The following is a 57,493-nucleotide window of genomic DNA, read 5'->3' as shown; positions in this document are numbered from 1 at the left end:
GCCTGCCGCCGTCGATGGACGTGGCGCTCGCGGCGCTGGTCGCGCGCTACCGGCTGCCCGCCGACGCGGCGTTCGCGATCTTCGCGATCGCACGCAGCGTGGGCCTGCTCGCGCACGCGATGGAGCAACTGGCCGTCGATTCGGTGATCCGTCCGCGCGGTCGCTACATCGGCCCGAGCGCGGCCCAGGCGCCCGACCCGCGCAAGGCCCGCCGGAAACGGTGACGGCGCCAGGCGTGACGGCGCGGACGATGACGACACCGCGCGACCGATGAAGGCCGCGTAAAGCCTACCGACGGGGCACGGGCCGTGCCCGGGGCCAGTCCTTGCCCGGCTCCGGCGTGCCCATCCCGCAAAGCCTGACACCCGCCTTGCAAAGCCCTGTGATCCGCTGGTAAACGCTCATGCCATGCGGTATTCACGGCCTTAGCATGGGTCGACGGACTGTTGCTGTTGCGTGCGCGCAGGCCCGGCGCCCGCTGGATGGAACGTCTTCACAGGATGGCGATCAGCGAGAGGAGACACACACATGTCGACGAGTTTGGCGCTGTACTTCGCGCTGGCCTGCGGGCTGGCGGCGGTGCTCTACGGCTTTATCCAACGCAGCTGGATCCTGAGCCAGGATGCCGGCAACCCGCGCATGCAGGAGATCGCCGGGGCGATCCAGCAAGGCGCCGCGGCCTACCTGGCGCGCCAGTACCGCACCATCGCCATCGCCGGCGTGGTGCTGGGCGTGCTGATCGGCGTGGCGCTGGACTGGAAGACCGCCCTCGGTTTCCTGGTCGGGGCGGTGCTGTCCGGGGCCTGCGGCTTCATCGGCATGAACGTCTCGGTGCGCGCCAACGTGCGCACCGCGCAGGCGGCGACGCAGGGCATGGCGCCGGCGCTCAATGTCGCCTTCAAGGGCGGCGCCATCACCGGGATGCTGGTGGTCGGCCTGGGCCTGCTGGGCGTGGGCCTGTTCTTCATGTGGGTCAGCCAGAACGGCACCCACGCCGACAGCCAGACGCTCAAGCCGCTGCTGGGCCTGGCCTTCGGCTCGTCGCTGATCTCGATCTTCGCGCGGCTGGGCGGCGGCATCTTCACCAAGGGCGCCGACGTCGGCGCCGACCTGGTGGGCAAGGTCGAGGCGGGCATCCCCGAGGATGACCCGCGCAATCCCGCCGTGATCGCCGACAACGTGGGCGACAACGTCGGCGACTGCGCCGGCATGGCGGCCGACCTGTTCGAGACCTACGCGGTCACGCTGATCGCGACGATGGCGCTGGGCGCGCTGACCTTCGGCGGCATGTCGATCGCGGCGCTGATCTACCCGCTGGTGCTGGGCGGCGCGTCGATCATCGCGTCCATCATCGGCTGCGGCTTCGTCAAGGCCAGCCCCGGCATGAAGAACGTGATGCCGGCGCTCTACAAGGGCCTGGTGGTGGCCGGCGTGCTGTCGGCGATCGCGTTCTGGTTCATCACCCGCGCGCTGTTCCCGCAGGACCTGACGCTGCCGGGCGGCCAGACCATCGGCGCGAACGCCCTCTTCTTCTCCTGCCTGGTCGGCCTGCTGCTGACCGCGGCGATGGTGTGGATCACCGAGTACTACACCGGCACCGACTACAAGCCGGTCCAGCACGTGGCCCAGGCCTCGACCACCGGCCACGGCACCAACATCATCGCGGGGCTGGGCGTGTCGATGCGCTCGACGGCCTGGCCGGTGCTGTTCGTCTGCGTCGCGATCCTGGTCGCGTTCAAGCTGGCGGGGCTGTACGGCATCGCGATCGCGGCGACGGCGATGCTCAGCATGGCCGGCATCGTGGTGGCGCTGGATGCCTACGGGCCGATCACCGACAACGCCGGCGGCATCGCCGAGATGGCCGAGCTGCCCGACAGCGTGCGCGACATCACCGACCCGCTGGACGCCGTCGGCAACACGACCAAGGCGGTGACCAAGGGCTACGCGATCGGCTCGGCGGGCCTGGCGGCGCTGGTGCTCTTCGCCGACTACACCCATGCGCTGGAGCAGCAGGGCCTGAGCGTCAGCTTCGACCTGAGCAACCACATGGTGATCGTGGGGCTGTTCATCGGCGGCCTGATCCCCTACCTCTTCGGCGCGATGGCGATGGAGGCGGTGGGCCGCGCGGCCGGTTCGGTGGTCGAGGAGGTCCGGCGCCAGTTCCGCGACATCAAGGGGATCATGGAAGGCACCGGCAAGCCCGAGTACGGCCGCGCGGTGGACATGCTCACCGCGGCGGCGATCAAGGAGATGATCGTGCCCTCGCTGCTGCCGGTGGTCGTGCCCATCGTGGTCGGCCTGGTGCTCGGACCCGCCGCGCTGGGCGGCCTGCTGATGGGCACCATCGTCACCGGGCTGTTCGTGGCGATCTCGATGTGCACCGGCGGCGGCGCCTGGGACAACGCCAAGAAGTACATCGAGGACGGCCATCACGGCGGCAAGGGCAGCGACGCCCACAAGGCCGCGGTGACCGGCGACACGGTCGGCGATCCCTACAAGGACACGGCCGGCCCGGCGGTCAACCCCTTGATCAAGATCATCAACATCGTCGCGCTGCTGATCGTGCCGCTGCTGCCGGCGGTCGGTGTCGGCGGCCCGGCGGCCGGCGCCCATGTGCCGCCCGCGGCCAGCGCGCCGGCGGCGGACACCGCGACGCCTCCCGCGGTGCCCGACGCCGTCGCCAGCGGCCCGATGGAAGCGGCCAGCGCGGCCTCCACGCCCTGACGTGGGCGGGGGGCGCACGCGCCCCCGTGAAAACGCTGAGAAAAACAGCCCCGCGAGGGGCTGTTTGCGCTTTCGGCGCTCAGGCGCTCGCGGCAGAATCGGCGCACATACCGCCATCGTCCAGGGACTCCGCTCAACATGCTCAGCCAGGCCATCACGCCGCGCGAATTCGAACGCCGCCGCGAGCAACTGGTCGAGCTCCAGCGCTTCCTGGCCTCGCAGGAAGCCGACTACGCCGAGTGCCGGCAGCGGATGCAGCGTTTCGTCGACCGCTACGTCGCCGCCCTGGGGCCGCTCTACATGGAGCTGGACGCGCTGGAATCGCAGCTCTACTGCGCGATGCGCTACCTGCACGAGGCACTGGCCCGCAACGGCCTGGACACCCGCCCGCCCGAATCCCCCCGCGCCACCGCGATGCCGCAGCTGCCGGTGCTGCCCGCCGGCGCGCCCTTGCCGGCGGAGCCCGAGGGCGGCCTGGTCCAGGTCGGCCCGCCGCCGCTCAAGACGCTCTACCGCCGCGCCGCGAAGCGGCTGCATCCGGACCTGGCGCCGGACGATGCCGAGCGCGCCCGGCGCGAACGCAAGATGGCCGAGGTCAACGAGGCCTACGCGAGCGGCGACCGCGGGCGGCTGGAAGCGCTGCTGCTGGCCGCGGGCGAGAGCCTGGTGAAGGTGCGCGGCGGCGACGCCGACGCGGTCCTGGAATGGCTGCGCAACGCGGAGCGCGCGGTGCAGGGCAGGCTGCGCGTGGTGCAGGCCCATACCGCCCTGCTCAAGAACCACACGATGCATGCGCTCGGCGAATCGATCGAGCGCGCCGAGAAGAAGGGCCTCGACCCGCTGGCCATCATGGCCAACCGCCTGCGCGCCCAGATCACCGAGCGCCGCCAGGAGCTCTACATCGGGCAGCGCCTGCAGCCCGAGTCCAGCATGGCCGAAGCCTTCCTGCGCCAGCGCCAGCAGCGCCTGGGCGGCGGCATCGCGGCGGTCTGAGCCTTTCTCCCGCGAGGCGGAACGGGGCGCCGGCGAGCGCGTGCCCCACATGCGCCGTCCCGCTCCCAAGACGGGGTTGCGCGAGGCTCAGCGACGGCCGCGTGCCGGCGTGGGCCGCGGCGACAGGCTCGCGGCCCAGGTCGCGATCTCCGGCGCCAGCGCGTCCACGGCCGCCGCGGTCGCCTTCACGGCGCCCTCGGCATTGCCGCCCGCCGGCTCGGTCCGGTCGAACGCGCGCTGCGACCCGTCCTCCGCCGTCGCCATCAGGCGCACCTGCACCTCGCTGCGCGACGCGCTGGAGAAGCTCTGCAGGCTTTCCTCCAGCTCCAGCGTGACGCCGATCACCACTTGCGGATCGGCGCCCGGCGCGACCGGCGCGCGCGCGATCTGCTGGCGCAGCCGCGTGGCCACCAGCACCGGCAGCGGCGCCGCCCAGCGCGAGTCGCGGTAGACGCGCCGCGCGTACGGGTCGGCGTCCGCGAGCCGGTAGGCGATGCCGGTGCCCTGCAGGGTCTCCGGCGCGGTCACCGCCTGCAGTTCGACGCGCTTGGCCAGCGGCGCCTGCGCCGGCCAGGCGGGGACGGGACCGAGGTCCCGCTGCGTCGGCGCCGGCGCGCGGCTGCCACAGGCGGCCATCAGCACGACGGCCAGCGCGGCGGCGCCGATCGTCCAGGCGCGGCGCACGCCGCCGGTGCGGGGAAGTTCTTCGCGTTCGATCATTTCTTCGCTCCCGCCTCGAAGCCGGATTCGCCGGGGCCGGGTTCCGCGGGCCGGGGCCCGAGGATCAGGCTTTGCGGCTGGTCGCCGATGTTCTGCGCCGCGCGCTCCAGGGCCCGCGCGGCCTGCGACAGGTCGTCCAGCACCGCGCGCTGGCGCGGCTTGTCCGCCGAGCCGACCAGCGACAGCTCCACGCGCCGGAGCGTGCGCTGCAGCTGCGCGGCCGCATCGCCCAGTTGGTCGATCGCGACGGCCTTGCCCTTGTATTCCTCGACCAGCGCGCCGCCCTGCTTCGCGAGCGTGTCCACGTTGCCCAGGGTGTCGCGTCCGGCGACCACCAGCCCGTCGGTGTTCTTCACCAGCGCGGGCAGCGCCTGCGCGGTCGGGCGCAGCTCCTTGACCAGCGCGTTGAGCTCGCCCGAGGCCTCGTTCAGGTGGGCCAGCGTCTGCGACAGCTGCTGCTGGTTGCTGTCGCTGAGCACCTTCTGGATCCGGTCCATCGTCGCCAGCGCGCCGGCCGCCAGCTTCGGGCCGACGTCCTGCAACTGGTCGAGGAAGCCGGGCGCCAGCGGGATGCGCCGCGTCTGCAGCACGCTCTGCCGGGGATCCGCCGGCTCCCTGCCGTCGTCCAGGTCGATGAAGGACAGCCCGGTGATGCCCTGGTAACCGAGCTTGGCCTGCGTGCCCGGCGCGATCGGCGCGTCCGAGTCCACCTCGATGTCGACGAGGATCTGGCGCGGCTGCGCCGGGTCGAAGCGGATCGAATCCACCTTGCCGATCTGCACGCCGCGCAGCTTCACCGGCGCCTTGACGTTGAGCCCCGGCACGCCGGAGGCGGCGACCACGGTGAAGGTCTGCGTGTCGCCGCGGTCGCCGCGGAACCACAGCACGATCACCACCAGCGCCGCGCCCAGCAGCAGCACGAACAGCCCGGTGGCCAATGCATGCGCCTTGTTTTCCATGTGCCCGCCCGAATCCTCTTGTCGTTGTCCTGGTGAAGCCCACCGCCCCCGCGTTCAGGCGGCCAGCTCGTCCCGGTGATGCAGCGCGTCGCGATAGCTGCGCAGGTTGTCCGCGGCGCAGCGCTCCGCATGCCCGAGGAAGAAGTTGCGGATGAACGGATGCGGCTGGTTCACCACCTGCTCCAGCGGCCCGTGCGCGATCAGGTGCTGGTCCGCGAGCACCGCCACGCGGTCGGCGATCGCGAACAGCGTGTCCACGTCGTGGGTGACCATCACCACCGTCAGCGCCATCTCGCGCTTGAGGCTCTCGATCAGCTGCACGAAGCCCTTGGAGCTCGCCGGGTCCAGGCCCGCGGTCGGCTCGTCCAGGAACAGCAGCTGCGGATCCATGATCAGCGAGCGCGCCAGCGACACCCGCTTGACCATGCCGCCCGAGAGCTCGGCCGGCATCTTGATGCCGTCCTCCGGCTTCAGGCCGACCTGCTGGAGCTTGGTCATCACCAGCTCCGCGATCAGGTCCTTGGGCAGGCTCTTGAGCTCGCGCAGCGGCAGCGCGATGTTGTCGAACACGGTCAGCGCGGAGAACAGCGCGCCCTGCTGGAACAGCACGCCCCAGCGGTGCCGTACCCGCGCCAGGTCGGTCGCCTCGCACTTGCCCAGCTTCTGGCCGAAGACCAGCACCTCGCCCTCGCTGGGGCGCTCCAGGCCCAGCATCAGGCGCAGCAGCGTGGTCTTGCCGCTGCCCGAGCCGCCGATGATGCCCAGCACCTCGCCGGCCGTGACGGTCAGGTTCAGGTCCTTGTGGATGCGCACGCCGCCGAGCACCGTGCCCACGTGGCGCACCTCGATCACGGGATCGCCGGCCTGGACCTCCAGCGCGTCGACCGCTTCGGCCGGACCGGGTTCGATGCACTCGTTCATTGCTTCAGTCCCACGTCGGAGAACATCACCGCGAAGATCGCGTCCACGATGATGACCACGGTGATCGCGCTCACCACCGAATCGGTGGTGCCGGTCCCCAGGCTTTCGCTGTTGGGCTTGATCCGCAGGCCGAAGTGGCAGGCGACGAACGCGATCATCAGCCCGAACACCGCGGACTTGGACAGCCCCAGCCACAGGTTGGCCACCGGCACCGCGGCGGGCAGGCCCTGCAGGAACTGCACGTAGTCCAGCCCCAGCGTCGCCCGCGCGGCCACCATGCCGCCCAGCAGCACCATGCAGCTGGTCCAGGTCATCACCAGGGGCAAGGACAGTGCCAGCGCCGCCATCTTGGGCAGCACCAGCCGGATCGTGTGGGAGATGCCCATCACCGACAGCGCGTCCAGCTCCTGCGTCACCCGCATCACGCCCAGCTGCGCGGTCATCGCCGAGCCGCTGCGCCCGGCCACCAGGATGGCCGCCAGCAGCGGTCCGAGCTCGCGCCAGACGCTGATGCCCAGGATGTTGATGACGTAGATGTCGGCGCCATAGCTCTGCAGCTGCTTGGCGGTCAGGTAGGACAGCGTGATGCCCACCAGCACGCCCACCAGCGCGGTGATGCCCAGCGCCTGCGCGCCGCTGCGGTACAGGTGCGCGGAGATGTCCTTCCACGCGATCAGGTTGGGATGGCGCGCCAGCGTGCCCAGGTCGCGGGTCACCTGCCCCAGCAGCGCGACCGCGTCGAGCAGGTGGCTCGCCAGGTTCAGCAGGCCTTGCCCGAACTGGCGGACGTTCTGGATCCGCGGCGGTCGCGCCGGCTTGCCCTGCTTGCTGCCCAGGCGCGCGAACAGCGCCTGGAACATGTCCTTCATCGGCGCTGGCGGCCATCGCAGGTCCTCGGGCTGGCGGCGCCCCCAGGCCTGCCACAGCAGCAGCGCGCCGGTCGGATCGAGCCGCCGCACCGCGCTCAGGTCCCAGGAGACGTTCGCGGTCGGCACCTCGCCGAGCTCGCCCCGCAGCGCCTCGACCCGCTCGCGCAGCGCGAGCAGCGTCCAGTCGCCCTCCAGCCGCGCCCGCACGCGGCCGCCTTCACCGGGCTCGCGCAGCAGGCGCGGCGACGGGTCGGCGGCGGCGGGGGAATCCAGGGGGGCGTCCATTGGGGTCAGAGCATAGCCGCGCGGGGGCGGTCCGGTGAACTCGGCGGACAGGAGATCGCCCCGTCAGACAAGACGCTGCCGCAGCCGCTCCAGATAGGTGCGGCTGCAGGGCACGCGGCTGCCGTCGCGCAGGCGCAGGTGGGCATCGCCGGACTCGGTGGGCTCGATGGCCTCGATCAGCCGCAGCCGCACCAGGTAGCTGCGATGGACCCGCGCGAACACCGCCGGATCGAGGCGCTGCTCGAACGCGCCCAGGCTGCTGCGCAGCGGGTAGTCATGGGACTGGCGATGCAGGTTGACGTAGTTGCCGCAGGCCTGCACCCACTCAATCTCGTCCACCGGCAACAGGAATTCGTTGCCGAGTTTCTTCACCAGCAGGCGCTCGGGCAGCGCGGCGGGCGCAGGCGCGGGCGCGCTGCTGGGCGCCGGTGCGGGCCCGCTGTCGGGCGCGGGGACTGGCACGCTCGCTTCCCCCTGCCAGCGCCAGACGAACAGGCGGTAGGCGCCCGCGATCAGCAGGATGAAGGCATAGCTGCGCACGTCCTTGAGGGCCTCGTAGACCAGCTCGAGCGGCCAGTCGCCGAAGTCGTAATGCGCGTCCTGCGTCGCATAGGCCAGTTTGCGCAGCGCCACCATACCAAGGACATGCGCCAGGCTGGTGATCAGCGCGAACAGCAGGTGCCATGGCAGATGGCGGCGCAGTTGGCCCCAGCGCAGCGGCCGGGTGTCGGCGGCGCGCAGGATCCAGGGAATCAGGATCAGCCAGAGGATGGCGCTGGAGAACTCCCAGACCGCCGGCTCCCACGCCTTGAAGGCGAGACCGGCGCGGCGGATGTCGAGGTTGGTGGTGATCGTGTTGGCGATCGCGGAGCCGAGCAGCAGCAAGGCCCAGGCGCCGCGCTCCACCCAGCGCCGATGGGTCAGGTACAGCCGCAGCCACTTGTCCTCGGTCATGGCGGCGCAGTGTAGGCGGGCGCGGCGCGGTGGCGGTCGATCGTCGCCCCTGGGACGGGGCGGATCGTCACCGCGCGGGGGCGGCTCGTCACATTCCGACGCCGCGCCCGGCCCCGGCACCGATGCTGGCCGCCATGAACACCCCCTCCCCCGCCCTCCCCCGAACGGGGTCGCCCCTCGGAGCGCCCCTTGGATCGTCCCGCCTGACCGAACTGGACTGGCTGCGCGTGATCGCCTTCGCGCTGCTCATCCTCTACCACTCGGGCATGTTCTACGTGAGCTGGGATTGGCATGTGAAGTCGCCGCGGCTCGTCCCGGCGCTCGAGGCCTGGATGCTGTGGCTCAACCCCTGGCGGATGTCGCTGCTGTTCGTGATCTCGGGCGCGGCGACCGCCTTGATGGCGCAACGCGCGGAGCGCCCCGGTGCGCTGCTCGCCACGCGCAGCCAGCGCCTGCTGCTGCCGCTGCTGTTCGGGATGGCGGTGATCGTGCCGCCGCAGGCCTACCTCGAGGTGGTTGAGAAGCTCCATTACAGCGGCAGCTACCTGGATTTCCTGAAGCTCTATTTCCAGGCGTACCACGGCTTCTGCCGCGGCGACGACTGCCTGGCGCTGCCGACCTGGAACCACCTCTGGTTCCTGCCCTACCTCTGGACCTACACCGTGCTGGTGCTGCTGGCGCTGATGCTGCCCGGCGGGCGCCGAGTGCTCGCGCATCCGGCATGGGGGCGGCTGGTGGCCGACGGCCGGCTGCTCTGGGTGCCCTGGCTGGTCTTCGCGCTGCTGCGCCAGCACTTGCTGGAGCGCTTTCCCACCACCCACGACCTGCTCCACGACGGCTACCAGCATGGCGTGTACGCCGCGATGTTCCTGCTGGGCTTTGCGCTGTTCGGGTCGCGCGACGACCGGCACGGCGCCTGGGCCGCCGCGCGCCGCTGGCGCTGGGCCGCGCTGCTGGGCTACATCGCCGTGCAGGGGCTCTCGGAAGCGATCAGGAGCGCGTGGCGCCAGGCCCATGGCGAGGATTTCCCGGACGCGCTGTTGATGGCGCTGCGCGCGCTCAACGCCGGCAAGCAGTGGCTGCCGATCGTGGCGGTGATGGGCTTCGGTCGGCAGTGGTTCGCCGACCGCGATTCGCCAATGCTGCGCTGGCTGACGCTGGCGGTGTTCCCGTTCTATCTGGTCCACCAGACGGTGACGGTCATCGCGGGCCACCTGCTGGCGCCGCTGCACTGGCCGCTGGCGCTGGAAGCGTTCGCGCTGGTGGCGATCACCGCGCTCGGCTGCCTGCTCGCCGCGCTCGTGGCGATGCGCGTCAACGCGCTGCGACCCTGGATGGGCCTGGGCCCCTCGGGACGCTCTGCCCCCTTGGATCCTTTGGCCCCTTCGAAGCGCAAGCGCCGGAAAGCAAAAAGCCCGGCACCTTGCGGTACCGGGCTTTCCGATTCTTCTTATTAATGGTCGGGGTGGCGGGATTCGAACTCGCGACCCCTTGCACCCCATGCAAGTGCGCTACCAGGCTGCGCTACACCCCGACGAAGCCTCAGATTCTATACGCAATTTTGCGGCTCATGCAAGCAAACTCTCTCGAATCGCCAACAGCTCGTCGCGCACCTGCTCCAGCGTCAGCTTCTCGAGCGACACCGTGGTGTGCGCCGCGCCGTCGGCGAAGTCGGCGGCGAGCGCACGCGATGCTTCGCGGTGATCGCGGTAGGCCTCGAGCTGCGCCGACGCGAGCGCTTCCGCGCGGAACTCCTGCGCGTTGGCGGCATGGCTGCCGGCATCGGTCAATTGATTGCGCGCGCCGCTGATCGTGAAGCCCTGGTCGTAGAGCAGATCGCGGATGCGGCGGATGAGCAGCACCTCATGGTGCTGGTAATAGCGCCGGTTGCCCCGCCGCTTCATCGGCTTGAGCTGCGTGAATTCCTGTTCCCAGTAACGCAGGACATAGGGCTTCACGCCGCACAGCTCGCTCACCTCACCGATGGTGAAGTAGCGCTTGGCGGGAATGGCGGGAAGCTGGACGTCCATGGGGATCAGCGGCTCCGGCGGCGGCGGGAAGGGTCAGACTCTACTCGAAGTCACTGCCCGTCGGCGTGTTGCCCTGGACCGCTTCTTTCAATTTGTGACTCGCATGAAACGTCACGACGTTGCGGGCCTTGATGGGGATCGCTTCGCCGGTGCGCGGGTTGCGGCCGGGTCTGGGCGCCTTGCGCCGGATGTTGAAGTTGCCGAAGCCCGACAGCTTCACCTCTCGGCCGCTGGACAGGCTCTGATGAATGATGTCGAAGAAGGCCTCGACCATGTCCTTGGACTCGCGCTTGTTCAGGCCGAGCTTGTCGAACAGCAGTTCCGCCAGCTCGGCCTTGGTCAGCGTGGGCGTCTCCAGGCTGCCGAGCAGCACCCGCGCCTGCTCCTTCAGATCGTCATCGTTCATCGACATCCTCCCCTCCCCCTCAGCCCCGCAGGCGCGCGCCCAGGCGTTCGCCCAGCTGCGTCACCACCTTCGCCACCGCCTGCTCGATGCGTTCGTCGGTCAGCGTGTTCTCGTCATCGAGCAGCTCCAGGCGCACGGCCAGGCTGCGTTCGCCCGCCTGCAGCTCCGCCGTCGGCTGGGCGGGCTTGAAGACGTCGAACAGACGCGCCGAGCGTACCAGGGCTTCGCCGCTGGATTCGATCGCCCGCATGAGGGAGGCATAGGTCACCTGCTCATTGACGATCAGCGCCAGATCGCGTTGCACCGCCTGCAGGCGCGGGACGCCCTGGCCCTGCGGCAGCGTGCGCGCCAGCACCGCGTCCAGCGACAGCTCGAACAGCACCGGCGCCGACGGCAGTTCGTAGCCCTGGCGCCACTTCGGATGCAGCTCGCCGATCACGCCGATCTCGACGCCGTCCAGCAGCACACGGGCGCTGCGGCCCGGATGCAGCGCGGGATGGGCAGCCGCTTCGAAGCTCAGCGCGCGCGGCGCGAACAGCGCTTCGAGGTCGCCCTTCACATCGAAGAAGTCGACGGCACGGTCCTTCTGCGCCCATTGCTGCTGGTCCGCCGGCCCCCAGGCCAGGCCGGCCAGGCGCATCGGCTGCGCGATGCCGGCGATCGTGGTATCGCTTTCCTGCACCGAGGCGTCGCGCAGGAACACGCGGCCGATCTCGAACACGCGCACGCGCGGCGCCTTGCGCGACAGGTTGTTGCGCAGCACCTGCACGAGCGAGCCCATGAGCGACGTGCGCATCACCGCCAGCGGCGCGGCGATCGGGTTCAGCAGCTGGATCGGGTTGGCGTTGCCGGCCAGCTCCTGCTCCCAGCGCGCCTCGACGAAGCTGAAGTTGATGGTCTCGAAGTAACCCAGGCCGGCCATCGCGTGACGCAGCGCGTGCGTCGCGCGGCGCGATTCGGTGCGCACCTTGCCGACCACCGGCGCCAGCGGCGGCGTCGACGGCAGCTTCGGATAACCCAGCACGCGGATGACTTCCTCGATCAGGTCTTCCTCGATCTGCAGGTCGAAGCGGAACGACGGCGGCGTCACCGTGATCACGCCCGGCGCCGACGTGAACGCCAGACCCAGGCGCTGGAACACGCCTTCGCAGTCGGCCTGCGTGACCGGCATGCCGATGACCTTGGCGGCGCGCTCGACGCGCAGCGCGACCGGCTTGCGCTCGGGCAGTTGCGTGGTCTGGTCGTCCATCGGGCCGCACGTCGTTTCCGGGCCGCCGCAGATGGACAGGATCAGCTGCGTGATGCGCTCGATGTGATCGACGGTGCCGGCCGGATCGACGCCGCGCTCGAAGCGGTGGCCGGCGTCGGTCGAGAAGTTGTAGCGGCGCGAGCGCCCCATCACCGCCTTCGGCCACCAGAACGCGGCCTCGACATAGATGTGCTTCGTGTCGTCGGAGACGGCGGTGGCGTCGCCGCCCATGATGCCGGCCAGCGACTCGACCTGCTCGCGATCGGCGATCACGCCGACCTGCTCGTCGACCTCGATGGTGTTGCCGTTGAGCAGCTTGAGCTGCTCCCCCTTCCTGCCCCAGCGCACGATCAGTTCGCCATGGATCTTGTCCAGGTCGAAGATGTGGGACGGGCGGCCCAGCTCGAACATCACGTAGTTCGAGATGTCCACCAGCGGCGACACCGAGCGCTGGCCGCAGCGGGCCAGGCGGTCGACCATCCACTGCGGGGTCTTGGCCGTCGTGTCGACGTTGCGGATCACGCGGCCCGAGAAGCGTCCGCACAGGTCCGGCGCCTCGATGCGCACCGGCAGCTTGGCGTCGTTGGCGACGGCGGCGGGCTGGATCTCCGGCGCGATCAGCGGCGCGCCGGTCAGTGCGGCCACTTCACGGGCGATGCCGTAGACGCTCAGCGCGTGCGCCAGGTTCGGCGTCAGCTTCAGCGTGAACAGCGTGTCGTCCAGGTTCAGGTGCTTGCGGATGTCCTCGCCCAGCGGCGCGTCCGCGGCCAGCTCGAGCAGGCCGCCATGGTCCTCGGACAGCTTCAGCTCGCGGGCCGAGCACAGCATGCCGAAGCTCTCGACGCCGCGCAGCTTGCCCTTGCCGATCTTGAAGGGCTTGCCGTCCTCGCCCGGGGGCAGCTCGGCGCCGATCGTGGCCAGCGGCACGCGGATGCCCACGCGCGCGTTCGGCGCGCCGCAGACGATCTGCAGCAGCTCGGGGCCGCCGGCGTTGACCTTGCACACGCGCAGGCGGTCCGCGTCGGGATGCTGCACGGCTTCGACGATCTCCGCCACGACGATGCCGTGGAACGGCGGCGCCACCGGGCGCAGCTCTTCGACCTCCAGGCCGGACATCGTCAGCAGCTCGGCCAGTTCTTGCGTGTTCAGCGCGGGATTGCAGAAGGCCCGCAGCCAGCTCTCAGGGAATTGCATGTGTTTCTCTCTTGCTCTCTAGGCGACTGACAGCCGTGCTTACTTGAACTGCGACAGGAAGCGCAGGTCGCCGTCGAAGAACAGGCGCAGGTCATTGACGCCGTAGCGCAGCATGGCCAGGCGGTCGATGCCCGAGCCGAAGGCGAAGCCGATGTAGCGCTCGGGATCGAGGCCCATGTTGCGGATCACCTGCGGGTGCACCTGGCCCGAGCCCGACACCTCCAGCCAGCGGCCCTTGAGCGGACCGGAGCCGAACATCATGTCGATCTCGGCGCTGGGCTCGGTGAACGGGAAGTAGCTGGGGCGGAAACGGATCTCCATGTCCGTCGTCTCGAAGAACTGCTGCATGAAGTTCACGTAGACGGACTTGAGGTCCTTGAAGCTGATGTTCTCGCCGACCCACAGGCCCTCGACCTGGTGGAACATCGGCGAATGCGTCGCGTCGCTGTCGACGCGGTAGGTGCGGCCCGGCGCGATCACGCGGATCTCGGGCATCGGCTGGCCAGCGTCGATCAGCGCGCGATGCTTCTTGACGTGCTGCACCGCGTAGCGGATCTGCATCGGGCTGGTGTGCGTGCGCAAGACGTGACCCCCTTCGATGTAGAAGGTGTCATGCATCGAGCGGGCCGGATGGTCTTCCGGCGTGTTCAGCGCGGTGAAGTTGAACCAGTCGTTCTCGATCTCCGGGCCGTCCGCCACGTCGAAACCCATCGAGCCGAAGATGGCCTCGATGCGCTCCATCGCCCGCGTGATCGGGTGCAGGCCGCCGGTGCCGCGCTGGCGACCGGGCAGCGTCACGTCCAGCGCCTCGGCCTTGAGCTGCTTCTCGAGTTCGGCATCCGCCAGCGCCTGGCGACGCGCGGTCAGCGCGGCCTCGATGCCCTGCTTGAGCTGGTTGATCTGCGCGCCGCGGGTCTTCTTCTCCTCGACGGACAGCGCGGCCATGCCCTTCATCAGCTCGGTGACCTGGCCGGTCTTGCCCAGGAAGCGGGCCTTGGCGTTCTCCAGGTCAGCGGGAGTCGTGGCGGCGGCGAAATCGCCGGTGGCCTGTTGCAGCAGTTGATCGAGGTCGTTCATCGCGGGGCGCCGATGCGGCATCTGGCGTCGTTGGCGGAAATCGAAGGGCGCGACGGTGAAATGGCGAACATCGCACCACCGCGCCGGAATGAAAAAAGGCCGAACACCAGGGTGTCGGCCTTTGAAAAGGGCGACTCCGGCAACGCCGGAGTTGCCAGTCCGTCCACGGGCGAGCACCCGCCAACGGACCTTGGCAATTAAGCCAGAGCGGCCTTCACCTTGGCGAAGATGCTGGCGAAACCAGCAGGATCGTTGACGGCGAGATCGGCCAGGACCTTGCGGTCGATGTCGATCTGGGCCTTCTTCAGGCCGGCCACGAACTTGCTGTAGCTCAGACCCAGGCCACGGCTTGCCGCGTTGATACGGGCAATCCACAGCTGGCGGAACACGCGCTTCTTGGCACGGCGGTCACGGTAGGCGTACTGGCCCGCCTTCATCACCGCCTGCTTGGCGATGCGGAAGACGTTCTTGCGACGACCACGGAAGCCCTTGGCCAGGGCCAGGACCTTCTTGTGACGAGCACGTGCGGTGACACCACGTTTGACGCGAGGCATGTTGTATCTCCTTGTCTACTGCTGGATTACAGACCAGCGGTGGGCAGCATCGCGGCGATGTGGCCCATGTTGGTCTCATGCACGGTCGTGGCGCCACGCAGCTGGCGCTTGTTCTTCGTGGTCTTCTTGGTCAGGATGTGGCGCTTGAACGCCTGACCGCGCTTGACGGTGCCACCCGGACGAACGCGAAAACGCTTTTTCGCGCTGCTCTTGGTCTTCATCTTGGGCATGACTGCTCCTTCTATGTGCGTCCCTGCAGGCGACCCCGGGTTCCGGAGTACTTGCCTGGCCTGCAGGAGACTAATGAGCCTGTCGACGACCAGATCGACAGGCCAGGTCTGCAAGAACAACGCCTTGCAAACAGAACCGGGCCGCAGCCCGGTTCTGTTTGCACCCCTTGCGAGGCGAGGGCCGACCCGCGGGCCGGCCCGGCGCATCAGCTGCGCTTCTTCGGCGCGAGCACCATGATCATCTGGCGCCCTTCCAGCTTGGGCATGTGCTCCACCACCGCCACGTCCGCCAGTTCATCGCGGATGCGCTCCAGCATGCGCATGCCGATGTCCTGGTGGGTGATCTCGCGGCCGCGGTAGCGCAGCGTGACCTTGCCCTTGTCGCCATCCTCCGCGATGAAGCGGCGCAGGTTGCGCATCTTGATCTGGTAGTCGCCTTCGTCCGTGCCCGGACGGAACTTGACTTCCTTGACCTCGATGACCTTCTGCTTGGACTTGGCTTCCGCCGCGCGCTTCTGCTCCTGGTACTTGAACTTGCCGTAGTCCATCAACCGGCAGACCGGCGGGACCGCTGTCGCGGCAATCTCAACCAGATCGACGTCCAGGTCACCGGCCATCCGGAGCGCTTCCTGGATCGAGACGATGCCGATCGGCTCGTTCTCCGGGCCATTCAGACGGACTTCGGAAGCGGTGATTTCGCGGTTCAGGCGGTGCTTGCGCTCCGGAATCGCACGACGGTCAGCAAAAGTAGCGATGGTGGTTACCTTTAAACGGGCCTTGGCAAGGGTCCGAAGAGATCAATAAACGCAAAAAGCGCCCGACTCAGGCTTTGTCCGCGATGGCCGTCGAGAGCTTCGAGACGAAGTCCTCCAGCGACATCACGCCCAGATCCTGGTTGCCTCGGGCGCGCACTGCAACCGCGCCGTTCGCCTTTTCCTTGTCGCCGACGACGAGGATGAACGGGACTTTTTGCAGCGAATGCTCGCGGATTTTATACGTGATCTTTTCATTGCGCAAATCGGCCTGGACCCTAAGCCCTTGTTTTTGCAGCGATTTCACAATGTCTGAAACGTAATCCGCCTGGGCGTCCGTGATATTCGCGACAACCACCTGCGTCGGCGCCAGCCAGACGGGCAGCGCGCCGGCGTGCTGCTCGATCAGGATGCCGATGAAACGCTCCAGGCTGCCGACGATCGCGCGATGCAGCATCACGGGCGTGCGGCGCTCGCCGTCCTCGCCGACGTACTCGGCGCCCAGGCGGCCCGGCATCGAGAAGTCGACCTGCATCGTGCCGCACTGCCACTGGCGGCCGATCGCGTCCTTGAGCGTGTATTCGATCTTCGGACCGTAGAAGGCGCCATCGCCGGGGGCGATGATGAATTCCACGCCGGAGGCGCGCAGCGACTCCATCAGCGCGAACTCGGCCTTGTCCCAGACCTCATCGGAGCCGATGCGCGCCTCGGGGCGCGTCGCGACCTTGTAGATGATGTTCTCGAAACCGAAGTCCTTGTAGACCTTCTGCAACAGTGCCGTGTACGCCACGCATTCGGCCAGGATCTGGTCTTCCGTGCAGAAGATGTGGCCGTCGTCCTGCGTGAAGCCGCGCACGCGCATGATGCCGTGCAGGCCGCCCGTGGGCTCGTTGCGATGGCACTGGCCGAACTCGCCGAAGCGCAGCGGCAGATCGCGGTAGCTCTTGATGCCGTGCTTGAAGATCAGGATGTGACCGGGACAGTTCATCGGCTTGAGCGCGTAATCGCGCTTCTCCGATTCCGTCGTGAACATGTTGTCGCGGTACTTGTCCCAGTGGCCCGTGGCCTCCCACAGCGTCTTGTCGAGCAGTTGCGGGCCCTTGACTTCCTGGTAGCCGTTGTCGCGGTACACGCGGCGCATGTACTGCTCGACTTCCTGCCACACCGTCCAGCCCTTGGGATGCCAAAACACCACGCCCGGCGCGTGCTCGTCGATGTGGAACAGCTCCAGCTCCTTGCCGAGCTTGCGGTGGTCGCGCTTCTCGGCTTCCTCGAGCATGCGCAGGTAGTTGGTCAGGTCGTCCTTCGTCGCCCAGGCCGTGCCGTAGATGCGCTGGAGCTGCTCGTTGCGGTGGTCGCCGCGCCAGTAGGCGCCCGCCACCTTCATCAGCTTGAAGAACTTGAGCTTGCCGGTGGACGGGACGTGCGGGCCGCGGCACAGGTCGGTGAAGCCGCCCTCGGCGTAGAGCGACACGTCCTGGTCGGCCGGGATGCTCTCGATGATCTCGGCCTTGTAGGCCTCGCCGATGCCTTTGAAGTACTGCACCGCCTCGTCGCGCGGCAGCACCGAGCGCGTCACCTTCTCGTCCTTCTTCGCGAGCTCGGCCATCTTGGCCTCGATCGCCGCGAGGTCCTCGGGCGTGAAGGGGCGCTTGTAGGAGAAGTCGTAATAGAAGCCGTGCTCGATGACGGGGCCGATCGTGACCTGGGCGTCGGGGAACAGCTCCTTGACCGCGTAGGCCAGCAGGTGGGCCGTCGAGTGGCGGATCACCTCCAGCCCGTCCGGATCCTTGTCCGTGACGATGGCCAGCTGCGTGTCCTGGTCGATGAGGAAGCTCGTGTCGACGAGCCGGGCGTTCTCGCCCGCGCCGACGCGGCCGGCCAGCGCAGCCTTGGCCAGGCCCGTGCCGATCGAGGCGGCCACCTCGGCGACGGTCACCGGCTGCGGGAACTCGCGCTTCGAACCGTCGGGCAGTTGGATGGAAATTTGGGACATGTTCGGGTACTCCAGAAAACAAAAAGCGCGGCCACTTGCCGCGCTTGATCTGGGGTGCTGACTGTTTCCGGACAGCAGGGGAAAAGACGTGACGAGCCGCGGCCGCTCAAACCTTCGCAGTGGAGGTGCTAGTCCGCGGTGTCATAACCGATTCGCCTTTCCCGGTCCTTGTTGGAAAAAGAAATGAAGGCGGCAGTGTAGCTCAGAGCGCCTGGATGTCGAGCGACGGGCGGCTGCAGGCCTCCTGGAATTCGTCGCGCAGGCGCTCGCCCTCGCGCACCGCGCGCAGCCAGTCGCGGGCGCGGCCCGGCACGTCGTTCAGGTAGCGCTGGAAGTCGTTGCGGTCGGGCAGCTTGCCATTGGGCAGCGTCTTCACCCACTCGGGGTTGGGCGTCAGCAGCACGACGTTGTCGAGGAAGGCGCTGGTGCGGTGCCGGTGCTTGAGCGCCTTGTCCAGCCATCCGGGAATCACGCTCGACTGGAAATGCGGATAGAGCGCGATGCCGTCGCCCACCATCGCCGCGTAGTTCAGGTGCAGGTGGTAGTCGGTGATGCCGCCGTCCCAGTAGGCGCCGGCGGGCGCGCCTTCGATGTCGTGCACGGCCTGCAGCCAGAACGGGATGGAGCAGCTCGCCAGCAGGCTGGGCTTGAGGTTGCCGGCGTCCAGCGCGACCTGGTGGCTGCGGTAGTCCGCGAGCGGCATCGGCAGCGGCGAGCGCTTGTCGGAGAACACCACCCGCTCCAGCCAGGCGCCCATCGCGCGGCGCGACATCGCATTGGCCGCGAAGGCGCCGAGGTAGCCCAGCGGCGTGCGCAGCCGCCCTTCCCGCCCGAGCACATGTTTCCCGCGCGAGGTGAACACATGCAGCCGGAACTGGGGATGGGCGAGCACCTCGGCCTCGCGCCCGCCGAAGATCTCGGCCAGCTTCTGCGAGAAGGCGCGGGTGACGGTCGCGGCGCTCGGGCGCTTGCCGGGCTCGGACTCGTAGTCCTGGTGGGCGTAGTCGTGGGCGAGGCGTTCGAACTCGGCGCGGCAACCGGCGGCGTCGCGGCTCAGGCAGGCGGTGGCCATGCGCCAGGCGCCGATCGAGGCGCCCAGCAGGTGCACCTCCTGGCCGCCGGACGGGAGGAACTCCCCGAACAGATGGGCGTCGAGCGCGCTGAGGATCAGCCCCTTGGGGCCGCCGGCCGCGCCGGGCACGGCGCGCACGTCGGCGGCGCGCAGGCCATGGTCGCGCAGCCGTTGGCGCGCACGGGGTCCGGCGAGGATCTGCAAGGCCTGCATCGGGCGGTTCGTCCTTTCATGGGGCAACGACGCCCGACGCGGCCGGTCGCTCCTCGCCTGATCGTCAGGTTCAGAGCTTCATTTCCAGGTTGAGCTGGAACCAGGGCTTGAGGCTGCGGCCGGTGGCGTAGTAGTCGCCATTGGCCAGCGTGGTCTCGGCCCGCGCGTCGAGCGGGAAGAGATTATTGGCCGAGAAGCGGACCGAGGTCTTGGGGTTGACCATCCATTGGGCGAAGACGTCCAGGCCGCGGTTGCGCGAGAACTCGACCTGCTGGCGGTCGGTCTGGCGGACCGTGTAGACCGGCGTGTAGTTCAGGTTGGCGCCGGTGGTGACCGGCACGCCGCTGAAGCGGTAGTCGAAGCCCAGGTTGGCGGTCCAGGGCTGCTGCTGGTCCAGGCGATTGTCCGGCCCGGACACGGCCTTCACCCGCGAGCGGTAGACACTGAACGAGCTGCGCAGGTTCAGCGGCGTCCTGGCCTCGAACAGCGACGGGAACAGCTCGCCGGCGCGGCCCTTGAGCTCCAGTTCGATGCCGCTGGTGGTGGCGCTGGAGAAGTTGGTCGGGCGGATCACGTAGCGCGGCACCGGCACCAGCGCGCTGGCCGGATCCAGCGTCACGACGTTGCGGATCAGCTGGCTGATGTTGCGGTGGAACAGGCCGACGCTGAAGAGACTGCCGCCGCTCAGGTACTTCTCGTAGGCGATGTCCAGGCCGGTGGCGAGTTCCGGCTTGAGGCCCGGATTGCCGACGCGGTCGGGATTGAGTTCGTCGTTGGCCTGGCCGGGGTCGGGGAACTTGCTGTTCAGCGTGTAGCGGCCCAGCATCTGCGTCAGCTCCGGCGCCTTGTAGCTGCGCGTCAGGCTGGCGCGGATCATGTCGCGCGCCTTCGGGTCCAGCTTGTAGGTCAGGTGCCACAGCGGCGACAGCACGCTGGAGCTGTTGCGCGCATCGGTGGCGACGCCGCGGCTGGTGGTGACGATGCGCTCATGGCGCAGGCCGAAGTAGGTCGACCACTGCGGGTTGATCTCCCACTCGTCCTGGATGAAGAAGGCCTGGCGGCGGATGCGCGCGCCGAAGTTCTCGCCGTTGAGCGCGGGCAGCTGCTCGCCGCCGGCGACGGTGGTGTCGCGGATCTCGTCGCGCTTGCGGAACTCGAAGTCCCAGCCCAGCGTCACCGTGTGCTCGTCGCCCAGGATCTGGCTGTACTTGCCGGCCTGGGTCAGGCTGCGGTCGCGGCTGTCGATCAGCGCGTCCACCGGCGCGGCCGCGTTCAGCGTGTGGTTCTCGATGTGGTTCTTCGCATCCTGCACGCCGGCCTTGAGCTCCCACTTCTGCGTCTCGCTGAAGCGGTTGTTCCACTGCAGGTTGGCGCGCAGCATCTGCCAGACGCCCTGGTTGTCGCTGTCGTCATCCAGGCGCGGTGTCTTGTACTGGCCGTCCGGCACCAGGCGGACCGAGTTGTTCCACCAGCCCTTCTGCGCGAAGCCCTGCAGCGACACGCTCTCGTCGTCGCTGATCTTCCAGGTCGCGCGCGGCGCGGAGTTGAAGGCGTGGCCCCAGTTGCGCATCTTGCCGTGCTGCGCGGCGACGACCGGCTGGTCGTTCAGGTCGGTGCCGTTGCGCTCGGTCGAGGAACGCATCTCCTGCAGCCACTGGAAGGCGGACACCGGCACCGACAGCGAGACCGGCCCGAAGCGCTCGCCGAAGGTGAAGGTGGCCGAGGGGACCGGATGGTTGATGTTGTAGCCGGCGCCGATGCGCAGGTCGCGCTGCGACACGCGCGGCGCCTCCTTCAGGATGATGTTGATCGCGCCGGCCACGGCCTGTGCGCTCTGGTCGGCGCTGGGGCCCTTGGTGACCTCGATGCGCTCGACCTGCGCCGGATCCAGCTGGTCCAGCTTGAAGCCCGGGGGCGCCGGATCGCCGTTGATCAGGATCAGCGTGTAGCCCGAGCCCAGCCCGCGCATGCGGGGGGCGCCGTCGGCCACGTTGACGCCGGGCAGCCGCTTGAGCACGTCGGCCACGCTGGTGTCGCCGTAGCGGTCCAGCTCCTCGCGCCCGTAGACCTGCTTGGCCACCGGCGCGCGGCGGCGCAGGTCCGAATCGTTGGCGCGGCCGGTGATCTCGACGCGATCCAGGCGGCGGCCCGCGGCCGGCTCGTTGCCCATGCCCGGGGGCGCTTCCTGGGCCCAGGCGGACACCGCGGGCAGGGCGACGGTCAGGCAGACAAGGGCACAGGCCCTGGCGATGGCGTGGGTCTTCAAGGGGGCTCCCGAGATTCGTGTCGACACGATGGCGATGTGTCGACTTTTGTCATTGACGGTAAACGGCGCGCAGCGTAGCTGCACGCCGCCCGTTCTGACACCTCGGCTGCGACCGGCCGCGAAAAATGTGGGATCAAACGCGATTCGACGCCGCGGACGGCATGGCCGGCCGGCCCCGGCGCGGCGGGAGTCGCCACGGCGGCGGGGCCGGGGCGAACAGCGCCCGGTCTCCTCGCCCGCCGCGGATCAGCGCTTGAGCTTGGCGAAGGCCGCGGCCATGGCGCCGCCCTGCGGCTGCGCGGCCTGCTGCGGGCGACCGCCGCCCTGGCGCTCGTTGCGACCGGCGGGGCGGAAGCTGTTGTCCGCCTTCGCGCCGCCGCGCGGCGCCTGTGCGTCCAGCTTCATCGTCAGCGAGATGCGCTTGCGGGCCAGGTCGACCTCCAGCACCTTGACCTTGACGATGTCGCCGGTCTTCACGACCTCGCGGGCATCGTTGACGAACTTGTTGGCCAGTTGGCTGACGTGGACCAGGCCGTCCTGGTGCACGCCCAGATCGACGAAGGCGCCGAACTGCGCCACGTTGGACACCGTGCCCTCCAGCACCATGCCCTCCTTCAGGTCCTTGATGTCCTCGACGCCGTCGTTGAAGCGCGCGACCTTGAAGTCCGGACGCGGGTCGCGGCCGGGCTTCTCCAGCTCGCCGAGGATGTCCTTCACCGTGATCGCGCCGAAGCGCTCGTCGGCGAAGGCCTCCGGCTTGAGCGCGCGGATCACGTCGGACTTGCCCATCACGTCGGTGATCGGCCGCTGCACCTGCGCCAGGATGCGCTCGATGACCGGATAGGTCTCGGGGTGGACGCCGCTCACGTCCAGCGGGTTGTCGCCGTCGCGGATGCGCAGGAAGCCGGCCGCCTGCTCGAAGGTCTTGGGCCCCAGGCCGGTGACGTCGAGCAGTTGCTGCCGGTTGCGGAACGCGCCGTTGGCATCGCGCCAGCGCACGATGGAGGCGGCCACGCCGGCCGAGAGGCCCGACACGCGCGACAGCAGCGGCGCGGACGCGGTGTTCAGGTCGACGCCGACCGAGTTCACGCAGTCCTCGACGACCGCGTCCAGCGTGCGGGCGAGCTCGCTCTGGTTGACGTCGTGCTGGTACTGGCCGACGCCGATCGACTTCGGATCGATCTTCACCAGCTCGGCCAGCGGGTCCTGCAGGCGGCGCGCGATCGAGACCGCGCCGCGCAGCGACACGTCCAGGTCGGGCAGTTCCTTCGAAGCGAATTCCGACGCCGAGTACACCGACGCGCCAGCCTCGCTGACGACGATCTTCTCGATCACCGTCTCCGGCGACATCGACTGGATGCGCTTGATCAGGTCGGCGGCGAGCTTGTCGGTCTCGCGCGAGGCGGTGCCATTGCCGATCGCGATCAGGTTGACGCCGTGCGTGGCGCACAGCCGGCCCAGCGTGTGGATCGAGCCTTCCCAGTCGCGCTTGGGCTCGTGCGGATAGACGGTCGAGGTGTCGAGCACGCGGCCGGTGTCGCTGACCACGGCGACCTTCACGCCGGTGCGGATGCCGGGGTCCAGGCCCATCACGACGCGCTTGCCGGCCGGTGCGGCCAGCAGCAGGTCGCGCAGGTTCTCGGCGAAGACCTTGGTCGCGACCTTCTCGGCCTCCTCGCGCAGGCGGGCGAACAGGTCGCGCTCCAGGCTCAGCGACAGCTTGACCTTCCAGGTCCAGGCGACGGTCTTGCGGATCAGCTCATCGCCGGCGCGCTTGGCGTGGCTCCAGCCGAGGTGGCGCGCGATGCGGCCTTCGGCCAGCGAGGGCTGACCGGGCACCAGCTCTTCGTCCAGCGCCAGCTTGGCGTCGAGGAACTCCTGCGTGCGCCCGCGGAAGACGGCCAGCGCGCGGTGCGAGGGCACGGTGCGGATCGGCTCGGCGTAGTCGAAGTAGTCGCGGAACTTGGAGATGTCGGGGTTGTTCTCGTCCTTGCCGTCCATCAGCTTCGACTTGAACAGGCCCTCCTCCCACAGCCATTCGCGCAGCTTGCCGATCAGCACGGCGTCCTCGGCCCAGCGCTCGGACAGCAGGTCGCGCACGCCGTCCAGCACCGCGTAGGCATCGGCGAAGCCGGCATCGGGATTGAGGAAGGCCGCCGCCTCGGTCATCGGATCCAGCGACGGATCGGCGAAGAGCTTGTCGGCCAGCGGCTCCAGGCCAGCCTCGCGGGCGATCAGGCCCTTGGTGCGGCGCTTCTGCTTGTAGGGGAGGTAGAGGTCCTCGAGCTCCTGCTTGGTCGGCGCGGCCGCGATGGCGGCGGCGAGTTCCGGCGTGAGCTTGCCCTGCTCCTCGATGCTCTTGAGCACCGCCTCGCGGCGGTCCTCGAGCTCGCGCAGGTAGCTCAAGCGGGCTTCCAGCTCGCGCAACTGGATGTCGTCGAGGCCGTCGGTGGCTTCCTTGCGATAGCGGGCGATGAACGGGACGGTGGCCCCGCCGTCGAGCAGCTCCACGGCGGCGTTGACCTGGGCCGGGCGAACCTTCAGCTCGGCGGCAATCTGGAGGAGGATCTTGTCCAAAACAGCGACGGGGCCGAAGGCCCGGGAAAGCAACGAAAGCGCGCGAGTTTAGGTCACGCCGGGAAGGCCCTGTGCAGCACCGCGTCGGCATCGAGGCCGCGCAGGTCGAGCGCCCCCGCCACGGCGCCCCAGCGCGGATCGAAACGGCTCGCGATGAAGGCGTCGGCGACGAAGGCCGGCGCATGCGCCCGCAGCAGCGCCGCCTGCGCCAGCAGCACCAGCCGCGTCGCGAAGCGGCGGCCCAGCGCCTCCAGCTGGTCCGGCGGCGTGGCGAGCATCGCCCGCAGCGCGTCCAGCTCCGCGCGCGCCGGCGCGTCGTCGCGCAGCGCCTGGCCCAGCCCGTCCAGCAGCGCGAGGAAGGCCTGCGGATCGCGCGCGACGGCGCGCATCACGTCCAGGCACATCACGTTGCCGGAGCCCTCCCAGATCGAGTTGACCGGCGCCTCGCGGTAGAGCCGGCCCATCACGCCGTCGTCGATGTAGCCGTTGCCGCCGAGCACCTCCATCGCCTCGCCGGTCAGCTCGACGGCGCGCTTGCAGACCCAGAACTTCGCCGCCGGCGTCACCAGCCGCATCCAGGTGCGCTCGCCCGGATCGTCCTGGCGCTCGAAGGCCTGGGCCAGCCGCAGGCTCAGCTGCATCGCGGCCTCGCTCTCCAGCGCCAGGTCCACCAGCACCGCCCGCATCAGCGGCTGCGCCGCCAGGCGCTTGCCGAAGGCGCTGCGGTGGCGCGCGTAGTGCAGCGCCTGCACCAGCGCCTGGCGCAGCATCGCCGCGCTGCCGACGACGCAGTTCAGCCGCGTGTAGGTCGCCATCTCGATGATGGTCGGGATGCCGCGGCCCTCCTCGCCCATCAGCACGCCGTGGGCGTCCTGGAACTCGACCTCGGAGCTGCTGTTGCTGCGGTTGCCGACCTTGTCCTTGAGGCGCTGGATGTGGACCGCGTTCTTCGTGCCGTCCGGGCGCCAGCGCGGCACGAAGAAGCAGCCCGGCGCGCCGTCCGGCGTCTTGGCCACGACCAGGTGGGCGTCGCACATCGGCGCGGAGAAGAACCACTTGTGCCCGGTGAGCCGGTAGTCGGCGCCGCGGCCGCCGGCGCCCACCGGCTCGGCGCGGGTCGTGTTGGCGCGCACGTCGGAGCCGCCCTGCTTCTCCGTCATGCCCATGCCCAGCCAGATCGAGCGCTTGTCCGCCAGCGGCAGGTCGCGGCCGTCGTAGTCGGTGCTCAGGAGCTGCTCGCGCAGCGCCGCCCACAGCGCCGGCTCGCGCCGCAGCACCGGGATGCTGGCCTGCGTCATCGTCGCCGGGCAGAGCGTGCCGGCCTCGATCTGTCCGTGCAGGTAGAAGCCGGCGGCCCAGGCCGCCCAGCGGCCGGGGCGTTCGTCGCGCAGCGGCATCGCGACCAGGTCCGCCCGCCGGTAGGCGGCGAGCAGCGCATGCCAGCCGGGATCGAACTCGACGCGGTCGATGCGCCGGCCGCGCTTGTCGAAGCTCTCCAGCGTCGGCGTCACCCGGTTGATGCGCTCGGCGATGGCCTGGGTCTCGGGACGACCGAGCCAGATGGCGTACTCGGCCAGGCCCGGCACGAAGGCGTCCGCGCCGGCGCGCGCGAGCGCCTCGCGCAGCGCCGGGTCGATGGCCAGCGGCGAGTGCCCGGCCAGCTCGTCGACCTGGTTGGTGACCTCGTGGGTGCGCCAGCCCGTGGCCCCGGCGGCGGCAGCGGGACCTGCGGCGGTGGGGACATCGGGGGCGCCGGGCGCGGTGGGTGTCGTGTCCATGGGCGACATGGTGGGCGTCTCCTGCAAAAGCTGGATGGTCCCCGGTTCCTGGCGTGTCCTCTGGATCGGGGTCGCGGCGGGGGCCATCCTCGCCTATCGCGCGCACGCCAGCCACCGGCGTGCCCATCCAGCTTGTTGCAAGGGTTACACCGGATGTCAGTCCTGACAGGCCATCGCGGACGCCGGAGCCCCTACATTCGCGCAGTCGTCCGGACCAGCCACAGCAAGACCACGACCTCGGGCCCTCCGAGGCAACCGGCGACACCTCGGGACGCGGCGCCTGCCGCACCTCCAAGAACATCTGGAACGGCCTCACCACGGGCCGCGAACAGAGGGGGCCGTCCCGTTCCCACCCGAGCGAGTCCGGCCATTTCTTCGGGAGATCTCACCGATCCATCACGTAAGAAAGAGGCGATATGACACAGGCATTCATCCAGCGTTTCCTGCGCGTCAGCATCATGGCCGCCGCGGCTACCGCCGCCTGCCAGGCCCTGGCGGCGGATCGCGTCCTGCTCGACGACCAGTCCCCGGTGAACACCACGATGCGCGCGTCGAGCGCTCCCCAGAACGCGGGCACCGCGCTGGGACTCGCGGCCAGCGATCTGCAGGCCGTGCGCAGCCAGACCTACCCCAGCGGCAAGGTCGTCACCCGTCACCAGCAGTACCACCAGGGCGTGCCCGTCTGGGGCGAAGGCGTCGTGGAGCACCGCGACACCAACGCCGGCACCTCGCGCTACTCCGGCAGCCTGCTGACCAACATCCAGCAGGACCTGAACACGGTGCAGCCCGGCCTGACCGCGCAGGGCGCGCTGGCCCAGGCCAAGGGCGCCGTCAACGCGGTGCTGACCGAGAACGAGCAGTCCAAGCTGTACGTCCGGCTCAACGCCAACGGCAAGGCGCAGCTGTTCTACCTGGTGTCCTTCATGCGGCATGACCGCCAGGAGCCCAGCCGCCCGCACTTCATGATCGACGCCACCACCGGCGCGGTGCTGGAGCGCTGGGAAGGCCTGGCCCACCGTGACGCCACCGGCCCCGGCGGCAACACCAAGACCGGCCGCTACGAATACGGCACCGACTACCCGGCGCTGCAGGTCACCGACACCTGCCAGATGAACTCCGGCAACGTGATCACGGTCAACCTCAACGGCAGCACCAGCGCCAGCAACACGCCCTTCCAGTTCACCTGCTCGCGCAACGAGTACAAGCAGATCAACGGCGCCTACTCGCCGCTGAACGATGCCCACTTCTTCGGCAACGTGATCTTCAACATGTACCGGGACTGGTTCAACCTGCGGCCGCTGACCGGCACCCTGTACATGCGGGTCCACTACGGCAGCAACTACGAGAACGCGTTCTGGGACGGCACGGCGATGAGCTTCGGCGACGGCCGCACCACCTTCTACCCGCTGGTCTCGCTGGACGTGTCGGCGCACGAGGTGAGCCACGGCTTCACCGAGCAGAACTCGGGCCTGGTGTACTCCGGCCAGTCCGGCGGCATGAACGAGGCCTTCTCCGACATGGCCGGCGAAGCCGCCGAGTACTACCGCAACAACGGCAGCAACGACTGGCTGGTGGGCGCGCAGATCTTCAAGGGCAGCGGCGCGCTGCGCTACTTCGACGATCCCACGCGCGACGGCAGCTCCATCGGCCATGCGTCCAACTACCGCAGCGGCATGGACGTGCACTACTCGAGCGGCGTCTACAACCGCGCGTTCTACCTGCTGGCCAACAAGCCGGGCTGGAACACGCGCAAGGCCTTCGAGGTCATGGTCGACGCCAACCGCCTGTACTGGACCGCCAACAGCACCTTCAACCAGGGTGCCTGCGGCGTGGAGAAGGCGGCCACCGACCGCGGCTACGCGATGGCCGACGTGACGGCGGCCTTCGCCACCGTGGGGGTGAGCTGCAGCGGCACCACGCCGCCGCCGACCGCGACGCCGCTGACCAGCGGCGTGCCGGTGACCGGCATCTCGCTGGCCAAGGGCGCGACCAAGCTGTACAGCATCGCCGTGCCGGCGGGCCGCACGACGCTGACGATCAAGCTCTCGGGCGGATCGGGCGATGGCGACCTGTACGTCAAGCGCGGTTCCGCGCCGACCACCACCAGCTACGACAAGCGCTCGATCGGCTCGACCAATGCCGAGACCATCACCTTCTCGTCGCCGACGGCGGGCACCTACTACGTGCTGCTGAGCGCGTACGCGACGGTGACGAGCACCTCGCTGGTCGCCACCTACTGATCCCCGCCTGAACCGACTCCGGCGCGCCGCCTTCGTGCGGCGCGCCGGCTTCGCCATTCCTGGAGAAACCATCCATGCGTCAGTTCTTCATCCTCAGCGCGCTGTGCGTCGGCATGGCCGCGCTCACGCCGGCCCATGCGGGCGAGAAGGTCTGGATCAGCCTCGGCGACGCCGCGCTGGCCCAGCTGCAGAAACACCGTCCGGCCGCGCGCGCGGTCGCCAGCGTCCAGGCCGATGCGGCGCAGGACGGCTCGGCGCTCGCGGCCGCCAGCGCCTCCGCCTCCGCGCGCGCCGTGCGCAACGAGGGCCTGCACCTGGTCGAGGTCGACGAGGACGTGCTCGCCTCGCTGAGCCACTCGATCCACGAGGAGCTCAAGCGCTGCGGCGGCTACATGTACCACCCGACACGGGAGGCGGGCCTGGCCTCGCTGCAGCGCCACAGCACGCCGGTGGGCGCGCAGCGGCTGGCGGCGGCGCTGGTGGCCTCGCGGCCCAGCTACGTGATCGACCAGCAGTCGGTCGTCACGCCCATCCTGTCGCAGATGCAGGCCAGCAACATCGGGCAGACCATCGTCGACCTGTCCGCCAACACCAACCGCTACTACACCAGCAGCAGCGGCGTCGCCGCCTCGAACTGGCTGCGGCAGAAGTGGACGACGCTGGCCGGCGGCCGCGCCGACATCAGCGTCGAGCAGTTCAGCCATCCGAACTGGGCGCAGAAGTCGGTGATCGCCACCATCCAGGGCACCGACAACGGCAGCGAGGTCATCGTGATGGGCGCGCACCTGGACTCGATCAACCAGTCCGGCGGCTCGGGCGAGACCATGCGCGCGCCCGGCGCGGACGACGACGCCTCCGGCGTGGCCAGCCTGACCGAGGTGCTGCGCGCCCTGGTGCAGGCCAACTACAAGCCGCGCCGCACCATCAAGTTCATGGCCTACGCCGCCGAGGAGGTCGGCCTGCGCGGCTCGCAGGAGATCGCCAACAGCTTCGCCGCGGCCGGCGTCAACGTGGTGGGCGTGCTGCAGCTGGACATGACCAACTACAAGGGCGCGGCCAACGACATCTACCTGTTCAGCGATTACACCGACAGCGGGCAGAACACCTTCCTGTCCAACGTGATCGCGACCTACCTGCCGACGCTGCGGGTGGGGACCGACCGCTGCGGCTACGCCTGCTCGGACCATGCGTCGTGGAATGCCAAGGGCTACTTCGCGAGCATGCCCTTCGAGGCCGGCATGAGCAGTTCCAACCCCTACATCCACACCGCCAACGACACCTACGCCAACATGGGCAGCCAGGCCGACCATGCGCTGAAGTTCGCGCGCATGGCCGCGGCCTATGCGGTGGAGCTGGGCAGCGACGGGCCGGGCACGCCGCCGCCGGTGGACCGGACGGAGAACTTCAGCGGCAGCCTGACGCGCGGCCAGAGCCGCAGCTTCGGGCCGTTCAAGGTGGCCAGCGGCGGCGCGCTCGCGGCCAGCACCACCGGCACCGGCGACATCGACCTGTACGTGCGCAAGGGCGCGGTGCCGACGACGTCCAGCTACACCTGCAAGTCGGACGGGTCCAGCTCGACCGAAGGTTGCAGCGTCACGATGACGGCCAACGGCGATGTCTACGTGCTGGTCTACGGCTACTCGGCGGGCAACTACCAGCTGAAGGTGACCTACCGGCCGCAGTGAGGCGCGACGCGCTCCAGCGGTGATCCGGCGGCGATCCGTCGCCGATCTCGGCGTCACGGGCGGCCGGCCGGTGCGACTTTGCACCGGCCGGCCGTCAGCCGCGCGTGCTAGAGTGCCGCGATAGATTCGCGCAAGGCCTTTCTTCAGAGGTCTTCTTCCGCAGCCCCGCCGGTCCTCCCGGATCCCGCGCGCGTGGCCTGCCCAGCATTCCCCCCGCTGACGGTTCTTGAGTGTGTCTGTCCCGGCGCGCGCCCGCGTGCCGGGTATCTCCGTTCATCTTCTTCAAAAAAGGAAACACCATGACGACCAAGACCGGCACCGTGAAGTGGTTCAGCGACGACAAGGGCTTCGGCTTCATCACCCCGACCGACGGCTCCAAGGACCTGTTCGCCCACCACAGCGAGATCCAGAGCTCCGGCGGCTTCCGCACCCTCGCCGAAGGCGCGAAGGTCGAGTTCGAGCCGAAGGACGGCCCCAAGGGCCCGCAAGCCTCCAACATCCGCGTGATCTGAGCGGACCGCGCCGTCCCTCAGGACGGCTGCGCGGGCAGCTCGATGCGGAACTCGGTGCCCGCGGCACCGGTCTCCACCACGATGCGCCCGCCGTGTGCCTCGACGATCACGCGGCACACGAAGAGCCCCAGGCCCATGTTGCCCGCGGCGGGCGCCTGCGCCCCACCGCGCACCAGCGGCTCGAACAGCCCGGCCCGGACCTCGTCCGGGATCGGCGCGCCTTCATTGCGCACCGACAGATGGCGCCACGCGCCACGCGCCTCGGTGCGCACGACGATGGGCCGGCCCACGGCCCCATGCTCCACCGCATTGCGCAGCAGGTTGGCGATGACCCGCGCCAGCCGGTCGCCATCCCACCAGCCTTCATCCGACGTCTCCAGCACGGCATCGACCGTGATGCCTGGATAGGCGCCGCGCACCTCGTCGATCGCGGCTGAGGCCAGTGCGCCCAGGCGCTGCGGCGCGCGCCGCAGCAGCAGTTCCGCGTCGAGCTGGCTGCGCGCGTAGTCCTGGATGTCGTCCAGCATGTGCGCCATGCGCCGGGCAGCGGCGGTGATGCGTGCGGCCATCTTCTGGGTCGTCGACGCCGAGACCGGCGCGCGCGCCAGCAGCTCGCTGCTCATGGCGATGGCGTCGAGGGGATTGCGCAGGTCGTGGCCCAGGATCGCGAGGAACAGGTCGCGCGCCCGCTCCTCGTCGCGCCGCTTCTGCTCGAGCGCCTCGGACAGCGCCCGCAGCGTGTCGCGCTGGCGCAGCAGCGCACGCAGGTTGGCGATCAGCACCTCGTCGTCGACCGGCCGCGTCAGGTACGCATCCGCGCCGCCTTGCAGGCCGCGGACCTGGTCGTCCTCGGCGATGTAGACGCCGGATACCAGCACGATGGGCACACCCACGCCGGCCTCCGCCGCGCGAAGCTGGCGACAGACCTCGTAGCCGCTGATGTCGGGCAGCAGGACGTCGAGGATGATCGCGTCCACGCTGGTCGCCAGCCGCAGCGCCGCGGTCCCGTCGGCGGCCTCGATGACGGCGAAGCCGGCCAGCTCCAGCCGACGCCGGAGCGCGTAGCGATGCGAGTGATCGTCGTCGACGAGCAGGACGGTGCGTCCGCCCGTCGCTGGTGCTGCGTCCATGCCATCCTCCCTGGCGGCGCCTGGACTGCCCGCGCCAGCGGGTCGCGCCGAGCGCAGAGGGTAACGCAAAGCGCTAACGCCTCGGCAGCCGGCGGCGCGTCGCGTCGCGCGCGAGGCCCGCGCGGACCGGCCTTGGCGGTAGTAGAGTGCGCCGGTCGCCGCGGCCCGGCCTGCCTGCGTGCGCGGCGACGATCGCAGAACGACAACGACCGCTGAAGAAGGAGCCCACGACATGCCAAAAGGCGAGCAACGCAACGACAAGGCCAACAAGAAGCCCAAGAAGGACACCGGCGCCCCCCGGGAGACGTCCTCCGACCGTCCGGTCGCGCCCGTCACGTCCGTGATGCCCAAGGGCAAGCTGAAGAACAAGGCGGGCTGAGGCCGCCTCGGGCCCGTCCAAGGCCCACCTCGGGCCCGCCCACGGCTGGCGGGCCAGGACCCGGGCGGGCAGCACGCTTCCCCGCGTGCCGTCCACGCCACACGGCGGCCCGGTGGCTGACCCGTCCGCTCGGCAACCCGGCGGACAGAGGGGCTCGGCGCCCCTTCAGCCGCCGACGATCACGCCCCGTTAGCCAGGAACGCGGCGGCGCCCTCGCCCGCGACGACGCCGCTGGCCATCGACGCCGTCAGCAGGTAGCCGCCGGTCGGAGCCTCCCAGTCCAGCATCTCGCCGGCGAGGAACACGCCGGGACGGGTCTTCAGCATCAGCCGCTGGTCCAGCGACTCCAGCGTCACGCCGCCCGCGGTGCTGATGGCCTCGGCCACCGGGCGCGCCGCCACCAGGCGCAGCGGCAGCGCCTTGAGCGTGCGCGCCAGCACCGCCGCGTCGGCGTAGGCCTCCTTCGTCAGCACCTCGTGCAGCAGGCCGGCCTTCAGGCCCTCGATGTTCAGCCGGCTCTTCAGGTGCGAGGACATCGAGCGCGATCCGCGCGGATGGGCGACCTGCTCCGCCACCCAGGCCGCGTCGCGGCCGGGCAGCAGGTCGAGCTGGACGAGCGCCTCGCCATCGCGCGCGATGCGCTCGCGCAGCAACGCGGATGCGGCATAAACGAGCGAGCCTTCGATGCCGGAAGCGGTCACCACGAACTCGCCCTGGCGCGAGAAGCGCTGGCCGTCCACACCCTCGGCGCTCAGCGCGACCGGCTTGACCGGCTGGCCCGCGAAGCGCTCGGCGAAGAACGGCGACCAGCCGCTCGCCGCACCCTCGCGCGGCGCGCCGAGGTCGAAGCCGCAGTTGGCGGCGCGCAGCGGCGCCACCGCCGCACCGGCTTGCGCCAGCAGCGGCGCCCATTGGCCGTCCGAGCCCAGCTGGGGCCAGGACGCGCCGCCCAGCGCCAGCACGACCGCATCGGCGGTCGCGGTCGATTCACCGTCCGGCGAGCGCAGGCGCACCCCGCCGGCCTCGTCCCAGCCGAGCCAGCGATGCCGCATGTGGAAGCGCACGCCCTGCCCGCGCAGCCGCGACAGCCAGGCGCGCAGCAGCGGCGCGGCCTTCATGTCCTTGGGAAAGACGCGCCCCGAGCTGCCGACGAAGGTCTCGACGCCGAGTCCCTGCGTCCAGGCCCGCAGCGCCTCGCCGTCGAAGCGGTCGAGCCAGGCGGCGACGCCGGCCTGGCGTTCGTAGTAGCGGGTGTCGAAGTCGGGCCGCGCTTCCGAGTGGGTCAGGTTGAGCCCGCCCTTGCCCGCGAGCAGGAACTTGCGGCCGACGGACGCCATGGCGTCGTAGAGGTCGACCGACACGCCGGCGAGCGCCAGGCGTTCCGCGGCCATCAGGCCGGCGGGGCCGCCGCCGATGACGATGGCGCGGCGGGGAGAGGAAGTATTGGGCATGGTCGGGAGGGTACTGCGCAGGGCGCGCAGTGTGCCAGACCACGCCGGTGAGGCGATGCCGCGATCCGCAAATGTCGCCATGCGGCGGCGAGGTGGCGCGATGGCGCCGTGGTGCGGTGGTGCGGACGTTGTCAGGCCACGCCCGGCACCGCCGGCAGCTCCAGCGTGAACCGCGATCCCTTCCCGCTCTCGCTGTCGACCAGGATGCGCCCGCCCATCCGGTCCATCAGCTGCTTGCAGATGACCAGCCCGATGCCATGGCCGGGCTGCTCCTCGCGCCCGAGCCGGTTGAACGGCTGGAAGAGCTGCGCCCGCTGCTCGACGCTCAGGCCGATGCCGTTGTCCACCACCTCGATGCGGAAGCCGCGTGGCTCCGCGCTGGCGCGCACCTGGACCCAGCCGCCGCGCCGGTTGTACTTGATCGCGTTGGAGATCAGGTTGTGCAGCACCTGCTCGAGCCGGATGGGATCGGCCTGGACCATCGGCAGCGTGCGGTCCTCCTCCGGCGTCAGGCCGATCCGCAGGTCCACGCCCGCGGCCTGCGCCGCCGGCTGCGCCAGCTCCACCACCCGCCGCAGCAGCGGCCCGGCCTGCAGCGGCAGCGACTGCACGGTCAGCGTGTTCGCCTCGACCCGCGACAGCGTCATCATGTCCTCGATCAGCACCAGCAGGTGCTTGGCCGCCTCGTCGATGTGCCGCAGCCGCGCGCGCTGCGTCTCGTCGAGCGGCCGCTGCGGATCGTGCGCCAGCAGCTGGCTGAAGCCCAGCACCGCGTTGAGCGGCGTGCGCAGCTCATGGCTGGCCTGGGAGAGGAACTCGCTCTTGGTGCGGCTGGTCACCTCGGCCAGCTCGCGGGCCCGGTCGGCGTCCTGCAGCCGCATGCGCTCGCCGAGCTCGCGCTGCAGCAGCTCGCCGCGCAGCCGCACCTGGCGCTGCAACGCGCGGTTCCAGAGCAGCGTGAGGCCCAGCCCGAGCAGCACCAGCGCCAGCGCGACCCCGCCGCCCCACAGCGCCCGGCGCTGCCAGCGCATCGCCGCCGTGTCCTGCGTGATCCAGCGGTCCGCGATCGCCTGCCGCTCGTCGTCGCCGATGCGCGTCAGCGCCTTGTCCAGGATGCGGCCCAGCATCGGCCAATCGCGCCGGTAGCCGATGCCCAGCCCGTAGGCGAAGCCGATGTCCTCCACCACCCGCAGGTTGCCGATGCCGTCGCGCCGCATCAGGTAGGTCGCGCCGGCCAGGTCCATCACCGCGGCGCCGACCTCGCCGCCGGCCAGCCGGCGCAGCACGGTACGGTCGTCGATCTCCACCTGCAGCGGATTGGTCGCGTAGCGGTCACGCAGGAACTCCGCCACCGCGTAGCCGCGCGCCACCGCCACCGGCTCGCCGGGCCGCAGCGGATCGCCGCTCGCGCCGGCGCGCCGCAGCAGCACCGCCGGCACCGTGATGTAGGGCCGCGTGAAGCCGAAGCGCTGCGCCCGCTCGGGCGTCTCGCGCATCGACATCTGCACGTCGAGCTCGCCGCTGGCCAGGTCGTCCAGGTTCTCGGCGAAGGTCTGCGGCGGCTGGAACTCGAAACGCAGCCCGGTCAGCTCCGACAGGCGCCGCGCGTAGTCCAGCGACAGGCCGGTGATGCGCCCGTCCTCATCGACGTAGGTGAAGGGGCCGTAGCTCGCCGAGCCGCCCACGCGCAGCACCGGATGCTGCGCCACCCAGGCGCGTTCCTCGGCGGTGAGCCAGTCGCGCGGGTCGGCATGGCCCTGCCCCGCCAGCGCCAGCCACGCCGCGACCACCACCGCCAGCATCGGCAGCAGGCGCGGCAGCGCGCGCAGGCATCGGGGAAGGAAATGCGGGACCACGGGCGGATTGTGGGCCCGGCCTCTTCGCCGCAGGGCCGCGGCGCTCCCGCATCCAGGGGTGGTCCCTGTCAGATCTGTCAGGGGCCGTTCGGGCTGCCCAGGCCCTCAGCCGCGCAACGACTCCCGCAGCCGCGCGCCGATCTCCGGCTTGTCCTGGAACGGGTCGGTCGGATTGCGCAGCTGCATCACGTCCTCCAGCCGCGTCTGCACGGCCTTGAGCGCCTGCGGGTGGCTGAAGATGTAGAAGCGCTCCTCGTCCATGGCCTCGAACACCATGCGCGCCACGTCCGCCGCCGTCAGCTTGCCGGCGCTGACCGCCTTGTCGGTCATCGCCTGCGAGATCAGCTGGCTGCGGGTGGGCTTGTCGGCGCCCAGCTCGCCCGGCCGGTTGCGGTGGCTCTGCGTGATGCCGGTCGGCACGAAGTAGGGGCACAGCACCGAGGCGCGCACCTGGTCGGTGACCAGCGCCAGGTCCTGGTACAGCGTCTCGCTGAGCGACACCACCGCGTGCTTGGACACGTTGTAGACGCCCATGTTGGGCGGATTCAGCATGCCGGCCATCGACGCCGTGTTGACGATGTGCCCCTGCCAGGCCGGGTCCTTGGCGGCGGCGGCCAGCATCATCGGCGTGAACAGGCGCACGCCGTGCACCACGCCCATCAGGTTGACGCCCAGGACCCAGTCCCAGTCCGACAGCGCGTTCTCCCAGATCAACCCGCCGGAGCCGACGCCGGCGTTGTTGAACACGAAATTCGGCGCGCCGAAACGCTCCTGCACCGCGGCGGCCAGCGCCTCCATCTGGTCGGCCTTGGCGACGTCCACGCGCCGCGCCAGCACCGGATGGGCCGCGAACTCCGACGCGGCCTTGTCGAGCGCGTCCTGCTGCACGTCGCACAGCACCAGGTTCATGCCACGGGCCGCCGCCAGGCGCGCGACCTCCAGGCCGAAGCCTGAGCCCGCGCCGGTGATCACCGCCGTCTTGCCTTGGTAGTCCTTCATGCGCTTGTCTCCTTCGGAATGGTTGTGAGGTCGCCGACCGGGCCGAACGGGCTACGCCTGCTTCAGCGTGTAGCGGATGCGCGGGAAGTGCACCTGCACGCGGCCGGCGCGCTCGTCCTCGCGCGCCACCGTCACCGTGCGGCAGCTCAGGCCGACCAGCGTGCCGGCGACCGCGTCGCGGGCGTAGTCGTAGGGCGTGACGGTCACCGGCTGGCCCGCTTCGAAGCCCAACCCGGGCTCGACCTGCATCGGCTGCGGCCGCGAGGTCCGCGCCAGCGCGATCGCCTCCGCGCCGTCGAGCTTGCCGGCCCGCTCGCCATGGCCGATCGCGGCCACGCGGCCCATCCAGGCGCGCAGGGCCTCATGCGGCGCCAGGATGTCGGCGAGCGGCCCGGTCCTGGTGACGAACCAGAGCGGGTGGTAGACGCTCAGGTCGGCGATGCACGGCGCGTCGCCGAGCAGCCAGGGCCGGCCGTCGGCCAGCATCTGCGACAGCCAGCCCAGGTACTGCGTCAGCGCGGCGCCGGCGTCGGCACCTCGCACCTGGGGCATGCCCTCGCTCATCGCCTTGCGGTCGGCGACGAACAGCTTGAGCATGTCCGGCGGCGCCCCGGCGAACAGCGCCGTCGCGCCAGCCGGCTGCATCGCATAGGGCAGCGCGGTCCAGAACAGGTCGGTGTCGGCCCACTGCGCCAGCATGCGCGCCTGGCCGGCCACCGCGGCCGGGAACAGACTGGGCGACGGCTGCCGCGCCTCCAGCACCTCGGCGATCAGCGCCGTGTCGCAGTAGATGTCGGCGCCGACCTGGAGGAAGGGCGTGCGGCGATAGCCGCCGGTCAGCGCCACCACGTCGGGCTTGGGCAGCATCATCGGCACCGTCACCGACTGCCAGGCCAGGCCCTTCAGGCCCAGCATCAAGCGCGCCTTCTCGGCGAACGGGGAGCTGCTGTAGTGATGCAGGATCAGATCGCTCATGGGAACACTCCTCGGTCAGGGGGTGCGGCCGCGTCAGCCCGCGTCAGGCGGCGGCGTCGCGGCGCATGTCGACGTGGGGAATCCCGTCCTCGTCATAGACGTCCGAGATCGCATGGAAGCCGAAGCTGCCGTAGAAGTCGCGCAGGTGGGCCTGGGCGCCGAGCTCGATCGGCCGGCCCGGCCACAGCCGCTGGCACTCGGCCACCGCCTGGCTCATCAGCGCCCGGCCCAGGCCGCCGCCGCGCGCCGTCTGCGCGGTGATCACGCGACCGATGCGCGCGCTGCCGTTGCCGATCTCCGGCGGCAGCAGGCGCGCGTAGGCGACGAGCACCTCGGCGCCATTGATGCCATCAGCGCCATCAGCGCCCGCGGCCAGCCCCTGCAGGTGCCAGGCGTGCTCGTCGAGCCCGTCCGGATCGAGGTAGACGCAACGCTGCTCGATGACGAACACCTCCGAGCGCAGGCGCAGCGCGCGGTACAGGCCGCGCGTGCCCAGCTCGTCGAAGGACTGGCAGATCCAGCGCGGCCCAGCCATCAGATCAGCTTCACCAGCTGCTTGCCGAAGTTGCGGCCCTTGAGCAGGCCCAGGAAGGCCTCGGGCGCGCTGTCCAGGCCCTGCGCGACGCTCTCGCGGTACTTGAGCTTGCCGGTGGCCACCAGGGTGCCAAGCTCCTTGAGCGCCTCGGGCCAGACGGCCATGTGCTCGGAGACGATGAAGCCCTCGATCTTCATCCGGTTCACCAGGATCAGCTGCGGCGCGCTCATCGGGATCGGCTCGCCGTTGTAGCCGGCGATCATGCCGCACATGGCGACGCGGCTGAACGGGTTGGCGCGGTGCATCACGGCGTCGAGGATCATGCCGCCGACGTTCTCGAAGTAGCCGTCGATGCCGTCCGGGCACTCCCCCTTCAGCGCGGCGGACAGCGACTTCACGTCGCCATGCTGCTTGTAGTCGATGCAGGCGTCGAAGCCGAGTTCCTCGACGACATAGCGGCACTTGTCCGCGCCGCCGGCGATGCCGACCGCGCGCGCGCCGCGGACCTTGGCCAGCTGGCCGACCGCGCCGCCCACCGCGCCGCTGGCGGCGCTGACGACGACGGTCTCGCCCGGCTTCGGATCGATGATCTTCACCAGCCCGTACCAGCCGGTCACGCCGGGCATGCCGACCGCGCCCAGGTAGGCCGACAGCGGCACGTGGGTCGTGTCCACCTTCTGCAGCACGCCGCGCTGGTTGGCGTCGACCAGCTGGTACTCCTGCCAGCCGCCCATGCCCACGACCTTGTCGCCCACCGCGAAGTGCGCGTTGCGGGATTCAACGACCTCGCCGACGGTGCCGCCGATCATCACCTCGCCCAGCGGCTGCGGCGTCGCGTAGCTCTTGCCCTCGTTCATGCGGCCGCGCATGTAGGGATCCAGGCTGAGGTAATGGTTGCGCACCAGCACCTGGCCGTCGGCCACGGTCGGCACCGGCGTGCTGACCAGCTTGAAGTTGTCGGTGCCGGGTTCACCGGTGGGGCGGGAGGCCAGCAGGATCTGGCGGTTCGTCGTGCTCATGCGTTTCTCCTCGTGAGCGGGAAATCGGAAGGGGTCGGTTGAACGGGGATCGCCGCCGGGCCGTCGGGCGCTCAGCCCTCGGTGCGCTGCAGCGCCTTGAGGCTGCGGCCCTTGCCGGGCAGCGCCTTGAGGTACTTGAAGGTGCCGGTGGAATGGGCGCAGAGCCGGCCGTCCTCGCCGTAGACCGAGCCGTCGCAGAAGGCCATCGTCGTCGAGCGGTGCAGCAGCCGGCCCACCGCGCGCAGCGCGCCCTCGCCGGGGCGCATGAAGCTGGTCTTCATCTCCACCGTCACCACGCCGGGGCCGAAGCCCGGCTGGTCGCGGTGGGCGCTGCGCGCCGCATGGGCCATGGCCACGTCCAGCAGCGTCATCAGCACGCCGCCGTGCGCCACCTCCCACGAGTTCAGGTGGAGCTCGCGGATGTCGACCCGCAGCTCCGCCTCACCCTCGTCGATGCGCACGAGCTCGAAGCCCAGCTGCTGGACGAAGGGGATGTGGACGGGAAATTTCAGCGGCGGCTCTTCAGTCACGACAACCTCGAATCACAGCGCGCGATGCGCGTAGGGGGCGGAGCCATTCAGCTGCCGTGGACGGCGGAGACGCCACCGTCGACGGCGAGGATCTGCCCGGTGATGTGCTTTCCGGCGCGGCTCGCGAACAGCAGGGCGGCGCCCTTGAGGTCCTCATCATCGCCGATGCGCTTGAGCGGCGCGTGCTCGGCGAGCTTGTCCTCGCCGATCGCGGCCATCAGGCCCTTGGTCATCTTGCTCGGGAAGAAGCCCGGCGCCAGCGCGTTGACGGTGATGCCGTGCACGCCCCACTCGCCGGCCAGCGCGCGGGTGAAGTTCACCGCCGCGCCCTTGCTGGTGTTGTAGGCGATGGTCTTCATCATCCCGCTGTTGCCGCCCAGGCCCGCGATCGAGGCCACGTTGATGATGCGGCCCGACTTGCGCGGGATCATGCTGCGCCGCGCCACTTCCTGGCTCATCACGAACAGGCTGCGGATGTTCAGGTCCATCACCTTGTCCCAGGCCTCGACCGGATGGTCCTCGGCCGGCGCGCCCCAGGTGGCGCCGGCGTTGTTCACGAGGATGTCGATCTTGCCGAGCCTGGCCATCGTCTGCTCGACGATGCCGCGCGCCTGCGCCTCATCGGACGCGTCGGCGGCGATCCATTGCGCGTCGATGCCGCGCGCCTTCAGGTGCGCCGCGGCCTCCTCGAGGTCGGCCGCCTTGCGCGAGCTCAGCATCAGCGTCGCGCCGGCCTCGCCCAGCGCCTCGGCGATCTGCAAACCCAGCCCGCGCGAGCCACCGGTCACCAGCGCCACCTGGCCGCTCAGGTCGAAGAGGTCCTGCACCTTGCTGCTCATCGTCGTCTCCTTGATGTCTTGATGTCGTTGATGTCGTCGTCGATGTCGATGTCGATGTCGTCGTCGATGTCGTCGTTGATCTCGTCGTTGATTGCCCGGCCGGTCACCGGCGTCGGCGCTCAGAACCAGGCGTCGCGCATCTCGCGCGTGAGCGCCTCGCGCCGCGCGACCACGCCCAGCCAGGCCGTGACCTTGGGCAATTCGTAGGCAAAGAAGTAGCGCTGCGCGGCGCGCTTGCCCTGGGCGAAGTCGTCGTCCCGCCCTTCGAGCGCGAGCACCACGTCCAGCCAGATCCACGCCAGCACGGTGTGGCCGAAGGCCTGCAGGTAGGGCGTGGCATTGGCCAGCGCCTCCTCCGGCTCGCCGGTGGACCAGGCCTTCTTGGTCGCGCCGCCGACCGCGGCCAGCGCCGCGCCGAGTTCATTGGCGGCCTCCGCCAGCCCCGGCACCTGGCCGGCGCGCTGCGCGGTGTCGCTGATGCGCGTGGCCAGCGCCATCAGCGCCTGGCCGCCGTCCATCACCACCTTGCGGCCCAGCAGGTCCAGCGCCTGGATGCCGTGCGTGCCCTCATGGATCATGTTCAGGCGGTTGTCGCGCCAGTACTGCTCCACCGGGAAGTCGCGGGTGTAGCCATAGCCGCCCAGCACCTGGATCGCCAGCGAGTTGGCCTCCAGGCACCACTCGCTGGGCCAGCTCTTGGCGATGGGGATGAGCACCTCCAGCAGCCGCTTCGCGGCCGCGGACTCGTCGGCGCTGCCGGTGTGCTGCTCGTCGACGAGACGCGCGCAAAACAGCTCCAGCGCCAGCCCGCCCTCGACATAGCTCTTCTGCGCCAGCAGCATGCGCTTGACGTCGGCGTGCTCGATGATCGGCCGCTGCGGCTGCGCCGCGTCCTTGCCGGCCGCGGTCATCGGCCGGCCCTGCGGGCGCTGGCGCGCGTAATCGAGGCTGGCCTCGTAGCCGGCATAGCCCAGCATCACCGCGCCGAGGCCGACGCCGATGCGGGCCTCATTCATCATGTGGAACATGCAGCGCAGGCCCTCGCCCGGCTGGCCGACGAGGTAACCGATCGCGCCGCGCCGACCGCCCGGCGTGTGGCGGCCCTCGCCGAAGTTGAGCAGGCAGTTCGTCGTGCCGCGATAGCCGAGCTTGTGGTTCAGGCCCGCGAGCGTCACGTCGTTGCGCTCGCCGGTCAGGCGGGCGTCCGTGTCGACGAGGTGCTTGGGCACGATGAACAGCGAGATGCCCTTGGTCCCCGGCAGCGGCTTGCCATCGGGCCCGGGGATCTTCGCGAGCACCAGGTGGACGATGTTCTCGGTGAGCTCGTGCTCGCCGCCGGAGATCCACATCTTGTTGCCGGTCAGCCGGTAGCGCGGTCCCAGCGGATCGGCCTGGAAGCCGTCGCCATCGGGCTCGGCGCGCGTCGCGACGTCGGACAGCGACGAGCCGGCCTGCGGCTCCGACAGGCACATGGTGCCGAACCAGCGCCCGCTGAACTCGTTCATCGCGAAGACCTCGCGCTGCGCCGGCGTGCCGTGCGCCATCAGCAGATTGGCGTTGCCGTTGGTGAGCATCGCGTAGCCGCCCATGGCCACGCTGGCCTTGCTGAAGAAGCAGTTGGCGGCCATCTCGACGACGCAGGGAAGCTGCATGCCGCCGTGCTCGTAATCCTGCGCGGCGGCCAGCATGCCGGACCCGACATAGGCCGCGAGCGCCTCGTGCGTCGCTGCGGGCAGATGAACGCGCTCGCCGTCGAAGCGCGGCTCCTCGGTGTCGGCGAGGCGGTTGAACGGCGCGAACTTCTCGCGGGCGATCTTCTCGCAGGTGTCGAGCACCGCATCGAAGGTCTCCCGCGAATGCTCCGAGAAGCGCTCGCGAGCCGACAGTCGGTCGACCTTCAGCCAGTGGTACAGCAGGAAGTCCAGGGTCTGGCGCATGAGCACCTCACGAAGGAGGCGGGGCGCAGCCCGCCGACATCTCAAGCGGAGCCCGGGGATCCGGCTCTGCCGGGCCCTCGGGCTCGCCCCCTGAGGGGGCCGGCGTCAGCCGGTAGGGGGGTGCTCGTCAGAGCACTTCAAAGACCCCCGCGGCGCCCATGCCGCCGCCGATGCACATCGTCACGCAGACGCGCTTGGCGCCGCGGCGCTTGCCCTCGATCAGCGCATGGCCGGTCAGGCGCTGGCCCGACACGCCGTAGGGATGGCCGATCGCGATCGCGCCGCCGTTGACGTTGAGCCGGTCCATCGGGATGCCCAGCTTGTCCGCGCAGTACAGCACCTGCACGGCGAAGGCCTCGTTGAGCTCCCACAGATCGATGTCGGAGACCTTCAAGCCCAGGCGCGCCAGCACCTTGGGCACGGCGAAGACGGGGCCGATGCCCATCTCGTCGGGCTCGCAGCCCGCCACCGCGAAGCCCAGGAAGCGGCCCAGCGGCTTGAGGCCCTTCTTCGACGCATAGGACTCGCTGACGATCGCGCAGGCGCCGGCGCCGTCGCTGAACTGGCTGGCATTGCCCGCGGTGACCACGCCGCCGGGCAGCGCGGTGCGGATGTCCTTGATGCTCTCGTAGGTCGTGCCCACCCGCAGGCCCTCGTCGACGGAGACGGTGACCTCGCGGGTCATCATCCCGCGCACCTTGTCGGCGACGCCGGCCATCACGGTGATCGGCACGATCTCGGCGTTGAACAGGCCTTCGGCCTGCGCGGCGCAGGCGCGCTGCTGCGAGGCCGCGCCGTAGCGGTCCATGCGCTCCTTGGGGATCTTGTAGCGCTGCGCGACGTTCTCGGCCGTCTGCAGCATGGACCAGTAGATCTCGGGCTTGTGCGCCGACAGCCAGCTCTCATGGCCCATGTGGCGGTTGGCCTCGTTCTGCACGCAGGAGATGCTCTCCACGCCGCCGGCCACGAACACCTCGCCCTCGCCCGCGATGATGCGCTGCGACGCGGTCGCGATGGTCTGCAGGCCGCTGGAGCAGAACCGGTTGATGGTCTGTCCGGACACGGTCACCGGCAGGCCGGCACGCAGCGCGATCTGGCGCGCGATGTTGCCGCCGGTGGCGCCTTCGGGCGTGGCGCAGCCCATCAGCACGTCCTCGACCTCGCCGCCCTCGATGCCGGCGCGTTCCAGCGCGGCGCGGACCACATGGCCGCCCAGGGTCGCGCCGTGGGTCATGTTGAAGGACCCCTTCCAGCTCTTGGCGAGCGGGGTGCGGGCCGTGGAAACGATCAATGCCTTGCTCATTCTGTTGCTCCTGTTCGCGTCCGCGGGGTCAGTCGTTGAAGCCCTTGCCCTGGTCGGCCAGGCGCTTGAGCAGCGGAGCCGGTTCCCAGAACTTCGCGTCGTCATGCGGGTTGCGCGCGAAACGCTTCATCGCCTGCACGACGTTGTAGAGACCGACCGTGTCGGCGTAGCACATCGGACCGCCGCGCCACAGCGGGAAGCCGTAGCCGGTGAGGTAGACCATGTCGATGTCGGAGGCGCGCAGCGCGATGCCCTCCTCCAGGATGCGCGCGCCTTCGTTGACCAGCGCGTAGACCAGGCGGTGCACGATCTCCTCGTCGCTGATCTTGCGCGGCGTGATGCCCAGCGCCGAGCGGTGCATGTCGATCATCTCCAGCACGGTCTTCGACGGGATCGCGTCGCGCTTGCCCGGCAGGTAGTCGTACCAGCCGGCGCCGGTCTTCTGGCCGAAGCGGCCCATCTCGCACAGCAGGTCGGCGGTCTTGGAGTAGCGCAGGTCCGGCTTCTCCTGATAGCGGCGCTTGCGGATGTACCAGCCCACGTCGTTGCCGGCCAGGTCGCCCATGCGGAACGGACCCATCGCGAAGCCGAAGCGCTCCATCGCCTTGTCGACCTGCTGCGGCGTGCAGCCCTCCTCGAGCAGGAAGCCGGCCTGGCGGCTGTACTGCTCGATCATGCGGTTGCCGATGAAGCCGTCGCACACGCCCGACACGACGCAGGTCTTGCGGATCTTCTTGCCCAGCGCCATCACCGTGGCCAGCACGTCCTTGGCGGTGGCCGCGCCGCGCACCACCTCCAGCAGCTTCATCACGTTGGCCGGGCTGAAGAAGTGGGTGCCGATGACGTCCTGCGGCCGCTTCGTGAAGCCGGCGATCTTGTCCACGTCCAGCGTCGAGGTGTTGGAGGCCAGGATCGCGCCGGGCTTCATCACCTCGTCGAGCTGGCGGAAGACCTGCTCCTTGACGGCGATGTCCTCGAAGACGGCTTCGATGACCAGGTCGGCCGAGCCGATGTCGGCGTAGTTCAGCGTCGTGCCCAGCAGCGCCATGCGCTGCGCGTAGCGGTCTTCCTTGAGCTTGCCCTTCCTGACCTGCGCCTCGTAGTTCTTGCGGATGGTGGCGATGCCGCGGTCCAGCGCCTCCTGCTTCATCTCCAGGACCACGACCGGGATGCCGGCGTTGAGGAAGTTCATCGCGATGCCGCCGCCCATCGTGCCGGCGCCGATGATGGCCACCTTGTCGACGCGGCGCAGCGGCGTGTCCTCGGGCACGTCGGGGATCTTGGAGGCGGCGCGCTCGGCGAAGAAGGCATGGCGCAGCGCCTTGGACTCGGGCGTCAGCATCAGCTGCTGGAAGGCCTCGCGCTCGGCGCGCATGCCGTCTTCGAACTTCATCGACACCGCGTTGGCCACGGTCTCCACGCACTGCAGCGGCGCCGGGAAGTTCTTGGACATCGCGCCGACGGTGTTGCGCGCGAACTGGAAGTAGGCCTGCGCCTCGGGATGCTGCGCCTTGATGTCGCGCACGCGCGGCAGCGGGCGCTTGTCGGCGATCTCCATCGCGAACTGGACGGCGCCGTCGATCAGGTCGCCGTCGATGAGCTTCTGGAACAGCACCTGGCCGGGCACCTGCGCGAGCTGCTCGCTGGCCACCGGCTCGCCGCTGACGATCATGTTGAGCGCGGGCTCGACGCCCAGCGCGCGCGGCAGGCGCTGCGTGCCGCCGGCACCGGGCAGCAGGCCCAGCTTGACCTCGGGCAGCGCGATCTTGGCGCCGGGCGCGGTGACGCGGTAGTGGCAGCCCAGCGCCAGCTCCAGGCCGCCACCCATGGCGACGCTGTGGATCGCGGCGACGACCGGCTTGGTGCAGGACTCGACACGGGTGATCAGCGAGCCCAGGTTGGGCTCGGCCAGCGCCTTGGGCGAGCCGAACTCGCGGATGTCGGCGCCGCCGGAGAAGGCCTTGCCGGCGCCGGTGATGACGATGGCCTTGATGGCGGGATCGTTCTCGGCCTGCTCGACGCCCTCGGCGACCGCCAGCCGCGTGGCATGGCCCAGGCCGTTGACCGGCGGATTGTTGAGCGTGATCACCGCGACCTGGCCGCGGACTTCGTAGCTGGCACCCATGTGTGTTCCTTCCAGTGGGGGGAAACGCATCGCCGCCGGTCGGGGGTCTCCTCGGACACCGGGACGAAAAGAACGATCGTTCGATTCTAGGCAGCGCCGACGCGCGCCGCTTGTCTCTGCTGTGACAGGGCGCTACGGGAGAAGTGCGGAGGTGGGGTGTCGCGCAGGTGGCGCGTGGATCGAGCGGATCGCGCGAATCGCGTGGATCGCGCGTGGGGATGGCGCCGGCGCGGCCGCCCGCTCAGAACGGCTTGCTCAGAACGGCTTGTCGAGCTGCGTCGGCATGAAGCCGCGCGAATGGGGGCCGTCGTCGTCCTGGATCTCGGTGCGGGCGAAGCCGCCCTCGGCGGCCCGCTCGCGGGCGCGTTCCTGGCGCTCCAGCGCCGCGTCGACGCTGGCGACCGTCGGCACGGGCGCACGCGGCTTCTCGATCGGACGGAAGCCCGCCAGCGGCGCGGGGCCGCTCACCGGCACGCCGGCCTCCAGCGGGAGGATCGATTCAGGGCCGTCGACCGACTCGCCGGACGCCGCGGCCTGGGCCGCCTTGCGGCGCAGGCGCTCGGCGACCATGCGCAGTTCACCCAGCTCCATCTGCTGGCGCTCGATCTGGCGGCGCGCCTGCGTGGTCTGTTCATTGAGCAGCAGCCGCGAGGACTCGATGCGATCGATCAGGCGCCGCGCGCGCTTGAGCTTGCTCCACCACCACGCGCTCGCGAGCGCGCCCCCGACGGCCATTCCGGCCAGCGTCCCGACGACGACCATCCAAGGCTGCACCGCGCTCATGGCCGGCTCCCCGTTCTTGTTTCCTGGCGGCCAATGTAGTGCGGCCCCGGGGTCGCTGTCGCGCCCGGAGCCACCCGGATCAGGGGACGCGGCAACGCCGCGCGGGACACCTACGTCGGGGGGAGGACGGTGTCGGGATCAGGGTTCGGGATGGGGCTGCGTCGGCAGGAAGCCGAACGGGATCGGCGGCAGCGTGGGCGTGGGTGTCACCGGCGTCGCACGCTGCATCGGCCGCTCCACCGGCCGCTCCATCGGCTCGGTGGGACTGAAGCCCCCGGCGGCGGCGCGCTCACGGGCACGCTCGAAGCGCTCGGCATGCGTGAGCGGGGGGGCCGAGGCAGTCGCCGCCGCATCCGACGCCACGTCCGCCACCGCGTTTGGGCGTGCCACGGCGCCCACGGACAGCGGCGCATGCGCGCTGATCGGCGCCAGCACCGAGTCGCCGCTGTCGATGGGCAACGGACGGCTCGCCGCGAACTGCGTCTTTCGCCGCATGTGCTCCATCGTGAGGCGAAGCTCCAGCATCTCCATCTGCAGCTTCTCGATCTGCCGGCGCGCCTGGCCGACCTGCTCCTCGATCTGCCGGCGCGAGGCCTGCAGCTGATCGATCAGCGCCCGGGCCGTCCGCAGCTTGCGTCCCCACCATGCGCTCGCGACCGCCGCCCCCACTCCCGCGCCGGCCAGAGCGCCGGCCGCCAGCATCCAAGGCTGCAACAAGTTCATGGAGGGATCCCGCTCGTGTGATTCGCGCCGTCACTGTAGGGCGGCAGGCGCGCGAAGCCTTCACCAGGAGCGGGCATTTTTCACCGGATCGCGGGCCGCGTCGCCCGCCGGTGACTGGCTCGTCACGCCGTCGACATGGTGTCGTGACGGATGTAACCGGCGGCCGGCCTCAGACCTCCAGCCACTCCTTGCGGACGTAGGCGTTGGCGCGCAGGTCGGCGGGCGTGCCCTCGAAGACGATGCGGCCGTGGCCCATCACGTAGCAGCGCTCGGAGATCTCCAGCGCGATGGCCAGCTTCTGCTCGACCAGCAGCACCGAGACGCCGCGCCGCTTGAGCTCCTTCAGGTACTCGGCCACCAGCTCGACGATCTTGGGCGCCAGGCCCTCGGTCGGCTCGTCGATCATGATCAGGTCGGGGTCGCCCATCAGCGTGCGGCACAGCGTCAGCATCTGCTGCTCGCCGCCGGACAGCACACCGGCCTCGGTGTGCTGGCGCTCCTTCAGGCGCGGGAACATCGCGTACATGTCGTCGAAGCTCCAGCGCGGCGCGGCCCCCTTGCGCCGGCCCTTCTCGCCGAGCATCAGGTTCTGGTGCACGGTGAGCTTGGGAAAGATGTCGCGGTTCTCCGGCACGTAGCCGATGCCGCGATGCGCGATCTCGTAGGCCTTGCGGCCGAGCAGCTCCTGGCCGCCCCAGGCGATCGCGCCGGTGCCGTCGACCTGGCCCATGATGGTCTTGACCGTCGTCGAGCGCCCGGAGCCGTTGCGCCCCAGCAGGCTGACGATCTCGCCGGGACGCACCTCCATCGTCACGCCGTGCAGCACATGGCTCTTGCCGTAGAAGGCATGGACGTTGTCCAGCCGCAGCGCGCGCGTGCCGGCGGCCGGCGTGGCGCCCGCGGCGCGCATCGCGCCGACGTTGGTGTCATGGAGGGCGGCGCTCATGCATGGGCTCCCGCGGCCTGCGATTCGGCCAGCACCGACCCCAGGTAGGCCTCCTGGACACGCGTGTTGGCGCGCACCGCGTCGGGCGTGTCGAAGGCGATCACCTCGCCGTAGACCAGCACCGCGATCTTGTCGGCCAGGCCGAAGACCACGCCCATGTCGTGCTCCACCGTCAGCAGCGTGCGGCCCTCGGTGACCTGGCGGATCAGCTGGATGAAGCGCCGGGTCTCGCTCTTGCTCATGCCGGCGGTGGGCTCGTCCAGCAGGATCACCTGCGCGCCGCCGGCGATGGTGATGCCGATCTCCAGCGCGCGCGCCTCGGCATAGGTCACGTTGATCGCGGGCACGTCGCGCTTCTTGTCCAGGTGCAGCATCTCCAGCAGTTCCTCGACGCGGTCGTTGACGTCGTCCATGCCGGCCAGGAACTTCCAGAACGCGTACTTGTGGCCCATCGACCAGAGCAGCGCGCAGCGGATGTTCTCGAACACCGACAGCCGCGTGAACAGGTTGGACACCTGGAAGCTGCGCGACAGCCCGCGGCGGTTGATCTTGTAGGGCGGCAGCTGGTCGATGCGCTCGCCGAAGAGCCGGATCTCGCCGCTGGTGGGCGCGAAGCGGCCGCTGATGAGGTTGAACAGCGTGGACTTGCCCGCGCCGTTGGGGCCGATGATCGCGACCCGCTCGCCGGGTTTCACCGCGAGCTCCGCGCCGCGGATGATCTCGCTCTTGCCGAAACTCTTGCGCACGGCCCGGAGCTCCAGCGCGTAGGGGATGTTGGCGGTGCTCACAGGCTTTCCCTCCGCTTGATCTCTTTCTCGATCTCCTCCTGCGCCCGGTCCCACTCGGCGCGGAACTGGCGGCGCAGCAGCTCGAAGAGCCCCAGCCCGGTCAGCAGCACGAAGCCGGCGCCGAACCAGGACTCGACGCTCTTGGCATCGAGCGCCAGGCCCAGGTACTTCATCTGCGGGCCGAGCGCCTCGTTGAGCTGCAGGTGGTAGAGCATCTCCACCATCGCCGAGCCGCCCAGCAGCATCGTCGCCGCGGCGCCGGCCAGGCCCAGGTAGGACGGCCACAGCGCGCGCAGCTTGCCGAAGGCGGCCAGGCGCAGGTTCATCATGATCAGCGAGGCGATGCCGCCCGGCGCGTACATCACCATGAACAGGAACACCAGGCCGAGGTACAGCAGCCAGGCCTTGGTCAGCTCCGACAGCAGCACCAGCGCCACCACCATCAGTACCGCGCCGATGATGGGCCCGAAGAAGAAGGTCGCCCCGCCCAGGAAGGTGAACAGCAGGTAGGCACCCGAGCGCGCGGCGCCGACGACCTCGGCGGTGACGATCTCGAAGTTCAGCGCCGACAGCCCGCCCGACACGCCGGCGAAGAAACCCGCGATCAGGAAGGCCAGGAAGCGCACCCACTGCGTGTCGTAGCCGATGAACTCGACGCGCTCGGGGTTGTCGCGCACCGCGTTGAGCATGCGGCCCAGCGGCGTGCGGGTGAGCGCGTACAGCAGCGCGGTGCAGACGAAGGCGTAGACCGCGATCAGGTAGTACACCTGGATCTGCGGCCCGAAGCTGATGCCCCAGACCGCCTTGCCCACGACGCGGTTGGAAGAGACGCCGCCCTCGCCGCCGAAGAATTCCGGCAGCATCAGCGACATCGACCAGATCAGCTCGCCCAGGCCCAGCGTGATCATCGCGAAGGGCGTGCCCGACTTCTTCGTCGACACGTAGCCGAACAGCGCCGCGAAGAAGAGTCCCGCCAGGCCGCCGACCAGCGGCACCAGGCTGACCGGCAGCGCGAGCTGGCCCGCGCCGACGACGTTGAGCGTGTGGATCGCCAGGTAGGCGCCCAGCCCGCTGTAGACCGCGTGGCCGAAGCTGAGCATGCCGCCCTGCCCCAGCAGCAGGTTGTAGGACAGGCACGCGATGATCGCGATGCCCATCTGCGACAACATGGTCTGCGCCAGGCTGCTGGTCCACAGCAGCGGCGCCACCAGCAGTGCCAGCGCGTAGGCGCCCCAGATCAGCCAGCGGCCGACGTTGTGCGGCTTGAAGTGGTAGGTCTCGCCGCGCCGGGCGCGCGGCGGGCGGCCCTGGGCGCGGGCGTCGCCCGGGGCGGCGCCGGACGGCACGGCGGGCGAGGCGGAGGAGGAGGAAGAAGGCATGACGGCGGACATCGATCAGCCCTCCCGGGTGCCGAGCAGGCCCTTGGGCCGGAAGATGAGGATCAGGACCATCAGCAGGTAGGGCAGGATGGGCGCGACCTGGGCCAGCGTGAGCTTGAGCAGCGGGTAGCCGAAGGTGTCGGGGCCGAGCTGGAAGGCCTGGGCGAGCGACACGTCGACGGTCAGCGGCAGCGTCTGCAGCAGCCCGATGACGAGGGACGCGACGAAGGCGCCGGCCAGCGAGCCGATGCCGCCGACCACGACCACCACGAAGATGATGGAGCCGACGATCACCGCCATCGCGGGTTCGGTGACGAAGGTGATGCCGCCGATCACGCCGGCCAGCGCGGCCAGCGCGCAGCCGCTGCCGAACACCAGCATGAACACGCGCGGCACGTTGTGGCCCAGGGCCTCGACCATCTCCGGATGGGTGAGCGCCGCCTGGATGACCAGCCCGATGCGGGTGCGGGTCAGCAGCAGCCACAGCGACAGCAGCATGAACAGCGCCACCACCATCATGAAGGCGCGGGTGAGCGGGAACTTGGAGCAGCTGGCGGCGGCGCACAGCGCGGCCGGCGCGTCGCCCCAGGCGAGTTCCAGGGCCTGGCCCGGGGCATGGATCAGGGTGAAGGCGGCGCCCTGCAGCGAGGGCGGCGGCGAGAACGGCACGGCGGTGCGGCCCCAGATCAGCTGCACCACCTCGAGCACGACGTAGGACAGGCCGAAGGTGATCAGCAGTTCGGGGACGTGGCCGAATTTGTGGACGCGCCGCAGCGCGCCGCGTTCGAACAGGGCGCCGCAGCCGCCGACCAGCAGCGGCGCGATCAGCAGCGCGGGCCAGAAGCCGATCCACCCGGCGATCGAGTACGCGAAGTAGGCGCCCAGCATGTAGAAGCTGGCATGCGCGAAGTTGAGCACGCCCATCATGCTGAAGATCAGCGTCAGGCCGGAGCTCAGCATGAACAGCAGCAGTCCGGAGGACAGGCCGTTGAGGAGGTTGATCAGGATCTGTTCCACGTCGTTGTGCTCAGGACTTCGATGCGTTGGCCGCGCTGATGACGGAGGGCGCGGTAGCTGCGCGGACCGATCCCGGGCCGGCAGTGCTCGCCGTACGTTCACGTACGGCTGCGCGCTTCAGCCCGGTCTCGGCCCGCTCGCGACGGGCGGCGGAGCGCCTTACGACGGACGCTTCATCTGGCAGCTTGTAGGCGTGCTGCTGACGAAGGGGTCGAAGGTCTTGACCGGGGCGAAGTTGTAGCCGGTGTTCTCGACGCTGTAGGAGCGCTTGGCGTCAGCCTTCTGCCAGACGGTCAGGAACAGGGTCTGCTGCAGCTGGTGGTCGGTCTTGCGCATCTCCACGTCGCCGTTGAAGGACTTGAACTTCAGCCCTTCCAGCGCCGCCGCGACCTTCACCGGATCGGTGCTCTTGGCCTTGGCCATCGCCGTGCTCAACGCGGTGTAGATGTGGATGACGCTGCCGGTGTAGAAGTCGTCGTTGAACTTGGCCTTGTACTCGTTGGCCCACTTCTCCGGCTCGCCGCCCAGGCTGTTGTGGTTGTACGAGATCTGGAACACGCGCCCCGCGCCCGCCGCGCCCATCGCCGTGGGCGTGCCGGTCACGCCGGCGTAGTAGGTGTAGAACTTGCCGGTGTAGCCGGCCTCGTTGGCGGCCTTGACCAGCAGCGCCAGGTCCGAGCCCCAGTTGCCGGTGATCACCGAATCCGCGCCGCTGGCCTTGATCTTGGCGACATAGGGCGCGAAGTCGCGCACCTGGGCCAGCGGGTGCAGGTCCTCGCCGACGATCTGCACGTCCGGGCGCTTCTTGGCCAGCCCTTCCTTCGCGTACTTGGCGACCTGATGGCCGTGCGCGTAGTTCTGGTTGAGCAGGTAGACCTTCTTGATGTCGGGCTGGTCCTTCATGAAGGTGGTCAGCGCCTCCATCTTCATCGAGGTGTCGGCGTCGAAGCGGAAGTGCCAGTAGCTGCACTTGCTGTTGGTGAGGTCCGGGTCCACCGCCGAGTGGTTGAGGTAGACGACCTCCTTGCCGGGATTGCGCTCGTTGTGCTTGTTGACCGCGTCGATGATCGCCAGCGCCGCGCCCGAGCCGTTGCCCTGCGTCACGTAGCGCACGCCCTGGTCGATCGCGGACTTCAGCGCGTTGAGCGACTCGGCGGGGCTGAGCTTGTTGTCGATCGGGATGATCTCGAACTTCACGCCGGCGGGGTTGTTGGCGTTGAACTTCTCGGCGAAGAACTGGAAGGACTTCACCTGGTTCTGGCCCACCGGCGCCATCAGGCCGGACAGCGGGTCGATCCAGGCGATCTTCACCGTCTCGCCCTTCTGCGCGTAGGCGCCGGCGGCGGCCGTCAGGGCGAATGCGGCGAGGGCCAGGGGCCGTGCCAGCGAGGAAATCGGACGCGTGCTGTGCTTGCTCATGCTTGTCTCCTGATGTGGTTGTGATGCAAGGCGATCGGAAGCAACGGGGTACGGCGTGGTACGGCCTGGTACAGCGGGAAGCGGCGGACTGCTGGGAACTGCGGTGAAGGGAAACCGGGGCGGCGGAACTCCTGCGTCAGCGGATCGATGCGCGGTGGGGCCTGGGAAGCGCGGGCCCTCGGGATGGGATCGCCAGGCGGCGGACCGTCGCGGCGGCCTCAGCCGCCCGGCAGCTTGTGGCCCTTGAACTGCTCGCGCAACTTGAGCTTGAGCATCTTGCCGGTGGCCGTGTGCGGGATCTCGTCGACGAAGACGACGTCGTCAGGCACCTGCCACTTGGCGATCCGGCCCTCGTAGAAGCCCAGCACCGACTCACGCGTCAGCGCCGCGCCGGCGTCGCCGGGTTTGCGCACCACCACCAGCAGCGGTCGCTCGTCCCACTTGGGATGCGGCACGGCGATGACGGCGGCCTCGTGGATCGCCGGATGCGCCATCGCGATGTTCTCGACGTCGATCGAGCTGATCCATTCGCCGCCGGACTTGATCACGTCCTTGCTGCGGTCGGTGATCTGCATGAAGCCGTCGGCATCGATGGCGGCGACGTCGCCGGTCGGGAACCACAGGCCGGCGTCGCGGCCGTCCTCGCCGGTGACGCGGAGCAGCGGCGAGTCCGCGTGGCCGAAGTAGCTGTCGATGACCCAGGGCCCGCGCACGACCAGGTTGCCCGAGGTCTTGCCGTCCCAGGGCAAGGCCTTGCCGGCGTCGTCGACGACCGCCATGTCCACGCCGTAGATCGCCTTGCCCTGCTTCTCCAGCAGGTGGCGCTGCTGCTCCTGGGGCAGCTTCAACTGCTGGCTGCCGAGCCGCGACAGCGTGCCCAGCGGCGACATCTCGGTCATGCCCCAGGCGTGGATCACCTCCACGCCGTAGTCGTCCATCAGCGTGCGCAGCATCGCGGGCGGGCAGGCCGAGCCGCCGATCACGGTGCGCTTGAAGCTCGAGAACTTCAGCCCGTTCGCGCCGACGTAGTTGAGCAGCCCCAGCCACACCGTCGGCACGCCGGCGCTGAAGCTCACCTGCTCGGACTCGAAGAGCTCGTAGAGCGACTTGCCGTCCAGGTGCGGCCCGGGCAGCACCAGCTTGCAGCCCACCAGCGCGGTGCTGTAGGGCAGGCCCCAGGCGTTGACGTGGAACATGGGCACCACCGGCAGGATCACGTCGCGGCGCGAGCAGGCCATCGCGTCGGGCAGCGCCGCGCCGTAGGCATGCAGCACCGAGCTGCGGTGGCTGTAGACGGCGCCCTTGGGATGGCCGGTCGTGCCGCTCGTGTAGCAGATGCTGGACGCGGTGTTCTCGTCGAACTCGGGCCAGACGTAGCGGCCGTCCTCGGCCTCGACCAGGTCCTCGTAGCAGCGCAGGTTGGGGATGGACGACTCCACCGGCATGTGGGCGCGGTCCGTCATCAGGATGAAGTGGCGGACCTGGCCGAGCTGCGGCGCGAGCTTCTCGACCAGCGGCAGGAAGCTCAGGTCGAAGCACAGCGCGCGGTCGGCGGCGTCGTTGGCGATCCAGGCGATCTGCTCGGGGAACAGGCGCGGATTGATGGTGTGGCAGACCAGGCCCGAGCCGGAGGTGCCGTAGTAGAGCTCGAGGTGGCGGTGGCCGTTCCAGGCCAGCGTGCCGACGCGGTCGCCGGGCGCCAGGCCCAGCCGCGCGAAGGCCTGCGCGAGCTGGCGGGCCCGGAACTCGACCGCCGCCCAGGTGGTGCGGTGCAGGTCGCCCTCGACCCGCTTGCTGACGATCTCGGTATCCCCGGAATGCCGCGCCGCGTGCTGGATCACCGACGAGATCAGCAGCGGCATCGACATCATCTGGCCCATCAGTGCCATGTCGTCTCCTGGATATTGTTGTCGGCTGTCCAGGTCAGTCTATCGACGGCTCCGGGCGCCTCGCGTCACCCTAGTGACGCGAGGCGGATTCCGGCATAGGGGATTACACGGGCGCTGCCGCGGGAACCCCGATCAGGCCTTGCGGATCTCCGGCAGCTCGATCTTGACCTCGAGCACCTCGAGGTCGTCCTGCCGCTCCATGTGGACCTTGATGTCGTCCGGGTTGATGGAGACGTACTTCGAGATCACCGCCAGCAGCTCGCGCTGCAGCTGCGGCAGGTAGTCGGGGCTCGCGCCGCGACCATTGCGTTCATGGGCGAGGATCAGCTGCAGGCGCTCCTTGGCGACGCTGGCGGTGCTTTTCTTCTCGCCCAGGAAGAAGGACATGAATCCCATGGTTTCTCCCGGTGGATGTCAGCGGCTGAACAGGCGCTTGAAGAAGCCCGGCTTGACGGCCTCGACGAAGCGCATCGGCTTGTCCTCGCCGAGGAAGCGCGCGATGACGTCCGAGTAGGCCTCGGCCACATCGGTGCCCTTCATGTGGATCGCCGGCAGGCCCTGGTTGGACGCCTGCAGCACGACCTCGCTCTCCGGGATCACGCCGATCAGCGGCGTGCGCAGGATCTCGTGGATGTCCTCCAGCGACAGCATCTGCCCGCCCTCGACCCGGTTGGGGTTGTAGCGGGTGATCAACAGGTGTTCCTTGACGGGCTCCTTGCCCTCGATCGCGCGCTTGGTCTTGCTGTTGAGCATGCCCAGGATGCGATCGCTGTCGCGCACCGAGGAGACCTCGGGGTTGGTCACCACCAGCGCCTCGTCGGCGTAGTGCATGGCCATCAGCGCGCCGGTCTCGATGCCGGCCGGCGAGTCGCAGACGATGTAGTCGAACTCCATCGCCTTGAGCTCCTCCAGCACGCGCTCGACACCCTCCTGCTTGAGCGCGTCCTTGTCGCGCGTCTGCGAGGCCGCGAGGATGAACAGCTTGTCCAGCTGCTTGTCCTTGATCAGCGCTTGGCCGAGCTTGACCTCCTCGTTGATCACGTTGATCAGGTCGTAGACCACGCGGCGCTCGCAACCCATGATCAGGTCGAGGTTGCGCAGGCCGACATCGAAGTCGATCACCGCGGTCTTGTAGCCGCGCATCGCGAGGCCGGTGGCGAAGCTGGCGCTGGTCGTGGTCTTGCCCACGCCGCCCTTGCCGGAGGTCACCACAACGATCTTGGTCATGGGTCGAGGTCCTTTCAATGTGTCGGTCGCTGTCGTCGCAGCTCAAGCGTCATCGGTGCGGCGGTCGCGGGGACCGCCGCCCATGTCGGGGGAAATCAAGGGGGCCGCAAGCGGCTGGCGCCCGGGATGGTTCATGCGCCCAGCGGCTCCATCAGGAGCTTCTCGCCGTCGAGCCGGACCTGCGCCGCCTTGCCGCGCACGTTGTCGGGCAGCGGGTTCTCGCTGGTGCGGTAGATGCCGGCGATGGCGATCAGCTCGGCCTCGAGCTGCTGCGCGAAGATCCGTGCCTGCGCGTTGCCGCGCGCGCCCGCGATGGCCTTGCCGCGCAGCGGCGCGTAGACGTGGATGCTGCCGTCGGCGATGACCTCGGCGCCGTGGTTTACCGCCGCCAGCACGACCAGGTCGGCGCCCTTGGCGTAGACCTGCTGACCCGAGCGCAGCGGCTTGTCGACGTAGACGGTGGGCGCGGCCTGCGCGGGCACCGCCACCTCGACCTGGCGCTCGACCACCACTTCCTTGACGACCTGCTGCACGACCTTCTGGACCCGCGGCTCGCGCTCGGCGCGCACCGGCTCGTCGGGCGCCTCGGCCAGGCCCAGCCCAGCCGCCTGCGCCAGTTCCGCCGCGTTGGCGCCGACCACGCCGACCGGCTGCAGCCGATGGCGGCGCAGCAGCGGCAGCAGCGCGGCGAGGTCCACGCGCGCAACCGGGGTGGTCGACGGGGTGGTCGACGGGGCGTCGGCGGGCGACTCGGTCGGGGCGTCGTCCAGGCTCAACTGGCCTTGGGCCTCGCTCGCGGCAGTGCTGGCCTCCTCGGCGCCGACCACGGCGTCGGCCACGCTGTCAGCCACGGGCGCGGATCGGGTCTCGGCCGCGTCGATCGCCGGCAGCTGGCTCAGGTCCAGCAGCAAGGGGTCGTGATGGAAGGCGTCGGGCGTTTCGCCCAGCTTCGCGGTCAGCTCCTGGTCGAGCGCGGCCGGATCGGCCGTCTTCAGGACGAGGGCGAGCAGGCTCAGCGAGGCGCTCTTCAGTTCAAAAAGTTCCGGAGTCTTGCCGGCGGCCGACCGCCCCGACAGATTGCCCGCCACTGCCTGCGTCATGAAAAATTTGGGGGATGCGTTTGCAAAGTCGCGGATTTTAGCGGTGCGCCGAGGCCCTCCTTTTAGGGGCCTGCCCAGGCTGCATCGGCCCGCGAGCCGTCATGCGGGCTCCGACCGCTGTCATCCGGCGCCGCGCGCGCTGTCACATCGGGCCGACGCTGCCTCGATTTCGAGCAGACCACTGGAACACCACGTGTGACAAGCACTTGCAAGCGCCGTCGCCAGGAGACACACATGCTTGTCCACAGGAGGCGGGGATAGATCCCTCCTCCGGCGGAGGCCGACGGCGACTGGCGGGTCGCTTCTTCCAGCGTCACCGACGTGTTGTCAACCCAAAAATCGTGGATGCGGGGCTTGACTTATCCCCATTGAGGCGCTCTCGCGATTCGTCGAACCGTCCTGCTGCGGCGCAGCAGACACGACCGGCCAGCCGCGGCTAAGCCATTGATTCATATGACGCGTTTTCGCCTGCCCAGAAAAGAGGCACGGAACCTCAGGCGACCGTCGATCAAGGGTTTAGAGCGCTCGCGGAGGGGTTTCCCACAAAGTTATCCACAGCGCCGGTGGATAGTTTCCAGGGGTCTTTCAAATCAACGCCTTAGCGGGAGTCCTTGAACCGGCGGACGAGGTCCGACATCCCACCGGCGAGGGATCCGCGGGGCGGACCGGACCGCAAATGGGCGTGGCGCCGTTACAAGTCCATCGGTCCAGTTCGCGCCGCCGCCCGATCGTGTCGTGCGATTGCCGTCATGAACGCACCGGCTTGCGTCACGAATCCGACATCCGGGGCGCCCAGCGTTCGGGCGGGCGGAGAAATCGGCCACCGAGCCAGCCTGAAGACAGGTGGGCAAGCTGCGGTCCCGCTAGAGTCCCTGTTTTCCCCATCGG

48 protein-coding genes and 1 tRNA gene (1 of these 49 running past the window's edge) are annotated in these 57,493 nt (G+C 69.6%); 8 read left to right on the top strand and 41 right to left on the bottom strand.

The window, feature by feature from the left end; genetic code table 11:
- From BM393_RS04540 to BM393_RS04530, 3 genes are all read left to right on the top strand, one after another.
- Nucleotides 1-224 carry the 3' end of a citrate synthase family protein gene (locus BM393_RS04540; RefSeq protein ID WP_091722705.1) on the top strand. 994 nt of this gene lie to the left of the window's left edge, so only the last 224 of its 1,218 coding nucleotides appear in the window; its start codon lies beyond the left edge, outside the window; the stop codon is at nt 222-224.
- 304 nt (nt 225-528) lie between these two features.
- Nucleotides 529-2,724 carry a sodium-translocating pyrophosphatase gene (locus tag BM393_RS04535; RefSeq protein ID WP_091722701.1) on the top strand — a complete coding sequence of 732 codons (2,196 nt, stop codon included), beginning with the start codon at nt 529-531 and terminating at the stop codon, nt 2,722-2,724.
- A gap of 138 nt (nt 2,725-2,862) precedes the next feature.
- The gene (locus tag BM393_RS04530; protein WP_091722697.1) at nt 2,863-3,717 is read left to right on the top strand and encodes a J domain-containing protein; all 855 of its coding nucleotides are present in this window, start codon (nt 2,863-2,865) and stop codon (nt 3,715-3,717) included.
- 87 nt (nt 3,718-3,804) lie between these two features.
- Here the strand turns inward: BM393_RS04530 and BM393_RS04525 are convergent, their stop codons facing one another.
- The 5 genes from BM393_RS04525 to BM393_RS04505 form a co-directional block, all read right to left on the bottom strand.
- Nucleotides 3,805-4,437 (bottom strand): ABC-type transport auxiliary lipoprotein family protein, encoded by a 633-nt coding sequence (locus BM393_RS04525; protein WP_091722693.1) that lies wholly within the window; start codon nt 4,435-4,437, stop codon nt 3,805-3,807.
- A complete protein-coding gene (locus tag BM393_RS04520) occupies nt 4,434-5,396 on the bottom strand; it encodes an MlaD family protein (protein WP_091722689.1) in 963 nt (320 codons plus the stop codon). Before BM393_RS04520 ends, BM393_RS04525 begins: the two co-directional genes overlap by 4 nt.
- Nucleotides 5,397-5,450: 54 nt before the next feature.
- Nucleotides 5,451-6,317, bottom strand: coding sequence for an ABC transporter ATP-binding protein (locus tag BM393_RS04515; RefSeq protein WP_091722684.1), 867 nt, complete (start codon nt 6,315-6,317; stop codon nt 5,451-5,453).
- Nucleotides 6,314-7,471 (bottom strand): ABC transporter permease, encoded by a 1,158-nt coding sequence (locus BM393_RS04510; protein WP_091722681.1) that lies wholly within the window; start codon nt 7,469-7,471, stop codon nt 6,314-6,316. Before BM393_RS04510 ends, BM393_RS04515 begins: the two co-directional genes overlap by 4 nt.
- Before the next feature lie 63 nt (nt 7,472-7,534).
- Nucleotides 7,535-8,425 (bottom strand): LytTR family DNA-binding domain-containing protein, encoded by an 891-nt coding sequence (locus BM393_RS04505; protein WP_091722678.1) that lies wholly within the window; start codon nt 8,423-8,425, stop codon nt 7,535-7,537.
- A 134-nt stretch (nt 8,426-8,559) separates the two neighbouring features.
- Here BM393_RS04505 and BM393_RS04500 point away from each other — a divergent pair, with 134 nt between their 5' ends.
- Nucleotides 8,560-9,882: an acyltransferase family protein gene (locus BM393_RS04500; RefSeq protein ID WP_175538186.1), complete on the top strand. Its 1,323-nt coding sequence runs from the start codon at nt 8,560-8,562 to the stop codon at nt 9,880-9,882.
- Here BM393_RS04500 and BM393_RS04495 read toward each other — a convergent pair.
- The 13 genes from BM393_RS04495 to BM393_RS04435 all read right to left on the bottom strand — a co-directional run bounded on the left by BM393_RS04495 (nt 9,883) and on the right by BM393_RS04435 (nt 25,828).
- Nucleotides 9,883-9,959, bottom strand: a tRNA-Pro gene (locus tag BM393_RS04495).
- A 34-nt stretch (nt 9,960-9,993) separates the two neighbouring features.
- Entirely contained in the window at nt 9,994-10,455 is a 462-nt protein-coding gene (locus tag BM393_RS04490; protein ID WP_091722670.1) for a MerR family transcriptional regulator, read from the bottom strand.
- Nucleotides 10,456-10,495: 40 nt separating this feature from the next.
- Nucleotides 10,496-10,861 carry an integration host factor subunit alpha gene (locus tag BM393_RS04485; protein ID WP_091722666.1) on the bottom strand — a complete coding sequence of 122 codons (366 nt, stop codon included), beginning with the start codon at nt 10,859-10,861 and terminating at the stop codon, nt 10,496-10,498.
- A 19-nt stretch (nt 10,862-10,880) separates the two neighbouring features.
- Nucleotides 10,881-13,304 carry a phenylalanine--tRNA ligase subunit beta gene (pheT, locus tag BM393_RS04480; RefSeq protein ID WP_091722661.1) on the bottom strand — a complete coding sequence of 808 codons (2,424 nt, stop codon included), beginning with the start codon at nt 13,302-13,304 and terminating at the stop codon, nt 10,881-10,883.
- Nucleotides 13,305-13,343: 39 nt separating this feature from the next.
- The gene (gene pheS, locus BM393_RS04475) at nt 13,344-14,381 is read right to left on the bottom strand and encodes a phenylalanine--tRNA ligase subunit alpha (protein ID WP_067062294.1); all 1,038 of its coding nucleotides are present in this window, start codon (nt 14,379-14,381) and stop codon (nt 13,344-13,346) included.
- Between the two features lie 197 nt (nt 14,382-14,578).
- The gene (gene rplT, locus BM393_RS04470; protein WP_058934277.1) at nt 14,579-14,935 is read right to left on the bottom strand and encodes a 50S ribosomal protein L20; all 357 of its coding nucleotides are present in this window, start codon (nt 14,933-14,935) and stop codon (nt 14,579-14,581) included.
- 26 nt (nt 14,936-14,961) lie between these two features.
- On the bottom strand, nt 14,962-15,165 hold the full coding sequence (gene rpmI, locus BM393_RS04465; protein WP_091722658.1) for a 50S ribosomal protein L35: 204 nt from the start codon (nt 15,163-15,165) through the stop codon (nt 14,962-14,964).
- 206 nt (nt 15,166-15,371) lie between these two features.
- Nucleotides 15,372-15,920 carry a translation initiation factor IF-3 gene (infC, locus tag BM393_RS04460; RefSeq protein ID WP_217648428.1) on the bottom strand — a complete coding sequence of 183 codons (549 nt, stop codon included), beginning with the start codon at nt 15,918-15,920 and terminating at the stop codon, nt 15,372-15,374.
- Nucleotides 15,921-15,987: 67 nt separating this feature from the next.
- On the bottom strand, nt 15,988-17,913 hold the full coding sequence (thrS, locus tag BM393_RS04455) for a threonine--tRNA ligase (protein WP_091722651.1): 1,926 nt from the start codon (nt 17,911-17,913) through the stop codon (nt 15,988-15,990).
- 202 nt (nt 17,914-18,115) lie between these two features.
- Nucleotides 18,116-19,198 carry a patatin-like phospholipase family protein gene (locus BM393_RS04450; protein ID WP_091722648.1) on the bottom strand — a complete coding sequence of 361 codons (1,083 nt, stop codon included), beginning with the start codon at nt 19,196-19,198 and terminating at the stop codon, nt 18,116-18,118.
- A gap of 70 nt (nt 19,199-19,268) precedes the next feature.
- Complete coding sequence (locus BM393_RS04445; protein WP_141225219.1) at nt 19,269-21,464, bottom strand: TonB-dependent siderophore receptor; 2,196 nt, start codon at nt 21,462-21,464, stop codon at nt 19,269-19,271.
- Between the two features lie 246 nt (nt 21,465-21,710).
- Nucleotides 21,711-24,041: a Tex family protein gene (locus BM393_RS04440; RefSeq protein WP_091722639.1), complete on the bottom strand. Its 2,331-nt coding sequence runs from the start codon at nt 24,039-24,041 to the stop codon at nt 21,711-21,713.
- 53 nt (nt 24,042-24,094) lie between these two features.
- Nucleotides 24,095-25,828, bottom strand: coding sequence for an acyl-CoA dehydrogenase family protein (locus BM393_RS04435; protein ID WP_254783206.1), 1,734 nt, complete (start codon nt 25,826-25,828; stop codon nt 24,095-24,097).
- Nucleotides 25,829-26,235: 407 nt separating this feature from the next.
- Between BM393_RS04435 and BM393_RS04430 the strand changes: the two genes are divergently transcribed.
- The 3 genes from BM393_RS04430 (at nt 26,236) to BM393_RS04420 (ending at nt 30,256) form a co-directional block, all read left to right on the top strand.
- Entirely contained in the window at nt 26,236-28,059 is a 1,824-nt protein-coding gene (locus BM393_RS04430) for a M4 family metallopeptidase (protein ID WP_254783205.1), read from the top strand.
- A gap of 74 nt (nt 28,060-28,133) precedes the next feature.
- Nucleotides 28,134-29,744, top strand: coding sequence for a M20/M25/M40 family metallo-hydrolase (locus BM393_RS04425; RefSeq protein ID WP_091722632.1), 1,611 nt, complete (start codon nt 28,134-28,136; stop codon nt 29,742-29,744).
- A 299-nt stretch (nt 29,745-30,043) separates the two neighbouring features.
- On the top strand, nt 30,044-30,256 hold the full coding sequence (locus BM393_RS04420) for a cold-shock protein (RefSeq protein ID WP_091722629.1): 213 nt from the start codon (nt 30,044-30,046) through the stop codon (nt 30,254-30,256).
- Between the two features lie 17 nt (nt 30,257-30,273).
- Here BM393_RS04420 and BM393_RS04415 read toward each other — a convergent pair whose 3' ends face one another.
- On the bottom strand, nt 30,274-31,386 hold the full coding sequence (locus BM393_RS04415) for an ATP-binding protein (protein ID WP_175538185.1): 1,113 nt from the start codon (nt 31,384-31,386) through the stop codon (nt 30,274-30,276).
- A gap of 232 nt (nt 31,387-31,618) precedes the next feature.
- Here BM393_RS04415 and BM393_RS25585 point away from each other — a divergent pair, with 232 nt between their 5' ends.
- On the top strand, nt 31,619-31,765 hold the full coding sequence (locus tag BM393_RS25585) for a hypothetical protein (RefSeq protein WP_175538184.1): 147 nt from the start codon (nt 31,619-31,621) through the stop codon (nt 31,763-31,765).
- Between the two features lie 179 nt (nt 31,766-31,944).
- Here BM393_RS25585 and BM393_RS04410 read toward each other — a convergent pair whose 3' ends face one another.
- From BM393_RS04410 to minC, 22 genes are all read right to left on the bottom strand, one after another.
- A complete protein-coding gene (locus BM393_RS04410) occupies nt 31,945-33,216 on the bottom strand; it encodes a TIGR03862 family flavoprotein (RefSeq protein ID WP_091722622.1) in 1,272 nt (423 codons plus the stop codon).
- A gap of 131 nt (nt 33,217-33,347) precedes the next feature.
- Complete coding sequence (locus BM393_RS04405) at nt 33,348-35,072, bottom strand: ATP-binding protein (RefSeq protein ID WP_091722618.1); 1,725 nt, start codon at nt 35,070-35,072, stop codon at nt 33,348-33,350.
- Nucleotides 35,073-35,177: 105 nt separating this feature from the next.
- Complete coding sequence (locus BM393_RS04400) at nt 35,178-36,071, bottom strand: SDR family oxidoreductase (protein ID WP_091722613.1); 894 nt, start codon at nt 36,069-36,071, stop codon at nt 35,178-35,180.
- 51 nt (nt 36,072-36,122) lie between these two features.
- Nucleotides 36,123-37,046, bottom strand: a complete 924-nt coding sequence (locus BM393_RS04395; protein ID WP_091722610.1) for a glutathione S-transferase family protein — start codon at nt 37,044-37,046, stop codon at nt 36,123-36,125.
- 43 nt (nt 37,047-37,089) lie between these two features.
- Complete coding sequence (locus BM393_RS04390; protein ID WP_091722607.1) at nt 37,090-37,581, bottom strand: GNAT family N-acetyltransferase; 492 nt, start codon at nt 37,579-37,581, stop codon at nt 37,090-37,092.
- The gene (locus BM393_RS04385; protein ID WP_091722604.1) at nt 37,581-38,600 is read right to left on the bottom strand and encodes an NADP-dependent oxidoreductase; all 1,020 of its coding nucleotides are present in this window, start codon (nt 38,598-38,600) and stop codon (nt 37,581-37,583) included. Before BM393_RS04385 ends, BM393_RS04390 begins: the two co-directional genes overlap by 1 nt.
- 71 nt (nt 38,601-38,671) lie before the next feature.
- A complete protein-coding gene (locus BM393_RS04380; RefSeq protein ID WP_254783204.1) occupies nt 38,672-39,130 on the bottom strand; it encodes a PaaI family thioesterase in 459 nt (152 codons plus the stop codon).
- A gap of 47 nt (nt 39,131-39,177) precedes the next feature.
- Complete coding sequence (locus BM393_RS04375; RefSeq protein WP_091722601.1) at nt 39,178-39,969, bottom strand: SDR family oxidoreductase; 792 nt, start codon at nt 39,967-39,969, stop codon at nt 39,178-39,180.
- 119 nt (nt 39,970-40,088) lie between these two features.
- Nucleotides 40,089-41,906 carry an acyl-CoA dehydrogenase gene (locus tag BM393_RS04370; RefSeq protein WP_404932405.1) on the bottom strand — a complete coding sequence of 606 codons (1,818 nt, stop codon included), beginning with the start codon at nt 41,904-41,906 and terminating at the stop codon, nt 40,089-40,091.
- A 127-nt stretch (nt 41,907-42,033) separates the two neighbouring features.
- Nucleotides 42,034-43,209, bottom strand: a complete 1,176-nt coding sequence (locus BM393_RS04365) for an acetyl-CoA C-acyltransferase (RefSeq protein WP_091722595.1) — start codon at nt 43,207-43,209, stop codon at nt 42,034-42,036.
- A 28-nt stretch (nt 43,210-43,237) separates the two neighbouring features.
- Complete coding sequence (locus tag BM393_RS04360) at nt 43,238-45,334, bottom strand: 3-hydroxyacyl-CoA dehydrogenase NAD-binding domain-containing protein (protein WP_091722592.1); 2,097 nt, start codon at nt 45,332-45,334, stop codon at nt 43,238-43,240.
- A 255-nt stretch (nt 45,335-45,589) separates the two neighbouring features.
- Entirely contained in the window at nt 45,590-46,117 is a 528-nt protein-coding gene (locus BM393_RS04355) for a hypothetical protein (protein WP_091722589.1), read from the bottom strand.
- Between the two features lie 138 nt (nt 46,118-46,255).
- Nucleotides 46,256-46,840 (bottom strand): DNA replication initiation control protein YabA, encoded by a 585-nt coding sequence (locus tag BM393_RS04350; protein WP_141225218.1) that lies wholly within the window; start codon nt 46,838-46,840, stop codon nt 46,256-46,258.
- A 169-nt stretch (nt 46,841-47,009) separates the two neighbouring features.
- Entirely contained in the window at nt 47,010-47,750 is a 741-nt protein-coding gene (locus BM393_RS04345) for an ABC transporter ATP-binding protein (protein ID WP_091725019.1), read from the bottom strand.
- A gap of 32 nt (nt 47,751-47,782) precedes the next feature.
- Nucleotides 47,783-48,574 (bottom strand): ABC transporter ATP-binding protein, encoded by a 792-nt coding sequence (locus tag BM393_RS04340; RefSeq protein ID WP_254783203.1) that lies wholly within the window; start codon nt 48,572-48,574, stop codon nt 47,783-47,785.
- The gene (locus BM393_RS04335) at nt 48,571-49,953 is read right to left on the bottom strand and encodes a branched-chain amino acid ABC transporter permease (RefSeq protein ID WP_091722583.1); all 1,383 of its coding nucleotides are present in this window, start codon (nt 49,951-49,953) and stop codon (nt 48,571-48,573) included. Before BM393_RS04335 ends, BM393_RS04340 begins: the two co-directional genes overlap by 4 nt.
- A gap of 15 nt (nt 49,954-49,968) precedes the next feature.
- Entirely contained in the window at nt 49,969-50,913 is a 945-nt protein-coding gene (locus tag BM393_RS04330) for a branched-chain amino acid ABC transporter permease (protein WP_221211005.1), read from the bottom strand.
- 216 nt (nt 50,914-51,129) lie between these two features.
- A complete protein-coding gene (locus BM393_RS04325; protein ID WP_091722577.1) occupies nt 51,130-52,389 on the bottom strand; it encodes a branched-chain amino acid ABC transporter substrate-binding protein in 1,260 nt (419 codons plus the stop codon).
- A 218-nt stretch (nt 52,390-52,607) separates the two neighbouring features.
- Entirely contained in the window at nt 52,608-54,278 is a 1,671-nt protein-coding gene (locus BM393_RS04320) for a 3-(methylthio)propionyl-CoA ligase (protein WP_091722574.1), read from the bottom strand.
- A gap of 132 nt (nt 54,279-54,410) precedes the next feature.
- Nucleotides 54,411-54,674 (bottom strand): cell division topological specificity factor MinE, encoded by a 264-nt coding sequence (gene minE, locus BM393_RS04315; protein WP_091722568.1) that lies wholly within the window; start codon nt 54,672-54,674, stop codon nt 54,411-54,413.
- Between the two features lie 18 nt (nt 54,675-54,692).
- Complete coding sequence (minD, locus tag BM393_RS04310; RefSeq protein WP_091722564.1) at nt 54,693-55,505, bottom strand: septum site-determining protein MinD; 813 nt, start codon at nt 55,503-55,505, stop codon at nt 54,693-54,695.
- A 131-nt stretch (nt 55,506-55,636) separates the two neighbouring features.
- Complete coding sequence (gene minC, locus BM393_RS04305) at nt 55,637-56,605, bottom strand: septum site-determining protein MinC (protein ID WP_091722561.1); 969 nt, start codon at nt 56,603-56,605, stop codon at nt 55,637-55,639.
- Nucleotides 56,606-57,493 lie beyond the last annotated feature (888 nt).

It is taken from the genome of Mitsuaria sp. PDC51 (genome assembly GCF_900113225.1).
In the GTDB taxonomy this organism is placed as follows: Bacteria; Pseudomonadota; Gammaproteobacteria; order Burkholderiales; family Burkholderiaceae_C; genus Roseateles.
The sequence above is the reverse complement of the archived record's forward strand: the minus strand, read 5'-3'. Positions and strand labels throughout refer to the sequence as shown.

Bases quoted from the DNA above. Each gene is read 5' to 3' on its own strand.
- BM393_RS04535 (WP_091722701.1), top strand. From the start codon at position 529: ATGTCGACGAGTTTGGCGCTGTACTTCGCGCTGGCCTGCGGGCTGGCG.
- BM393_RS04530 (WP_091722697.1), top strand. From the start codon at position 2,863: ATGCTCAGCCAGGCCATCACGCCGCGCGAATTCGAACGCCGCCGCGAG.
- BM393_RS04525 (WP_091722693.1), bottom strand. From the start codon at position 4,437: ATGATCGAACGCGAAGAACTTCCCCGCACCGGCGGCGTGCGCCGCGCC.
- BM393_RS04520 (WP_091722689.1), bottom strand. From the start codon at position 5,396: ATGGAAAACAAGGCGCATGCATTGGCCACCGGGCTGTTCGTGCTGCTG.
- BM393_RS04515 (WP_091722684.1), bottom strand. From the start codon at position 6,317: ATGAACGAGTGCATCGAACCCGGTCCGGCCGAAGCGGTCGACGCGCTG.
- BM393_RS04510 (WP_091722681.1), bottom strand. From the start codon at position 7,471: ATGGACGCCCCCCTGGATTCCCCCGCCGCCGCCGACCCGTCGCCGCGC.
- BM393_RS04505 (WP_091722678.1), bottom strand. From the start codon at position 8,425: ATGACCGAGGACAAGTGGCTGCGGCTGTACCTGACCCATCGGCGCTGG.
- BM393_RS04500 (WP_175538186.1), top strand. From the start codon at position 8,560: ATGAACACCCCCTCCCCCGCCCTCCCCCGAACGGGGTCGCCCCTCGGA.
- BM393_RS04490 (WP_091722670.1), bottom strand. From the start codon at position 10,455: ATGGACGTCCAGCTTCCCGCCATTCCCGCCAAGCGCTACTTCACCATC.
- BM393_RS04485 (WP_091722666.1), bottom strand. From the start codon at position 10,861: ATGAACGATGACGATCTGAAGGAGCAGGCGCGGGTGCTGCTCGGCAGC.
- pheT (WP_091722661.1), bottom strand. From the start codon at position 13,304: ATGCAATTCCCTGAGAGCTGGCTGCGGGCCTTCTGCAATCCCGCGCTG.
- pheS (WP_067062294.1), bottom strand. From the start codon at position 14,381: ATGAACGACCTCGATCAACTGCTGCAACAGGCCACCGGCGATTTCGCC.
- rplT (WP_058934277.1), bottom strand. From the start codon at position 14,935: ATGCCTCGCGTCAAACGTGGTGTCACCGCACGTGCTCGTCACAAGAAG.
- rpmI (WP_091722658.1), bottom strand. From the start codon at position 15,165: ATGCCCAAGATGAAGACCAAGAGCAGCGCGAAAAAGCGTTTTCGCGTT.
- thrS (WP_091722651.1), bottom strand. From the start codon at position 17,913: ATGTCCCAAATTTCCATCCAACTGCCCGACGGTTCGAAGCGCGAGTTC.
- BM393_RS04450 (WP_091722648.1), bottom strand. From the start codon at position 19,198: ATGCAGGCCTTGCAGATCCTCGCCGGACCCCGTGCGCGCCAACGGCTG.
- BM393_RS04435 (WP_254783206.1), bottom strand. From the start codon at position 25,828: ATGTCGCCCATGGACACGACACCCACCGCGCCCGGCGCCCCCGATGTC.
- BM393_RS04430 (WP_254783205.1), top strand. From the start codon at position 26,236: ATGACACAGGCATTCATCCAGCGTTTCCTGCGCGTCAGCATCATGGCC.
- BM393_RS04425 (WP_091722632.1), top strand. From the start codon at position 28,134: ATGCGTCAGTTCTTCATCCTCAGCGCGCTGTGCGTCGGCATGGCCGCG.
- BM393_RS04420 (WP_091722629.1), top strand. From the start codon at position 30,044: ATGACGACCAAGACCGGCACCGTGAAGTGGTTCAGCGACGACAAGGGC.
- BM393_RS04415 (WP_175538185.1), bottom strand. From the start codon at position 31,386: ATGGACGCAGCACCAGCGACGGGCGGACGCACCGTCCTGCTCGTCGAC.
- BM393_RS25585 (WP_175538184.1), top strand. From the start codon at position 31,619: ATGCCAAAAGGCGAGCAACGCAACGACAAGGCCAACAAGAAGCCCAAG.
- BM393_RS04410 (WP_091722622.1), bottom strand. From the start codon at position 33,216: ATGCCCAATACTTCCTCTCCCCGCCGCGCCATCGTCATCGGCGGCGGC.
- BM393_RS04400 (WP_091722613.1), bottom strand. From the start codon at position 36,071: ATGAAGGACTACCAAGGCAAGACGGCGGTGATCACCGGCGCGGGCTCA.
- BM393_RS04395 (WP_091722610.1), bottom strand. From the start codon at position 37,046: ATGAGCGATCTGATCCTGCATCACTACAGCAGCTCCCCGTTCGCCGAG.
- BM393_RS04390 (WP_091722607.1), bottom strand. From the start codon at position 37,581: ATGGCTGGGCCGCGCTGGATCTGCCAGTCCTTCGACGAGCTGGGCACG.
- BM393_RS04385 (WP_091722604.1), bottom strand. From the start codon at position 38,600: ATGAGCACGACGAACCGCCAGATCCTGCTGGCCTCCCGCCCCACCGGT.
- BM393_RS04375 (WP_091722601.1), bottom strand. From the start codon at position 39,969: ATGAGCAGCAAGGTGCAGGACCTCTTCGACCTGAGCGGCCAGGTGGCG.
- BM393_RS04370 (WP_404932405.1), bottom strand. From the start codon at position 41,906: ATGCGCCAGACCCTGGACTTCCTGCTGTACCACTGGCTGAAGGTCGAC.
- BM393_RS04365 (WP_091722595.1), bottom strand. From the start codon at position 43,209: ATGAGCAAGGCATTGATCGTTTCCACGGCCCGCACCCCGCTCGCCAAG.
- BM393_RS04360 (WP_091722592.1), bottom strand. From the start codon at position 45,334: ATGGGTGCCAGCTACGAAGTCCGCGGCCAGGTCGCGGTGATCACGCTC.
- BM393_RS04355 (WP_091722589.1), bottom strand. From the start codon at position 46,117: ATGAGCGCGGTGCAGCCTTGGATGGTCGTCGTCGGGACGCTGGCCGGA.
- BM393_RS04350 (WP_141225218.1), bottom strand. From the start codon at position 46,840: ATGAACTTGTTGCAGCCTTGGATGCTGGCGGCCGGCGCTCTGGCCGGC.
- BM393_RS04345 (WP_091725019.1), bottom strand. From the start codon at position 47,750: ATGCGCGCCGCGGGCGCCACGCCGGCCGCCGGCACGCGCGCGCTGCGG.
- BM393_RS04335 (WP_091722583.1), bottom strand. From the start codon at position 49,953: ATGCCTTCTTCCTCCTCCTCCGCCTCGCCCGCCGTGCCGTCCGGCGCC.
- BM393_RS04330 (WP_221211005.1), bottom strand. From the start codon at position 50,913: ATGCTGAGCTCCGGCCTGACGCTGATCTTCAGCATGATGGGCGTGCTC.
- BM393_RS04325 (WP_091722577.1), bottom strand. From the start codon at position 52,389: ATGAGCAAGCACAGCACGCGTCCGATTTCCTCGCTGGCACGGCCCCTG.
- BM393_RS04320 (WP_091722574.1), bottom strand. From the start codon at position 54,278: ATGGCACTGATGGGCCAGATGATGTCGATGCCGCTGCTGATCTCGTCG.
- minE (WP_091722568.1), bottom strand. From the start codon at position 54,674: ATGGGATTCATGTCCTTCTTCCTGGGCGAGAAGAAAAGCACCGCCAGC.
- minD (WP_091722564.1), bottom strand. From the start codon at position 55,505: ATGACCAAGATCGTTGTGGTGACCTCCGGCAAGGGCGGCGTGGGCAAG.
- minC (WP_091722561.1), bottom strand. From the start codon at position 56,605: ATGACGCAGGCAGTGGCGGGCAATCTGTCGGGGCGGTCGGCCGCCGGC.